This window comes from Sulfitobacter pacificus (genome assembly GCF_030159975.1).
In the GTDB taxonomy this organism is placed as follows: domain Bacteria; phylum Pseudomonadota; class Alphaproteobacteria; order Rhodobacterales; family Rhodobacteraceae; genus Sulfitobacter; species Sulfitobacter pacificus.
The window spans coordinates 1-53893 of sequence record NZ_BSNL01000023.1 but is presented as its reverse complement, the minus strand read 5'-3'; the positions used below and the strand labels follow the sequence as shown (position 1 = coordinate 53893).

51 protein-coding genes are annotated in these 53893 nt (G+C 58.0%); 13 read left to right on the top strand and 38 right to left on the bottom strand.

What is annotated here, in order from left to right; translation table 11 throughout:
- Nucleotides 1-322 precede the first annotated feature (322 nt).
- The 6 genes from QQL78_RS21025 to QQL78_RS21000 all read right to left on the bottom strand — a co-directional run bounded on the left by QQL78_RS21025 (nucleotide 323) and on the right by QQL78_RS21000 (nucleotide 8478).
- Entirely contained in the window at nucleotides 323-1840 is a 1518-nt protein-coding gene (locus tag QQL78_RS21025) for a sugar ABC transporter ATP-binding protein (RefSeq protein WP_274836285.1), read from the bottom strand.
- Nucleotides 1837-2904: a hypothetical protein gene (locus QQL78_RS21020; RefSeq protein ID WP_284376781.1), complete on the bottom strand. Its 1068-nt coding sequence runs from the start codon at nucleotides 2902-2904 to the stop codon at nucleotides 1837-1839. The genes QQL78_RS21025 and QQL78_RS21020 overlap by 4 nt, the downstream gene beginning before the upstream one ends.
- Nucleotide 2905: 1 nt before the next feature.
- Complete coding sequence (locus QQL78_RS21015; RefSeq protein ID WP_274836287.1) at nucleotides 2906-5035, bottom strand: ABC transporter permease; 2130 nt, start codon at nucleotides 5033-5035, stop codon at nucleotides 2906-2908.
- Nucleotides 5036-5399: 364 nt separating this feature from the next.
- Nucleotides 5400-6422, bottom strand: a complete 1023-nt coding sequence (locus QQL78_RS21010) for a sugar ABC transporter substrate-binding protein (RefSeq protein ID WP_274836288.1) — start codon at nucleotides 6420-6422, stop codon at nucleotides 5400-5402.
- Between the two features lie 42 nt (nucleotides 6423-6464).
- Entirely contained in the window at nucleotides 6465-7451 is a 987-nt protein-coding gene (locus tag QQL78_RS21005; protein ID WP_274836289.1) for an ABC transporter permease, read from the bottom strand.
- A 55-nt stretch (nucleotides 7452-7506) separates the two neighbouring features.
- The gene (locus QQL78_RS21000; protein ID WP_274836290.1) at nucleotides 7507-8478 is read right to left on the bottom strand and encodes an NAD-dependent epimerase/dehydratase family protein; all 972 of its coding nucleotides are present in this window, start codon (nucleotides 8476-8478) and stop codon (nucleotides 7507-7509) included.
- Between the two features lie 797 nt (nucleotides 8479-9275).
- Here QQL78_RS21000 and QQL78_RS20995 point away from each other — a divergent pair.
- Complete coding sequence (locus tag QQL78_RS20995; RefSeq protein WP_274836291.1) at nucleotides 9276-10130, top strand: IclR family transcriptional regulator; 855 nt, start codon at nucleotides 9276-9278, stop codon at nucleotides 10128-10130.
- A 69-nt stretch (nucleotides 10131-10199) separates the two neighbouring features.
- On the opposite strand, the gene QQL78_RS20990 is transcribed toward QQL78_RS20995, so the two are convergent.
- From QQL78_RS20990 to QQL78_RS20960, 7 genes are all read right to left on the bottom strand, one after another.
- The gene (locus QQL78_RS20990) at nucleotides 10200-10781 is read right to left on the bottom strand and encodes a cysteine dioxygenase family protein (RefSeq protein ID WP_274836292.1); all 582 of its coding nucleotides are present in this window, start codon (nucleotides 10779-10781) and stop codon (nucleotides 10200-10202) included.
- Nucleotides 10782-10962: 181 nt separating this feature from the next.
- Complete coding sequence (locus tag QQL78_RS20985; protein WP_274836293.1) at nucleotides 10963-12453, bottom strand: aldehyde dehydrogenase; 1491 nt, start codon at nucleotides 12451-12453, stop codon at nucleotides 10963-10965.
- Nucleotides 12454-12551: 98 nt separating this feature from the next.
- Nucleotides 12552-13862: a TRAP transporter large permease gene (locus QQL78_RS20980; protein ID WP_274836294.1), complete on the bottom strand. Its 1311-nt coding sequence runs from the start codon at nucleotides 13860-13862 to the stop codon at nucleotides 12552-12554.
- The gene (locus QQL78_RS20975; RefSeq protein ID WP_274836295.1) at nucleotides 13859-14383 is read right to left on the bottom strand and encodes a TRAP transporter small permease; all 525 of its coding nucleotides are present in this window, start codon (nucleotides 14381-14383) and stop codon (nucleotides 13859-13861) included. The genes QQL78_RS20980 and QQL78_RS20975 overlap by 4 nt, the downstream gene beginning before the upstream one ends.
- Before the next feature lie 70 nt (nucleotides 14384-14453).
- Nucleotides 14454-15425, bottom strand: coding sequence for a TRAP transporter substrate-binding protein DctP (dctP, locus tag QQL78_RS20970; protein WP_274836296.1), 972 nt, complete (start codon nucleotides 15423-15425; stop codon nucleotides 14454-14456).
- A gap of 111 nt (nucleotides 15426-15536) precedes the next feature.
- Entirely contained in the window at nucleotides 15537-16610 is a 1074-nt protein-coding gene (locus QQL78_RS20965) for a zinc-dependent alcohol dehydrogenase family protein (RefSeq protein ID WP_152007194.1), read from the bottom strand.
- A gap of 84 nt (nucleotides 16611-16694) precedes the next feature.
- A complete protein-coding gene (locus tag QQL78_RS20960) occupies nucleotides 16695-17678 on the bottom strand; it encodes a 3-hydroxyacyl-CoA dehydrogenase family protein (RefSeq protein WP_274836297.1) in 984 nt (327 codons plus the stop codon).
- A 277-nt stretch (nucleotides 17679-17955) separates the two neighbouring features.
- Between QQL78_RS20960 and QQL78_RS20955 the strand changes: the two genes are divergently transcribed.
- The gene (locus QQL78_RS20955) at nucleotides 17956-18945 is read left to right on the top strand and encodes a LysR family transcriptional regulator (protein WP_152007193.1); all 990 of its coding nucleotides are present in this window, start codon (nucleotides 17956-17958) and stop codon (nucleotides 18943-18945) included.
- A gap of 80 nt (nucleotides 18946-19025) precedes the next feature.
- Here the strand turns inward: QQL78_RS20955 and QQL78_RS20950 are convergent, their stop codons facing one another.
- The 4 genes from QQL78_RS20950 to QQL78_RS20935 all read right to left on the bottom strand — a co-directional run bounded on the left by QQL78_RS20950 (nucleotide 19026) and on the right by QQL78_RS20935 (nucleotide 21976).
- On the bottom strand, nucleotides 19026-19850 hold the full coding sequence (locus QQL78_RS20950; protein WP_210385734.1) for a universal stress protein: 825 nt from the start codon (nucleotides 19848-19850) through the stop codon (nucleotides 19026-19028).
- Nucleotides 19851-20065: 215 nt separating this feature from the next.
- Complete coding sequence (locus QQL78_RS20945; protein WP_152007192.1) at nucleotides 20066-21304, bottom strand: amidohydrolase family protein; 1239 nt, start codon at nucleotides 21302-21304, stop codon at nucleotides 20066-20068.
- A gap of 20 nt (nucleotides 21305-21324) precedes the next feature.
- Nucleotides 21325-21624, bottom strand: coding sequence for a hypothetical protein (locus QQL78_RS20940; RefSeq protein WP_040104531.1), 300 nt, complete (start codon nucleotides 21622-21624; stop codon nucleotides 21325-21327).
- Entirely contained in the window at nucleotides 21611-21976 is a 366-nt protein-coding gene (locus tag QQL78_RS20935) for a Rieske (2Fe-2S) protein (protein WP_235872051.1), read from the bottom strand. The genes QQL78_RS20940 and QQL78_RS20935 overlap by 14 nt, the downstream gene beginning before the upstream one ends.
- 114 nt (nucleotides 21977-22090) lie before the next feature.
- Here QQL78_RS20935 and QQL78_RS20930 point away from each other — a divergent pair, with 114 nt between their 5' ends.
- Nucleotides 22091-22543 carry a MarR family winged helix-turn-helix transcriptional regulator gene (locus tag QQL78_RS20930; RefSeq protein ID WP_235872050.1) on the top strand — a complete coding sequence of 151 codons (453 nt, stop codon included), beginning with the start codon at nucleotides 22091-22093 and terminating at the stop codon, nucleotides 22541-22543.
- On the opposite strand, the gene QQL78_RS20925 is transcribed toward QQL78_RS20930, so the two are convergent.
- The 16 genes from QQL78_RS20925 to QQL78_RS20850 all read right to left on the bottom strand — a co-directional run bounded on the left by QQL78_RS20925 (nucleotide 22540) and on the right by QQL78_RS20850 (nucleotide 41374).
- Nucleotides 22540-23478 (bottom strand): EamA family transporter, encoded by a 939-nt coding sequence (locus QQL78_RS20925; protein ID WP_096705142.1) that lies wholly within the window; start codon nucleotides 23476-23478, stop codon nucleotides 22540-22542. The two genes, QQL78_RS20930 and QQL78_RS20925, sit on opposite strands and share 4 nt — an antisense overlap.
- A gap of 27 nt (nucleotides 23479-23505) precedes the next feature.
- Nucleotides 23506-23949, bottom strand: coding sequence for a hypothetical protein (locus QQL78_RS20920; protein ID WP_096705143.1), 444 nt, complete (start codon nucleotides 23947-23949; stop codon nucleotides 23506-23508).
- 13 nt (nucleotides 23950-23962) lie between these two features.
- Nucleotides 23963-24955: an ABC transporter substrate-binding protein gene (locus tag QQL78_RS20915; RefSeq protein WP_284376756.1), complete on the bottom strand. Its 993-nt coding sequence runs from the start codon at nucleotides 24953-24955 to the stop codon at nucleotides 23963-23965.
- Nucleotides 24952-26172, bottom strand: coding sequence for a Gfo/Idh/MocA family protein (locus QQL78_RS20910; RefSeq protein WP_255301772.1), 1221 nt, complete (start codon nucleotides 26170-26172; stop codon nucleotides 24952-24954). Before QQL78_RS20910 ends, QQL78_RS20915 begins: the two co-directional genes overlap by 4 nt.
- Nucleotides 26129-27067: a PDR/VanB family oxidoreductase gene (locus tag QQL78_RS20905; protein WP_096705145.1), complete on the bottom strand. Its 939-nt coding sequence runs from the start codon at nucleotides 27065-27067 to the stop codon at nucleotides 26129-26131. Before QQL78_RS20905 ends, QQL78_RS20910 begins: the two co-directional genes overlap by 44 nt.
- A 140-nt stretch (nucleotides 27068-27207) precedes the next feature.
- Nucleotides 27208-28353 (bottom strand): alpha-hydroxy acid oxidase, encoded by a 1146-nt coding sequence (locus QQL78_RS20900; protein ID WP_099249687.1) that lies wholly within the window; start codon nucleotides 28351-28353, stop codon nucleotides 27208-27210.
- A gap of 127 nt (nucleotides 28354-28480) precedes the next feature.
- Nucleotides 28481-29761, bottom strand: a complete 1281-nt coding sequence (locus QQL78_RS20895; protein ID WP_040104545.1) for a Rieske 2Fe-2S domain-containing protein — start codon at nucleotides 29759-29761, stop codon at nucleotides 28481-28483.
- 311 nt (nucleotides 29762-30072) lie between these two features.
- Nucleotides 30073-30648, bottom strand: a complete 576-nt coding sequence (locus QQL78_RS20890; RefSeq protein WP_274836299.1) for a putative antibiotic biosynthesis monooxygenase — start codon at nucleotides 30646-30648, stop codon at nucleotides 30073-30075.
- Between the two features lie 200 nt (nucleotides 30649-30848).
- Nucleotides 30849-32699: a TRAP transporter permease gene (locus QQL78_RS20885; RefSeq protein ID WP_076626056.1), complete on the bottom strand. Its 1851-nt coding sequence runs from the start codon at nucleotides 32697-32699 to the stop codon at nucleotides 30849-30851.
- Between the two features lie 220 nt (nucleotides 32700-32919).
- Nucleotides 32920-33909 (bottom strand): TAXI family TRAP transporter solute-binding subunit, encoded by a 990-nt coding sequence (locus tag QQL78_RS20880; RefSeq protein ID WP_076626055.1) that lies wholly within the window; start codon nucleotides 33907-33909, stop codon nucleotides 32920-32922.
- A gap of 310 nt (nucleotides 33910-34219) precedes the next feature.
- Nucleotides 34220-34747 carry a MarR family winged helix-turn-helix transcriptional regulator gene (locus QQL78_RS20875; protein WP_244462834.1) on the bottom strand — a complete coding sequence of 176 codons (528 nt, stop codon included), beginning with the start codon at nucleotides 34745-34747 and terminating at the stop codon, nucleotides 34220-34222.
- Nucleotides 34748-35168: 421 nt separating this feature from the next.
- A complete protein-coding gene (locus QQL78_RS20870; RefSeq protein ID WP_099249693.1) occupies nucleotides 35169-36203 on the bottom strand; it encodes a 2-hydroxyacid dehydrogenase in 1035 nt (344 codons plus the stop codon).
- Nucleotides 36203-37972: a thiamine pyrophosphate-binding protein gene (locus QQL78_RS20865; RefSeq protein WP_099249695.1), complete on the bottom strand. Its 1770-nt coding sequence runs from the start codon at nucleotides 37970-37972 to the stop codon at nucleotides 36203-36205. Before QQL78_RS20865 ends, QQL78_RS20870 begins: the two co-directional genes overlap by 1 nt.
- 130 nt (nucleotides 37973-38102) lie before the next feature.
- Nucleotides 38103-38954, bottom strand: coding sequence for a carboxylating nicotinate-nucleotide diphosphorylase (gene nadC / locus QQL78_RS20860; protein WP_099249697.1), 852 nt, complete (start codon nucleotides 38952-38954; stop codon nucleotides 38103-38105).
- A gap of 126 nt (nucleotides 38955-39080) precedes the next feature.
- Nucleotides 39081-40559 (bottom strand): aldehyde dehydrogenase family protein, encoded by a 1479-nt coding sequence (locus QQL78_RS20855; RefSeq protein ID WP_099249700.1) that lies wholly within the window; start codon nucleotides 40557-40559, stop codon nucleotides 39081-39083.
- Between the two features lie 56 nt (nucleotides 40560-40615).
- On the bottom strand, nucleotides 40616-41374 hold the full coding sequence (locus QQL78_RS20850; RefSeq protein WP_179949502.1) for an IclR family transcriptional regulator domain-containing protein: 759 nt from the start codon (nucleotides 41372-41374) through the stop codon (nucleotides 40616-40618).
- A 105-nt stretch (nucleotides 41375-41479) separates the two neighbouring features.
- Here QQL78_RS20850 and QQL78_RS20845 point away from each other — a divergent pair, with 105 nt between their 5' ends.
- From QQL78_RS20845 to pcaF, 3 genes are read left to right on the top strand one after another with little or no spacing between them, the layout of a single operon-like run.
- Entirely contained in the window at nucleotides 41480-42199 is a 720-nt protein-coding gene (locus tag QQL78_RS20845) for a 3-oxoacid CoA-transferase subunit A (RefSeq protein ID WP_076626054.1), read from the top strand.
- Nucleotides 42200-42216: 17 nt separating this feature from the next.
- Nucleotides 42217-42894: a 3-oxoacid CoA-transferase subunit B gene (locus QQL78_RS20840; RefSeq protein WP_008335453.1), complete on the top strand. Its 678-nt coding sequence runs from the start codon at nucleotides 42217-42219 to the stop codon at nucleotides 42892-42894.
- Complete coding sequence (gene pcaF, locus QQL78_RS20835) at nucleotides 42891-44090, top strand: 3-oxoadipyl-CoA thiolase (protein ID WP_076626053.1); 1200 nt, start codon at nucleotides 42891-42893, stop codon at nucleotides 44088-44090. Before QQL78_RS20840 ends, pcaF begins: the two co-directional genes overlap by 4 nt.
- 5 nt (nucleotides 44091-44095) lie before the next feature.
- On the opposite strand, the gene QQL78_RS20830 is transcribed toward pcaF, so the two are convergent.
- Nucleotides 44096-45013: a LysR substrate-binding domain-containing protein gene (locus tag QQL78_RS20830; protein WP_158524502.1), complete on the bottom strand. Its 918-nt coding sequence runs from the start codon at nucleotides 45011-45013 to the stop codon at nucleotides 44096-44098.
- A gap of 75 nt (nucleotides 45014-45088) precedes the next feature.
- Between QQL78_RS20830 and pcaD the strand changes: the two genes are divergently transcribed.
- The 5 genes from pcaD to QQL78_RS20805 all read left to right on the top strand — a co-directional run bounded on the left by pcaD (nucleotide 45089) and on the right by QQL78_RS20805 (nucleotide 48718).
- Nucleotides 45089-45871, top strand: a complete 783-nt coding sequence (pcaD, locus tag QQL78_RS20825; RefSeq protein WP_076626052.1) for a 3-oxoadipate enol-lactonase — start codon at nucleotides 45089-45091, stop codon at nucleotides 45869-45871.
- Nucleotides 45868-46248: a 4-carboxymuconolactone decarboxylase gene (gene pcaC, locus QQL78_RS20820; RefSeq protein WP_076626051.1), complete on the top strand. Its 381-nt coding sequence runs from the start codon at nucleotides 45868-45870 to the stop codon at nucleotides 46246-46248. Before pcaD ends, pcaC begins: the two co-directional genes overlap by 4 nt.
- A complete protein-coding gene (gene pcaH, locus QQL78_RS20815; RefSeq protein WP_076626050.1) occupies nucleotides 46248-46976 on the top strand; it encodes a protocatechuate 3,4-dioxygenase subunit beta in 729 nt (242 codons plus the stop codon). The genes pcaC and pcaH overlap by 1 nt, the downstream gene beginning before the upstream one ends.
- 1 nt (nucleotide 46977) lies before the next feature.
- Nucleotides 46978-47583, top strand: a complete 606-nt coding sequence (pcaG, locus tag QQL78_RS20810) for a protocatechuate 3,4-dioxygenase subunit alpha (protein WP_076626049.1) — start codon at nucleotides 46978-46980, stop codon at nucleotides 47581-47583.
- A 70-nt stretch (nucleotides 47584-47653) separates the two neighbouring features.
- Complete coding sequence (locus QQL78_RS20805; protein WP_076626048.1) at nucleotides 47654-48718, top strand: 3-carboxy-cis,cis-muconate cycloisomerase; 1065 nt, start codon at nucleotides 47654-47656, stop codon at nucleotides 48716-48718.
- Nucleotides 48719-48845: 127 nt separating this feature from the next.
- On the opposite strand, the gene QQL78_RS20800 is transcribed toward QQL78_RS20805, so the two are convergent.
- Nucleotides 48846-49505, bottom strand: a complete 660-nt coding sequence (locus QQL78_RS20800) for an HAD family hydrolase (RefSeq protein ID WP_188678887.1) — start codon at nucleotides 49503-49505, stop codon at nucleotides 48846-48848.
- A gap of 358 nt (nucleotides 49506-49863) precedes the next feature.
- Nucleotides 49864-50466 (bottom strand): superoxide dismutase, encoded by a 603-nt coding sequence (locus QQL78_RS20795; protein WP_274836300.1) that lies wholly within the window; start codon nucleotides 50464-50466, stop codon nucleotides 49864-49866.
- Nucleotides 50467-50534: 68 nt separating this feature from the next.
- Between QQL78_RS20795 and QQL78_RS20790 the strand changes: the two genes are divergently transcribed.
- Entirely contained in the window at nucleotides 50535-51230 is a 696-nt protein-coding gene (locus QQL78_RS20790; protein ID WP_284376746.1) for a helix-turn-helix transcriptional regulator, read from the top strand.
- A 14-nt stretch (nucleotides 51231-51244) separates the two neighbouring features.
- On the opposite strand, the gene QQL78_RS20785 is transcribed toward QQL78_RS20790, so the two are convergent.
- Both QQL78_RS20785 and QQL78_RS20780 read right to left on the bottom strand, forming a co-directional pair.
- The gene (locus QQL78_RS20785) at nucleotides 51245-52441 is read right to left on the bottom strand and encodes a multidrug effflux MFS transporter (RefSeq protein WP_274836302.1); all 1197 of its coding nucleotides are present in this window, start codon (nucleotides 52439-52441) and stop codon (nucleotides 51245-51247) included.
- A 128-nt stretch (nucleotides 52442-52569) separates the two neighbouring features.
- A complete protein-coding gene (locus QQL78_RS20780; protein WP_076626044.1) occupies nucleotides 52570-53016 on the bottom strand; it encodes a winged helix-turn-helix transcriptional regulator in 447 nt (148 codons plus the stop codon).
- A 94-nt stretch (nucleotides 53017-53110) separates the two neighbouring features.
- Between QQL78_RS20780 and QQL78_RS20775 the strand changes: the two genes are divergently transcribed.
- On the top strand, nucleotides 53111-53806 hold the full coding sequence (locus tag QQL78_RS20775) for an NAD(P)H-binding protein (RefSeq protein ID WP_274836303.1): 696 nt from the start codon (nucleotides 53111-53113) through the stop codon (nucleotides 53804-53806).
- The last annotated feature ends 87 nt before the right edge of the window (nucleotides 53807-53893 follow it).

Genomic DNA, 53893 nt, shown 5'->3' with positions numbered 1-53893 from the left:
TCGCTCATCATCACCCATCCCATGTCCACTCATCCTCACATCGTTTTGCGAGGAGAGTGACACTTCTGCTTTGCTCGAGAGTGACGTTATCGCTTTGCGCGTACAATATAAAAGCGCATAATGAAGTTTATGTTAAATTATCTAAGTCTTATTTCCAAGGGAACTAATAACAAAGTGAAACTATGAACAGCGTTTTGAACGGGAACACTTCCGCCAAAGAACAATCAACGAACTGCGACACACGTGTTCGAAACCTGACCGCTGCGTGCGCGGCCGTAACCACCTTAGTTGCTCTTCATCCCGACCTGCTACCGAGACGAAATTAGTGGACTGCCGCGAACATGATCCGTTCTTCCGTTGCCTCCTCGGGTGAAAACTCCTCTACGATGCGACCTGCTCGCGAGACCAGAATGCGATCGGAGATGTTCATGATCTCGGGCAAATAAGAGGAGATCACGACAACAGCGATGCCTTGATCCGCAAGCTCGTTGATAAGTTGGTGAATTTCGGCGATGGCGCCGACGTCAACACCACGCGTCGGCTCGTCAAAGATAACGATCTTGGGTTTTTGGACGAGCGCACGCGCAATCACCACTTTCTGCTGGTTCCCCCCTGACAGCTCGATCACTCGAGCGTTAGAGTTGATCGCCTTGATGTTTAGCTTCTTGCTCCACTCGGCCGCCATTTCCTTCACCTCCGAGAAGCTGACGAAAAAGCTAGAGCTGACATTTGCGGCTTGCGCGGCACGATGGATATTGTCCGCAATCGACATGTTCTCGAAAAATCCTTCGATTTTCCGATCTTCCGTCACGTAGACGATCCCGTCTTTGACCGCACGCCGAGGTGTTCGGTAGCGCACCGGCTTGTTGTTTAGTCGCACCTCGCCACCATGAAAGAAATCCCGTTTTAGGACACCCGAGATAACTTTGGCGGCCTCCGTTCTGCCGGAGCCGATGAGACCAAAAATGCCAGTGATTTGACCATTGTAGACGGAGAAGGAGTTGTTCTTAACCACCTTTGACATCGACAAGTTCTGAACCGAAAGAACCTTTTTTCCTGGTCGCCGTACGATGTCTTCCCCATGGGAATGGTAGAGCTCCTCCGAGAGCGTGCGGCCCACCATTGCCTGAACAATCGAATTGCGATCAAATTCGCCTGTCGGTCCGGTCGCTACCAGTTCCCCATCGCGCAGGACCGAAATGCTGTCGGCAATAGCCAGCGCCTCTTCCAGGGCGTGGCTGATAAAAATCACCGCGACGCCACGGCGTGTTAGTTGCTTCACCAGATTGAAGAAGTGCCGTTTTTCTTCAGGCGTGAGAGTGGCCGTGGGTTCGTCGAAGATGATAACCCGTGCCTGCTGACGCACAGCCCGAGCGATTTCCACCATCTGTTTCTTCGCAGCGCCCAAGGTGGCGACATCCGCCCAAGGGTCCACATCAAAGTTGAGGGACTGCATGAATTGCTGGGCCGCGATGTAGATCCCGCGAAGACGGTTGAATAGCTTTTCTTCGCCTAGATAAAGGTTCTGGGCAACGGTCATCGAGGGCACCAGGCTTGTTTCCTGAAACACCATCGCAATGCCATTTTCCAACGCTTCGCCTGGCGTTGAAAAAGACACAGACTGCCCGTTTAGCAGCATTTCTCCCGAGGTAAGCTCTGTTACTCCAGCCATAATCTTGGTGAGGGTCGACTTGCCGGCGCCGTTTTCTCCGAGCAGGGCGTGGACCTCGCCGGGGGCAAGCCTAAAATCGACATTCTTGATGGCCGGAACTCCGCGATATTCCTTGGTTGCGGATCGCATTTCTACCAGGGGTTGTCCGTCAATCATTTCTACACTCATGTTATTGCCCTCACGATGGCGTCTCCGCCCTTGGAAGCGATCACGAGCCCCTCATCTGTGGGCAGACAGCTCGTTACTCCGTGCCGGCGCCCATCGGCGCGGGAATGTAGGCTTTCCCAAGGCGTTCCCTCACCATCGAGGCGGACCACGAGCCCAATGGAGCGGGACGGTGCCCAGGGTTTCAGTTCGCCCAACTGCTTCAGCCCGCCCCCTTGCATCGGCTCAAGGTAGGAATTCGGGTAGTGAAGCGAAGGTGCGAGCCAGTATTCAGGATCAATCTCCGCGATCATTCGTTTACGGTACTCATTCTCTCGCAGGACGAATTCGATCAGCTGTGTACGTGGTGCAAAAACGCACATCCAGATGTCGTTTCCGGCCCCCGGTACAAGGCGTGAAGGATAGCCCGGAAGCTCATCGAGGACCGGAGTGATCTTGCCATCTTCGGCAATGCTAAGAACGCGATGCTTCCAGCTTTCCGAAACCAGAATTCCACCGTCCGGTTTCAGTGCGACCCCGCTTGGAAAAGCAAGATTCTGCGCTATGCAGATCGCTTCCTCGGTCCGGAGATCAATTTTCATGACGGAGCCGGTGGCGCCAAAGGTCATCAGATCCCGCTTCCACTCCCCCATGGCATGCTGCCTGCTAGCGAGGCAAATCAACAGGGTATCGGCATCGACAAAGACTGCGGCGCTCGGCGCCACGATCGGCGTCTGGCCTAGGGCCGAAAGTCTTTTGCCATCATGGGGTCCGCCCCTAATCTCGATGCGGCCGGCACCTAACCCGATCGCCAACGCACCGGATGGATGACTGGTGAGAAACTCGATGGTGCTGTCGGTAGCATCCAATTCCTCGACCTGGCCGTCTGCTGTCAGACAGCGCAGTGAGCTACCGCTGGAGAACAGGACTTTACCGTCATGGAGGACGAGGTTGTCCGGAGCTTCGGTTGAAACCAGAAGCTCGGCTTCCTCGATACGGTTGTTCGGTCGCAGAGCGCCATCCATAGGCGGTAGCGTGATCGCCGCATCCCCGCTGCCGCGGAGCCGATCGATGTAGCGGGTGAACACGTTACCCATCCTTCTTGTCTCCCCAATAATGTTTGATGCCGGTCCAGTTGGGATCCGCACCGGGGATGTCGTACACACCAATCCGGTCGTTGAACAAACCGCCAAGATAGAGCTTGCCCTTGTGTTCGCGGATCGAAGTCAGAGAGGGATGTTTCGCCCCTTCGCGGTCCCAGAGCACTTCGAGGATGTTGCCGTCGATGTCGAACTTGATTAGGCAACCGAAGTTCATGTTTGGATACATCCATTCGTCGGCGGCGACCCGATAGACCATGCGCTTGCGGTATTGCGGCATTTGCAGCGCCAGATCGAAGGTCGGCGATCTCATCCCGACCAGACCGCACCAGAAATGCCCATCTGACGCCCGGTTGATGTTGTCCGGATAGCCCGGCAGATCGGGAATCACCTTCTCCCATTGGCCTTTTTTCGGGCCGTCGTACCAATAGCGCGAGATACTGCAATCCCAGGTCTGTGCGAACAGGAAGGACTCGCCGTCATCGGTCATGCAGATGCCGTTCGGGAACTTCAGGTTCGACAGCAAGGTGCGCGATGATCCGTCCCGGGGATCGTAGCAGATCAGCCGACCGTTCCCGCGCGCTTCAATCGCGTCGAGCATCCATTCGCTGGTATTGTAGCGGATCGTCGCCTCGGAAAAGAAAATTCGACCGTCCGGTGCGATGTCGAGATCATCGGCAAGCCGCATGCGCGAATCGTCGATGACGGAAAGCAGCGAGCGGTTGGTTTCGTCCGAGAGTTTCACCACTTCGCGCTCGCGGGTGATCTTGTAAAGCCCCATCCCGCCGACGCAGACGACTAGTTCGTGGTCGCGGTTGAACGCCATGCCGAGCGGGTGCCCGCCGATATGGGCGTAGACCTCGTGGCGGGTGTAGTCGGGCGCGAAGAACCGTACCACGTCGCCATGGCGGCTACCGCAATAGAGATTGTCGTCCTCGTCAAGGATGACATCCTCCGGCCCGTCCAGTTCGCCTTTGCCGATGACGTCGGCATCGCCAAGCTTGTTGTTGACCTCATAGACTGAGCCCGAGCCTTCCCGGGTTTCCGGGTTGGGAGGTAAGGCCAGGTAGGTCGGTGATACATAGGCTTTGTTCAGAACCTTCAGGCGGTTCTTCATCCATTTCACGTCAATGGCGACGGCCACAAGCATGATGGTGCCCAGCACAAGTTCACTTGCGCCGGTGCGCAGGCCCATGCGGATCAGCGCGTTAGAGACGAGCACGACGATCATCGTCCCGATCACCGCCTTGGCCACAGACCCACGCCCGCCGCCGAGGCTGTTTCCGCCCAGAACCGCAGCAGTCAGGATAATGATCTCTAGACCCACGCCAACGGTGCCGCTGGTGCTGCCGAGTCGAGAGGCATAGAACAGTGAACCTGCTGCCGTGAATACCCCGCTAAAAATGTAAGTCTGCGCAACGATCCGCTTGACCGGCAAACCGATGTTGTAGGCGGAGCGCCGAGAGCCACCAACGGCGCTCAGATGCCAGCCGAACCGAAGCCGAGTCATCAGAATATGCGTGGCCACCGCCGCGACGGCTGCGACCACCAAGCTGAATGGCACGTTAAGGATATTGGCAGCGCCGAGAAAGTCCCAAGCAGGCACCGGCGTAGCGGAGTAGGCCGCCGCGAGGCTGTACTTGAGCGACAAGAGTTCAACAATTGCGCGTACGAGGATGAGAGTCACGAGCGTGGTCAAAAAGGCCCGAAGCCGCAGATACCCCACCAAGAACCCGTTCACCGCACCGACCAAGCCGCCGAGCAGCAGAATTGCAGGGATGACGACAACCAGCGGTAGGCCAAGCGCATTGACCAAGTATAACGCGCCGAAATTGCACAGAGCGAAGTTCGATCCCACACTCAGGTCGATACCGCCTGCCTTGAGTACCAGTGTCATTCCAATAGCGATGAACAGGTATTCGCCGAGGACACGCGCCAAGATCGCCAGGCTGCCTGGAGACAGAATGCCCGGCAGAATGACCGAGAAGATGGCTACGGCGATGCCCAAAAAAATGATGGGGATAGCGTTATCAATCCAGTTCTTCGACAGGATTTCCCCGACAACGTGATCCGGAATCAGGCGGTACCGCCAACGCGTTATTGTCTCACTGGCGCTCATGCGGTGCTCCAAGTTCTCTGCGGCATACGATCGTCAGCCGGTTGCGGAATGATGGTTACGTGGGGTGACCTGCTTGATTGACTCAGCTGGTATGCAGGACCCCGACAACCGAGTGTGTTTCGCATTTCCAAGATCTTTGGGGGACAAGCCCCAGACATAGCAGCGAAATCCGGTGATCGATGCCGGACGAGGAGCCGGACTGCGTGGCGGAACGATACCGCTAGCCCAGCCATTCTGGCGTATTCGGGTCCCGACAGCCCCGGCGGTGTAGGTTGCCGGTACGGATTGAAAGTGCCAAAGATGTTCATCTGCTCCTCCTCAGAATGCGGGTTCGGGCCGGCAACGGTTGCCGGCCCGGGCTGGATTAACCACCCTGTCGGATCTGTTCGACGGTCCAGCAGGAGGTATCGGAAACGGTTTCCGGGGTCAGAAGCTGGTTGTCGGTATACAGCCCGAAAGGTTGCGAACCAGGTTCGGGATTGACCTGGAGAAGCATTTCGACAGCGGAGGCGAGTTGTCTCGCCTGATCGCGGGTATCGACCTTTGTGTAGGAGGCGAACATGCCATTGCGGATGTTTTCACAACCGGATGTCTGATGGCCGCCACCTTCGGTAATCACTATCACTTGGTCTTCCATGCCAGCTTCACGAATAGCTGCCGCGGCGCCAATATCCTGATTGTCCCAAAGGCCGACAAAGGCGCATAGATCCTGGTGCTGCCTCAGAAGTGTGGATGCGATGGAATGCGCTTTCGTGGCATCCCAATCAGCGGCTTGGTTGGCGACGATGGTGATTTCGGGGTAGTCCGCCAAGGTGTCTTCGATGCCCGCGACGCCAAGTAGACTCGGCGGGCTGGTCACGGGTCCCTGAAGAATCGCTACCTTGCCCGAGGTTCCCTCGCCGCATAGGCGAACTGCCTCCATAGCCTCGGCCGCGCCAACTGCATACCAGTCGCCGCCGATGAATGCATCGGAATTGACCGGTGTCTTAAGGTTCATCTGGATCACGTTGATCCCGGCCTGCATCGCGCGCTGGACGAGTTTGGTGTATGCATGCATGTCATTGTTCTGGAAGATGAGGATGTCGGGCTCTTCCGCGATGAACTGCTCAAGAGCTTGCGCGCCAGCGTCGATACTCCAGTTAGGGTCGCGGACCTGAAAGTCGTATCCCAGACGCTCGGCGCTATGTTCCAGCGCCGCGATCCAGCCTTGGGTCAGGTCGTACATTCCGATCGGAACGAAGGCGACGACCTTGTCCTCAAATGACGACGTGTATAGATCATAGAGCCCGTCATCCGGCCGCTCGGCGAGCGCGGGGCTCAGCAGACCCATTGTACCGGCTACGAAAGCCGCAATTCCGAGAATGGATTTCTTGTTTCCGAGTTTCATGGTTTTTCCTCCCTTTGGTTCCGGAACACTTCTCTTGGTTTGTCAGATGTCACCCTGCTGGGATGTCTGTTCGTCTCGCGGGTTCAGCATTGAATCGACGATGATCGCCGCGAGCAGGATGACCGCCTTTAAGATGCTTTGAACGGAGTAGCTGATGTTCATGATCGTCATCCCGTTCAGCAGTAGACCGATCAGGATCGTGCCGGAAAGAACGTTGCGGATGCTGCCTTTGCCACCGGAAAGACCAATGCCGCCGATGACCACCACAAGGATGATATCGTAGATCATGGTGGAGTTGGCCAGCTTGGTGTTTACCGTCGACACGGTCGTGGTCATGATCAATCCGGCAAAAAAGGCAATTGCCGCGGAGACCGTGTACATCAACAGGGTCATCGGCCGGTTGGCGACGCCGTTGTTTCGCGCTGCAGTGTAGTTGTCGCCGATAGCATAGACAAATGCGCCGTAGCGGGTAAAGCGGAGCGCCACATAGGCGATGCTGGCAAGAACCAGGAAAAGGATCACCGGCATTGGAACGACCCCCGCGAGCCGGCCCGACCCGAGCGTCCCCAAGAGTCCCAAGTCTACGGTAATGAAGAGCGTGTCGGATTCCACAAGTGCAAAGCGGCCAAGCCCGGAAATGACTGTCGCCATGGCCAGCGTCGCGAAGATTGCCGGAATCTCCACATAGGAAACCAGAAACCCGTTGAACGCACCGATGGCCAACGCCAGTAGCAGTCCGAGCGCCAGCGCCGGCAGGATCGGCATTCCGTCGAGATACATCGAGAAGCTCCAGCCAACGGAATATACCATGACGGCGACCATCGTCAGGTCGATGCCGCGCCCGATGATCACCACGGACATGCCTATTGCGAGAATGCCGAGTATCGAAACGTTTTGAAGGAGAGACAGGAGGTTCGAAATCTGAAGAAAACTGTCAAGTGTAATTGAAAACAAGATAAACAGGATGGCTGAAATTATCAGAACCATCTGTTCCTGATTCAATGATCCACCTTTTAAAACCTGCTGCATCAAGTATTCCTCCCTTGGCGGCGGTGCCATTGTATTGCTCGAAATGGGTTTTGGTTCACGTGGCAGTCGGCCTAAGTCCCAATTCTTCCATTGTCGCGATGTAAGCCCCGACGCCCGATTTCAGATCGTATTTCGGAGTGAATTCGAGATCAGTTCGGGCGCGTGAATTGTCCAGGATGCCCGCATAACGGACGCCCGTATTGAAAAAATCCAGACCAGGCCCGATCGTGAAATCTACACCCGGAACATGGGTGCGTGTTGCCTCTGCGAATTCCTCCAAAGTGACCCCGGTGCCGGAGGAAATATTGTACTCTGTATATCCGGGCTTTTCGTGCTCTAGTGCTGCAACGCAGGAGCGTCCGACATCGCCGACATAGATAATATCGTCGCGCTCGTCGCCGCCCTGCGGTATTTCCAGCGGGACGCCGAGCATCCCGTTCTCGATGATCCTTGAAAGGATGCCCATCGGCCCATGCCGCACGAGTTTGCCTGGGCCGTAGATGGTGGCGAAGCGCAGGGCCACAAACTCGAGCCCAAGCTCGACAAAGTTGCGGCCCATCATCTCACCCGCGAGTTTGGTGACATCGTAGACACTGTGCGCCTCAAGCGGATGCGCCTCGGTTACCGGTTTATAGGTCGGGTAGGCGTGCTCACCCAAGATATTGCCATAAACCGCTCTCGAACTGGTGTAGACGAAACGCTTAGCCCCTGATTTGTGGGCCGCATCCATAAGCTGGACAGCGCCGAGACCGTTGACCGTGAAGCCTTTGAGGGGGTCTTCCTGCAGTCCCGAGATAAGCGCAGCCATATGGATGACTCCATCCACTTTGTGGCGGGTCATCAGTTCGGTCATCGCCTCGCGGTCCATGATGTCGATGTTATACAGCTCCACCTCGCCCGCGACCGAGCCGAGCAGCGACATGTCTTTCTGACGGTCAACTATGACGACAGAGTGGCCCCGGCCGACAAGCTCCCTTGTCACAAATGCACCGTTTACTCCCAGTCCCCCGGTCACCAGTACTTTCATTTGGTGTCTCCTCAGCACCGTGTTCGATATTCATGTTGCCTGCGCTGCAACCCGGCCGATCGGCTGTCGGCACGCTGGATATGCTTGCAAGTCATGCTGTTTGCGTCGAAATCCGGAGCCGTTGTGTTCAGTGTGCGTTTGAACACGATTTCTTCCCGGCCCAGTTGCCCCCATGTATATCCCAAATCACATGAATTGGGATTCTGACGTGGTAGCCTTGCACCATGGCCGGTCCGATTTTGAGAAACTCGGCCAGCCAAGAATCGAGGCTAGCGTCATGCGGTCAGACGGTGCGCCCAGGTCTGCATACCGCGAGCTTTTTTGAGGGTATCCTCGACCATATCCATTTTTCTCCTCCCTTGCTTTCGCGCTTTTCGCGCTACTTGATTATCGTTACTAAAAAATTTCCAACCGTAGGCACTATTAGTCAACGCATTCAGTTGGGCAGACACTTGCTTTTCACATATGTGAAATTCTTGAACTCCGTGTCGTCGCTTGCGATCAAGTCTCCACTGTCCCGGTACGTCTACCTCTGCATCGCGGTCAAAACCGTCTCTAGTAGCGCCCGGAAATTACATAGATGTCTAATATTAAGATCGCGCGCATCCATAAGCACATCCCTATTGATTTCACTGCACCTGAATAGGTGTTTTACAGTTGGATGCATTTTCCGATTCTGGGTCGTGCTCCCCCGGTGAAGAACGTGTCTGTCTTGTTCAACACCCGCCGTCCGCACTACGGAGCAAGTGGGACGTATTCCCGCGTGCCGCGCTGCTCGACATTGACAAAAAGGTTAGATGTCTAATATCAATGGGCAATTATTGTATATTTGGCTCAACGCATACGGCACCGACCGGGGTGTGGTGGAGAGGTCGGGGATGGCGAAAGGTCTGGTCAAGTCCGCGGAGCGAGTATTCCTCATTTTGGAGTTCTTCTCGGAGACGCGGCGGCCATGTCGACTGAGCGAAATCGCGACCAACCTGGGCCTACCCGTTTCGAGCGTCAGCATGTTACTTCAGTGTATGGTAGAAAAGGGGTACATGGACTTTGACAGCGAGACCTATGGTTACATGCCGAGCGGCCGGATTGGGCATCTGACGTCTTGGATCGGTGCGGGCGACTATGAGCAGCATCTGGTGCTAGACGAGATGTGGCGGCTTCGGGAAGTCACGCAGGAATCCGTCGTTTTGGCCACACCGATCGGCATTTATCTTGAATATGTGGAAACAGTGCAAGGTTCGGAAAGCATCCGGATGAAACGTGGCACGCGGCGCTTGTTGGTGCAGACCGGCACTGGTTGGTTATTCCTGTCGCGCATAAGCGAAGACGAAGCTCTGTCGATCTACTGGCAGACCGTGGGTGCCGAGTTGTTGGATCGCAGCAAGTTCAGTGAAGCCCAGTTTCTCCAGAAACTCGCCCGCCATCGCGACACGGACCTGTCGTTCGTACATGCGCGAGAACTGGTATCTCCGACTGCACATTGGGGAGCCGCCATGCTTTCGATGATCATTCCGGTTCCGCCGGGCCACCGAAAACTGGCAATTGGTGCACATGGGCTCTCCGAAAGGCTGAACGAAAAACAAGAACAAATCTCGGCGGAACTAGCCCGGATTTCACAAACCCTCTCGGACCACGTCCAACAGCTACACTGACGAAGGGGACTAACGCGCCTCGTTTTTGGTCCGTCCGCCCTCAAGAGAGGGCGGACAGTTCGACCGCATTTAGAGTTCATATGGGATTTGAACCGGACCCTTGGTCTTGTTGATCTTGCCCGAGTCTGCCTCGTAGAAATTCTGAAGGAAGTCACCGACGCGGTGATCGCGGAAGATGATCCCGACGACCGGCTCGTCGCCGGTATGCTCGACGTGAATTTCGTAAGGGCGGACGAAATCGATGTAACCCGGCTCGACGTCATGCTCCCCCAGTACCTTCAGATCCGCCTGTTCGTCGCTGCTGCCGTCATCCGCGCGCTCATAGCGGATGACCCTCTCTTTCCCTCTGAGAACGCCGTACATCGTCCAGACGTGGCCGTGATCGTGAACGGGGGTGCTTTCTCTAGGTTTCTTTAAAAGCGAATTCAAAACGAAACCGTAATCAGGATCTTCGTAGAACAAGAGGTTTTCAATATACCCGCGTTCTGGTTCGTTCCGGAACGGCCATGTCTTGGAAACCTCGCGCAGTTCCTCATCCTGAAGCAGCTTTTCGAGATGGGGCTGAATTTCCTTGAAACGCTCTTCTGGCGTGTCGACGCGGGAATAGATATCGCGAACTTCGCGAATGAAATCTTCTGCAGCTGGCAACATGGATGTGCTCCTCCTATTAGATCCGGGCCGGTGGCAGAACGAGTTCCGATATTATCACCGCCCAGAGAAAGAGTATTTTTGCGACCTGCTCCAAACAACACTCATCACGTCGGCCGCAGGAGTTTATACATATGTGAAAAGCCTACGGGCTAACGGGTGACCCGTAAGACGGGACGGGCCATCACTGCATCACAAAGGGATTCTTGGTTTCCGCCTCGTAGGAGAGCCAGACCGATTTGGTTTCCAGGTATTGCTCAATCGCCTCGATCCCGTTCTCGCGTCCGAAACCGGATTTCTTGACCCCGCCGAAGGGCATCATCACGCTAGCAGCCCGGTAGGTATTGACCCAGACCGTTCCCGCGCGAAGCCGTCGCGGTGCCACCGTCGCGCGCTTGATGCTGGAGGTCCAGACGCCGGCGGCCAAACCATATTCGGTATCGTTAGCAATGGCATAGGCCTCCTCGTCTTCCGAGAACGGGATAACCGAGACTACGGGACCGAAGACCTCCTCCTGCGCGATGCGCATGTTGTTGCGAACATCTGCGAAGACCGTGGGTTCGATGAACCACCCGTTGCCGCACTCGGGTCGGACTGCTGGGCTGCCGCCGAGAGCACATCGAGCGCCCTCCTTCTTAGCGATGTCGATGTAGGACAGGATGCGGTCAAACTGGGGTTGCGTCGTGACTGGACCGACTTGGGTCGTAAGCTCCATCGGATCTCCCATCTGCGCGGTTTTGGCCGAAGTGACGAACCGTTCCAGGTAGGCGTCATAGATGCTTTCATGTACCAACAGCCGCGACCCGGCGATGCAGGTCTGTCCGGTGGCGGCAAAGATCCCGGCGATCCCGCCCGAGACAGCAGCCGCAAGATCGGCGTCGGGGAACACGATCTGGGCGGATTTCCCACCAAGTTCCAAGGTTAGCCGTTTGAAGTCGGCCGACGCATTTTTCATGATCTTGCGTCCGGCGCCCTCGCCCCCGGTGAAGGCGACCTTGGCTACTTTTGGGTGGATGGTCAACGGATCGCCAACCTCCTTGCCGTAGCCGGTAACCACGTTGAAGACCCCCTCTGGGAAGCCAGCCTCACGCACGAGTGCCGCGAATTCCAGGGCGGAGGCCGAGGTGTGTTCCGACGGCTTCAGCACAAAAGTACAGCCCGCCGCCAGCGCCGGAGCCAATTTCCACATCATCAGCATGAGTGGGGAGTTCCAAGGAACGATAGCGGCAACGACCCCCACAGGTTCCCGTAGTGTGTAGGTGAACATGTCCGGCCGGTCGATCGGCACGACTGAACCGGTGATCTTGTCTGCGAGGCCAGCATAAAAGTACAGCCATTGTGGCAGAAAGCTGACCTGACCGCGGACCTCCGCCAACAACTTGCCGTTGTCGCGCACTTCCACTGTCGCCAATTTGTCGGCATCGCGCTGGATTAGCTCCGCCAGTTTGCGCATCAAGGCGCCGCGCTGCGTCGGCGGCATCTGCCCCCAGGGCCCGGAATAGAGCGCGTCATGCGCCGCATCCACGGCGGCGTCGACATCCCGCGCATCGCACTTCGGGATCTTGGCCCAAGGCTCCCCGGTGTAGGGGTTATAGCTCTCAAAGGTTTCCTCCGTGGCGCTGTCGTGCCACTCGTTGCCGATAAATATCTGATACTTTTCCAGGTCGTTTTCCATGTAGAGCCTCTCCCTATTGTCTGTATTTCTATATCGGGACCGGAAGCTGATGCGCTCGAGACACTCGATCGCCGCTCCACGTCCTCGGAGCCGTCGCCCTAGAGCTTCGACGGCAGATACGTCGTCAGGCCCGGCGCCACAGCAAGAATGATCATCCCAAGTATGAATAGGGCAACGAACGGCCAAGCTGCAGCGAATACGGTGGAAAGCGATCCCTCGCTCCAGGCGCTTTTCAGGGCGAATAGTGTGTAGCCGAATGGCGGGGTGATCCCTCCAACCGTGATGTTCACCAGGAACAGAAGCCAGAACCAGATCGGGTCGTAGCCGAAGCTATCTATGATCGGTAGGTAGATCGGAATGACAATCAACATCAACGCGATCTGGTCAATGAACATGCACAGGATGAAGGGAAGAACCATCAGGAGCACCAGCATAAGCCAAGGGGAGACATCCAGTCCCACGATCCACGCGGTGAGTGCCGAGGCGCCACCGGAAAAGGCCAAAAGCTGACTGAACAACTTCGAACTGGCCATGATGATCAGGATCATCGCCGAAATTTTCACCGACCCGCCTAGCGACTCGAGGACCATCTGGAATGAAAGGTTGCGATAGATCGCGGCCGTCATAAGCGCGCCAAGAACGCCCATCGCACCGGCCTCCGTCGGAGTGGCGACCCCTGCCAAGATCAGCCCCATGACGGAGACGATGATGATTGTGAACGGCAAGAGACGTCCAACGGCGATCAGGGTGTCCTTGAATTCAACCCGGGGTGTTGCTTCCTCATTCTGCGGTGCCAGCGACGGATTGCGCCAGATCCGGAGGAAGACATAGGCCGCGAACAACCCTGCGAAGATCAGGCCGGGGATGATCCCCGCGATCAGCAATCCGGCGATGGACACCCCGGCCAGCGTGCCAATGATGATGACGAGCACGCTAGGCGGGATTAGAGGTGCGAGGCTGGCGCCGGCCAGGATCGTGCCGACCGACAGCCGCGCGTCATAGCCGCGCGCGATCATTCCTGGCAGAAGCGAGCGACCCAACATAGCCGCCACGCCCATTGCCGCGCCGGAGAGCGTGCTGAAGACAGTCGCAAGGACGATGGAGAGTACATACTGGCGTCCGGGTACCCGGCCAATCAGCGTGTCTATCGACTGAAACAACACATCGACCGCGCGGCTTCGGAACAGGAGTTCCCCCATCAGGATGAACAGCGGGATCGTCACCAGGGTGGAGTTCGTGGCGGTCTCGTAGAAGCTGCCGGAGAACATCCCGAAGCCAGCAGGTCCCAGAACCAGCAGCGTGGCGCCCATGTTCACTGTCAGGAAGGCGACGAAGACAGGCATACCAGCGGCCATGAACAGAAGCAGCAGACCGACTCCGGCAAGTACGGCGGGAATACCCTCGATCATATCGTTGCCTGCGTCTCGTGATGGGATTTGCCGCCGAAAGCGAGCCTGAGAAAGGCGAGGCCGGCATTCACCATCCCGAACACGAGAAAGGCGAACAAGATCCATTTGGGAAACCGCACGCTGGTGAGCGTGGCCGTACCCCGGTCGATCAACCGCAGCGTTTCATCCAGGAAGATGTAGCCGGCCCAGAGGCAGACGGCGGCACCCAACACAAACCCTAGGCGCCGCATGAAATCAGAGGCGCGCCGTCCGAGCACGTTGAGCAGGATCGGAACGGACACGTTGCCGTCAATCCGCGTTACGTGCGGCAGGACCAGAAAGATCGAGATAAGTAGCAGGAACGACACGAAGTCGCTGGCCCACTTGGTCGGCGCGCCCATCAGATAGCGCGAGAAGACCTCATAGGAAAAAATCATCACGATCAGGCCAAGGGCCCCAGCCCCTAGCCAGTAGCTCAAAGTGACCAACGCATCGTGAGCCCACAAGAGCGCTCGGCCCAGGCGGCGCAAAAACACACTCATCCCTGTCTCCGTACCCGATTGAAACTTTGTGGGGCCGCCCCGAGTCCGGGGCGACCACCGGGGAGGATCGTCACTCGCCGATCCCAGCGGTTTCGGCGATCTCGCGCATCTGCGCGATCTCGTCGGGATTCACGGTCGCAGCCAGATCCATGACCCCGTTATACCAGGCGCTCTTGAGGTTGGCGACGACATCATCCTCGAACCGGGTCTCTTGCATCCCCTCGGCGACGAGGGTCTCTTCCTCGGTGCCTGCGAGGCCGTCGAAGGTCGCCGAGGCTTCCACCTCGTAGGCACGTGCGGCGGTTTCGATCTCGGTGCGGGTCTGTTCGTCCAGAGCGTTCCAAGCGTCGAGGTTCATCAAGAGCATATGCCCGACCTGACCGAAGGTTGGCCGCACGAAGTAGCTCGACACTTCGAACCAGCGGTAGTTGACCGCGCCCACTGCCGGCCAGGCCGCGCCGTCGACCACGCCACGTTCGAGAGCCGGATAGATATCCCCGCCCGGCAACACCACCGGGGAACCGCCAAGCGCTTCGATCACCGGATGATAGAGAGGGGTGCCCCGGATGCGTCGGCCGGTAAGCCCGTCGCCGGTCAGGGGCTCCTTCAGGATCATGTGGAACCCGTTGGTATCGTAGAAGATCGCGATGAGCTTCAACCCGGCTTTCTGGTATTCCTGATCGACGAAGTCCCACATGCCCGACTCGTGGATCGTACCAATGTCGCCGCTTAGAGAATCGAGCGCCATGCCGAGTGCGATATCATTGTAGTGATATCCGCCATTGGTATAGAGCATATCGAACAGGCCCTGGGTCACCGGGTTCAGCTGTTCGAACGGCGGGATCGTCTCGGGCCCGAATCGCGACAGGCCGAGCTTGGCTGTCGTCTCCGCCTCCAAGTATTCCATGAACGGATCCAGCACCTCGCCGACGGCGGCGTAGCTCTGGTCCCAGCTCGCCAGGATCTTGGTATCCGCCACCGCAGCCGTCGCGAGCGGCGCCAGTGCTATGGATGCGGCAAGACCACACAATTGTTTTTTCATTTTCTTTCCTCCTCTGTTTTCCAGCCGCCTTCCGGCACCCTGCCCGGGCATCGCGGAAACAACGACTAATCCGGCTTTAAACTCACAGGGCCGCAGCGCGCGGCCCCCATCTCAAAACACGATTACTCCCTTTCCCCCGACCTGCTTGTCGAGCAGGTCGTAGGCTTTTCCGGCGTCCTCCAGCGCCCACCGGTCTGAGAAGATTGAACCGACGTCGATCCCGCGATCCACGGAAAAGACGCCGCAATCTTCCATCAGGTTAGTGGAGAAGGTGAACGATCCCGCCATGTTGATCTGGCGAAAGATCACGTCTGACGCGAGGTTGATTTCTGTCGGCTGTCCCAGTCCGACGAAGACCGCGGTGCCCCAAAGCCGGAGGCATTTGACTGCGTCGTTGATCGCTTGTGGTGCGCCCGATGTTTCCAGCGTGTAGTGCGCGCCCCGACCGTGTGTCAGTTCTCGGATTGCCTCCACCGCGTCCGTTTCAACTGGGTTGATTGTTTCGACGGCGCCGAAGCGGCGGGCCATTTCGAGCCGCTCGGGGCTGATATCGAGAGCGATCACCCGCGCGCCCATTGCCGCGGCGAATTGTGTACCTGATAACCCGACAGGACCCTGCCCGAAGATCGCGATCGTATGGCTGCCGTTGGGTTGGATCTTGCGCAACGCCGCATAGGAGGTGCCGGACCCACAGGCAATCGCCGCACCCGCTTCGAACGATAGCTCTTCGGGTAGCGTGACCAGCGTATGGGCCGCGCATTTCATGTATTTCGCGTGCGCGCCATGGGCTGTCCAGCCGTAAATGTCAGGTACCTTGTTTTCGCAGATCTGTGGCCAGCCGGTGCGGCATTGATCGCAGATGTGGCAGCCGGAGTAGTGATGGATCATCACCCGTTGCCCCATCTGCGCAATGTTCTGATCGACCCCTGGTCCGATCGCTACGACGACCCCGCAGGGTTCGTGTCCGGCGATTATGGGGCCGCCGTCGCGCATCGTCTCGTAGGGCTTGCCCTTGGCCAGTTTGCGAAACGCCCGGTCGTCGCTCGGCGCGCGGTAGGCGTGCAAATCACTGCCGCAAAGACCCGATGCCTTGACCTCGATGACCACTTCGCCCGGCCCTGGCGTCGGATCGTCGAACTCCATGATCTCGACTCGCTTGTCTCCGGGAAATGTCACACCCCGCATATCGCGCTCCCTTAACTTTATAATTCACCTGCCCTGGCGAAGCACCGGACACGTCGTTTTCCGCTTCTCGTTTCTTTGTTCGAACTAGCTAACGTTCAAAGAGCGAACGGGATCGGTCTCTTCGAGCCAGGCCAAGAGGGCACGCAATTGGGCGTCCCGCGTCTCGACGACCGCTTCGGGGCTGTTGTTGAACTTGTACCAGCCTTGTCCCGTAATCGCGCCGAGGTTGTTCTGTTCGACCAGATCTTCAAGCACCTTCCGACCCTTGTAGTTCTCATCTCCGGTCTGTTCGTAGATCGAATTGGTGACGGCAAGCGCGGTCTTCTTCGAAACGATTAGATCTTCAGTCAGAAGTGGACCCCACAGCGCGAGTCTCGGCCCGAGACTTAGCCGGACGGCATCGTCGATATCGTCGCGCGTCGCCAGGCCTTCGTCCATCAGACGATAGATCTCGGTCAGCATGGCGAACTGGATCCGGTTCACAAGAAAGCCTGGACGTTCGAGGATCGCGACACCGACATGTTCGATGTTCTGCACCAGCATGCGGCTCCATGCCACCAACTCCGCTGGCGTATCGGCCGCATGGATCAACTCGATTACGGGAACGATATGACCCGGAGTAACATAGTGAATGCCCATCATCCGCTCTTTGCGTGTCATTTGAGCGGCGATGTCGGAGATTAGGAAGGACGAGGTATTGGTCGCCAGCACCACGTTTTCCGGACAGATCCTGTCGAGTTCCGCGAACAGGGCCTGTTTGACTTCCAGGGATTCCTGCACTGCTTCATGCACGAGGAAGGCCCCTTCGATCGCGCTCGCAAGATCCGGCTCAAGTGTCACTCCGGCTAGCATGGCCTCCGATGCATCCGAATCCTCGACCAGTCCTGCCGCGATCGGGCGGGCCCGCTCCACGTAAGTGTCAAGCATGGTCTGATTGCTGTCGCAGATCACCGCATCATAGCCGTGATGCGCATAGAGTGTCGCGATGACACATCCCATGAATCCGGCCCCGACGACGCAAATCCTACCGGACCCGGGCGGCTCCGTACCGAACGCAAATTCCTTCAAACTTTCCTCCTCCCTTCAAATGGTATGAACCTTCGACTCTTCTGGACGACAGGCTTCTAGCCGACTGTTTCACTCGAGCCGCTGGGATTGCGGCGCGAGGATCAGGAATGTTCCGATTGTGCGATGCCGAGCGGTCTCGCGTCCAATACGCAAACGTCGACAATATATATGGTTACAGTTATGATTTAATGGCGGGCGTTCAATCAACTGAGGTGATTCCAGGATTTGCCCGACCGATTTATTGGGGTTTTGGTATGCTTCCGAGCCATCAGACCGGATGCCCGACACAGGAGAACAGGAATTGCGCAATGACCCACTAGAAGAACCGAACGACACGCTGTCGAAAGACCTTCTGCGGTCACGCAATCTCACGCTGCACAAGCTGCACGTCTTTTGCACGATCGCCAAATTCAACAGTGTAACCCGCGCGGCGGAGTATCTGAATATCGCGCAACCCGCAGTAACCGCCCACCTGCGCAGTCTGGAGAAGAGCCTTGGTGTCAAGTTGGTGCGCAAGGCCGGGCGAAACATCGAACTGACACAAGCCGGTCGCCGCACTCTTGCCTGGGCGAAGGAAACCATTCAGCGCAGCTCAGATATGTTTCTAGACCTCGCAGACATCAAGAAAGGTCTGATCGGCCGAACACGGATCGCTTCGTCGATGGTGGCTGGCACTTACAAGTTGTCTGAAACTATAATCGCGTTCAAAAAAGAATTCCCATCGGCCAGGATTTCGGTGTCGATGGCCAGCCCCTACCTTGCCACGGAATCAGTACTGCTTGGGGATTGCGACTTCGGGATCACTTTGGTTGATCACAATCGCGACACCTCACGGTTGGAGATCGAATTGCTCTGGCGCGAGCCGCTTTATCTGGTGGCCGCGATAGAGAGCCGACTGGTCGGCGATGTCGCTCATATCGATGAGCTAGGGACATTACCGTTGATCACCCCGCCGAAGGGGCAAATGGCGCGAGAGCTCATCGACGAGGTGCTGCGCGCCGCAGGGGTCGTGCGAACCAACAGCGTACTGGCCTTCGGGCATCCCGAGCCGATCCTAAATGCGATCCGCGCCGATGTCGGGGCCGGTTTCGTCTTCAAGAGCGCATTGCCGAGGGACCCAGAGGCGTCGGGGCTTCGCCTTGTGCATACACCAGACCTAGAAATTGCAATGCCACTGTTCCTGGTCTACGACAAGAAGACGGTGTTTTCCGCGCCGCAAATTCAGCTCATGGACCGCATCCGACAATCCTTCGCCGAGCCTGCATGATCATGTACAGAAGGCCCCGCGCGGGGGGGCGACACTGCGAGCCATGCAAAGGACACCCTCCGAAGGGCACGACGATGCGGTCAGTGGGACATGAACACCGGCACTTGGCTGCTCCTGATGACTTCGTGGGTAACGCCCCCGAACAGGTCTTGCGAAAACTTGCTGTGTTCGTAAGCCCCCATCACGATCAACTTTGCCCCCAACTCGGCAGCGGTCCGTTGAATAACGTCGGCTATGCCGTTCTTGCCTTTGGGGCGCTCGACCTGTTCCACGTCAACACCATGGCGTCGAAGGTGGGTGACAATGTCTGTTCCTTCAGGCATTTTCGGCAGGCTCGCGCCAACGCTCAAGATCGTGACCTTGCGCGGTCTCTCCTCCAAGATCGTCATTGCGTCGTTGAGCGCTCGGGCTGCCGAGCGCTTTCCGTCCCAGGCGACGAGAGCATGTGAACCAAGTTTGTCGGTGGAGTATCCATTGGGTACAACAAGGACTGGGCGGCCGCTTTGTAGTGCCATAAGATCTGGGTTCACAGCGCGAAATTCATCGGTAGGAAGGTTCGATTGGTAGCCTGTCACCACAAAATCAAAATTACGTGCGATTTCGGGCAAACTTAACTTTCCGATCTCGCTTGGCATAACAAAACGCGACCGTTCGGCCACTCCTGCCGAAGAAGCTTGCTCCTCAAAAAAGGCTCGAGCAGCTTCGATTTTCTCATTCCGCACATTTCCGAGCTTGTCGAGAAGTTCTTCGGTCAGGCCGAGAACATGTTCGAAGTAGGAAGAAGTGCTGCCATAAACCGCGGTCAGCCATGCATCGTGCTTGGCCGCAATTTTTGTCGCATGACCTACGCCACTCGGGAATCCAGCACTCCCGGAATGCGTAATAAGGATATTCTTGATGCTCATCTTCGCCTCACTGATCGAACGCTAAGACATGCTATCATTTGACTACTTAGATGTCTATGTTTTTTGCCGCGCTTCAAGAGATAGCTAGGTCGCGATAACCGCCAGACATACTGCGTGCCGTTCAAGCATGAAAGAGGCCACCCGGATGTTCTCCGGGCAGCCTCGCAGTGATCCGTATATGCGTGTCCTGTTGAAGACGGACGACGAGAACGGCGTCAACCTTTGGCGTTTGCCTCCAGTTTCCACTCGGACATAACTGGGTCAAGATTGAACAGTTTCTGCGCGTTTCCACCTAGAATGCTCCGCTTGGCCTTTTCGTCCAAGAACGGAAGATCATAGATCGTGCTCGGAAGATCCATATCCCAATGCGGATAGTCGGACGAATAGAGCAACTGCGATTCTGCGTTTATCATCTTGAAGGTGACTTCCAAGGCTTCGCGGTTGTCCACCAGCTCCATCGGCTGCGTAGAGTAGTACATCTCACGCATGTAATCGCTGGGTTTTTTCTTCAAGAGTGGAGCATCGGACGTACGCATCATGTACTCGTTGTCCAGCCGTTGCATCAGGAAAGGAACCCAAGCCAGACCACTTTCGATCCACATGGTTTTCAGCTTTGGAAAACGCTCGGGCATGCCGTTCATAACCCAGTTGGTCATGTGGATGATGTTACAGAAGCTGAAACCAAGCGCGTGAACTGAGATAAACTTGTTCAGCTGTGCCAACGAGGTGTCGGCCCAGTGATAAGCCGCGTGGAAGCCAAGAGGCATTCCATGCTCTTCCAGTTTGGCATAAATACGCATGTTTGCGCTGTCATGCACTGGCCGCTTGAGATACCCAGTCGAAAGGAACCCAACGACGCCTTTCTTTTCGGCGAACTCGTCAATCATCTTCTCGGCTTCGTGCGGCTCGTTCATGGGCAGATAGACCATGGATACGAGGCGATTGTCTTCTTCAAGAATGCGCTCGCTCAGCCAACGGTTATAGGCGCGGGCCATTGCCACCTCGACCTCGACTTGGGGGTGCGTTGCCAACAACAGCATTGGGGTTGGGAAAAGGCACGCCATATCCGTACCCATCGCGTCCATCCAGCGCCGTGCCAAAGTGATGTCGCGGTGTGGTTCTTCGGGGACAATTTCCTTGTTCCGACCCGCATAGCGCGTCACGCGCCCAGCCATGTCCTGCGAACCGATCGCCTGCGGAATAAGGCCGGCGCGGCCAACGTTACCGGCTGACAAGCCAAGATGGCGCATCACCGGGTCGTCCATGTATTGCAGGATTTCCGGCAAGGCCTCAGTCTCATAGTGGTGGCTGTCCACATCGCAAATGAAGAAGTCTTTGTAATTGCGATCTTCCGCTTGCTTACGTGCGTTCTTCAGCAGCTTGCTGGTGTTAAATTCCTGGATTGCCGGATCGTTATCCGAGCTGTAGTTCATCGTGGTGCCCGTTAAAGACATTTTATCTCTCTCCCCTCGTGTTACGGATTCAGCGTCTGCCACATGCCCAACTCGAACACCGCCATATCGGCAGCATCGAGAATGCCGGTCGCGGCGATGGCGACAGCTGTCGCCGAGACATCGTTGTCTCGTGGGAATGCGGGCAAGCCGTCATTGGTTTCGCGAAGTTTCGCATATGCGGTCACAGCGTGTGAAAGCAGCGCCTGAAGTTGCTCGGCGCGCAGGCCACTGCTTTCGGGGTTGCGAAGTGCATTCAGGACAGCATCGACCGATGCCTCCAGAGCAGGAGCTTCAGCGGTTATCTGGTCAAACTTCGACATAGACCTCTCCTCCTTTTTCCACCACGTTGTAACGTTTCATTTTGTACTTCGGATCGCCGACGGCTTCGCCCGTCGCAATCTTGAATTCCCAGCCATGCCACGGGCAAACGAAATGCAATTCGTCTTCGTTGAAGGTCTGCCGGAGCGCGCGCTGCTGGTCGTCGAGTTCGACGCAGACCTGCGGCATCTTTAGGCCTTCGCATACCGGGCCACCTTGGTGCGGACACACGTTCTTATATGCAACGATGTCTCCTTTGTGCCGAATGACCCCGATCTCGACCCCGTCGACCTCGCAAATCTTTGCCGTCTTGTCGCTCAAGTCCGACACCGCACATAGCAATCTTTCTGGCATTATAGCTCCTCCGTCTGTTGCCCAGTCTTGCTTCAAGTTAGTAAGATTGCCTTACTATAAGAGTGGCTTTAGAATTGTCAAGAAATAAGACATCTAAATTAGGGGGCGCAAATCGTGCCGCAATCACCTTCTAGGAAACGTGGTCTTGGGGCGTCACTCCGCCTGGCGCATCATCTTTATGGTAAGCTGCTGCAGGAGCAGTTGCGCGAAACCGGGCTCAGCATGGCGCAGTACATTCATCTCCGGTGCCTGAGAGAGGAAGGCAAACTAAAACAATCCGAGCTTTCCGGGTTGCTGGGCATCGAAAAGGCGTCATCTACACGCGTACTGGACGAGCTCGAAAAGCGAGATCTTATCACGCGTAACCGCAGCCAGTCCGACCGGCGCGTGGTTCATGTCGACCTGACTGACTCAGGCCTTCGAAGGATAGATGGCGCAATGAAATCTGCGCGTCTCGCGGCAGATCACGCCTCGACGGGATTTGAACCCGACGAGTTGGGTCACCTTTTCGCTGCGATGGACAAGCTTCTAGATAATCTCGCAAGCGCGTGTTGCCAGTCCCGCTAACCAAACCTTGGCGCAAGGGCGAGAAGTGTCACACCGGTCGCGGCTAGTGCAGACGACAGGTAGAATCTGGGACCCGGGCGCCGTTCGGTTTTGAAGATGTGGCCTGCGAGCCAGGCGGCAAAGAACATCTCGATCGAAGACATGATCGCGACGACGGTCACATCAGTGAACATAAGTGAAAAGAACAGCGCCACTTGCCCAACGGTCATCGAACTGCCAGCCAGCAGTTGCCACCTGCTCGGCCGCTGAATTCGCCAGGACAACGCGTTGCGCGATTTGAACCGGAACACCCAGGAGACCGCAAACCACATTAGACCCGTCATCGCACCGATGAAAACTCCGGCCAGAGGGTCCGGCAAAGTCTGCATCGCGAGCTTTCGGGAGACGAAAGAGCCGCCATACCCGGCGGCGGACGCTACGGCCATCGCCCGGCCCTTGTTCTTCTCTCGAGGGTCAGGATCTCCGACCGCCAAGTCAGAAGCCGATTTGACCGAAGCGCGTGACATCATGATTACCACGCCGCTGGTAACCAGGAAGAAGGCGATGACCACAGGTGTCGTGATGACCTCACCGAGCAGAAAGAACGCCAACAGCGCCGCAAACACTGGTATCAGGCGTCGGATGAAACCGGTCTCGATGGCTCCGGCAAGCTCTACCGAGCGGAACAGCGTAAGACGGCCGACAACGTTGCCAAGCACCCCGGCTGCAACGAAATAAGCCGCACCAATGAGCGCACCGAGTCCAAGTTCCGGCATCGTTGGGCCCAGGAGCAGCCAAAGCGCCCCGGAGACAACGGCGGTCATCAGCACAGAGATAAGAACGTCGTTGCCGCGGCCCTGAACCGATTGCGAACTCTTGGCAATGGAAACCGAACTCAAGGCGTAGCAGAACGCTCCGAACGCGGCCAAGAGGCCGCCGAACCCTGCGGTGGTCATCGCGCGTGTCGGCGCGGATTGTACCTGCTACTTGTCATGGGTCAGCAACTGATCCAGGAAGTGGTCTGAAGACATAACCTCGCGCATTGGCAGCGTCTCCTGCTGCGCCATCAGCTCGGTAGAATAGGTCAACCCCTGGCCGTCCCAGAACCACCAATAGATGATCTTGCCTTGCTTGTCGCGAATCGGCATCCGGAAAATCGGGAAACTTCTTTCCGAATGCGGAATGTCCGACCGTCCGGCAAGCGCGTGCTTCAACCCTAACCGATTCAATGCCCCCGTTAGGGGGACCATGGCCATCGGTGCGGGTTTTTCGGCCAATACAGTCACATTGTCGGGCCGGTGTTCGTAAGACCCCGGGAGGAACTTGACCACGGGAGGATAGCTCGGGTGGGTATGCGTGAGCTGTACGTAAGCCAGCCCCTTCGTTGTTTCGACCTCGACGATATCTCCGGGTGCGTACTCTTCCATTGTGGCGCTCCTCTTAAAGGCTGTAGGCTTCTAGGGTCGAGGGATGGAACAGTTCTTCGATCTCCACTCGGCGCGGCGACAGTCCCTGACTCGCGTGGTAATCCAAAAACTTGTTCAGGACATGGGCGTTGCCGCCGACGCCATAGCTCCAGGGGTCGTCACCCATTAGCGCATGCACGCGGTTGAGATTATCCTCGACGAAGGGCATCGTTACTTTCGTTGCAGAGGTATCCGACAGGGCCTCTTCTGCTAGCAGCTTCGATTGCGTGAACGCCTTGAGCAGGGCGGCGGGTAAGAACGGGTATTCCTCTGCGAGGCTGCGGCGCACCCCAAGAACATGCATGATCGGAAAGATCCGGGTCTTTTCGAAATAGGCTTCGGCCGTAGCGATGCTGTCTGCAAAAAGCCGACCTACGTGCGGATGCCGCTCGGCGAAACAACGCGGCCAACGCGGGCCGACGAAGCCGTCGATCTCACCGGCTTCGAGCATGCCATTCAACGTGCTGCCGACCGGCGCCTCTTCCATGCGGATATCGCCGGGTAACTGAACCTTGATCTTTTCGGGCCGGCCCGGCGTATCCATACCGCCGCGCACCCAGATGATGTCGGAGGGTTTGACACCGTATTCCTCTTCGAGAATGCCGCGCACCCAGACATTGGCGGACAGCTGATATTCGGCGATACCAATGCGCTTGCCCTTCAGATCCTGAGGCGTTTCGATTCCTTTGTCGGTTCGAATGTAGACAGAAGTGTGACGGAACGCCCGGCTCAGAAAGACCGGGATCGCGACATAGTGCGGATTTCCGCGGGCGACCGAGATCGAATAGGAGGACAACGAAATTTCGCTGATATCGAACGCTTCGTGGCGGAACGCCCGGAAGAACATTTCCTCTGGGGACATGAGCATGGGCACGGGATCGACACCGTCTATCTGCACTCTTCCATCCACGATGGCACGCGTTCGGTCATAATTTCCCATGGCAAGGGATAGTTTGAGATTGCTCATCCTGTTTGTTCCTCCTCATTTGTTTTGCATTGTTGCCGCAGGTCGACAGGTTGGCCGGTCGAGGCGGACTGCAGGATCGCATGGCAAACCTCCAGGCTTGCCAGACCCCACGCGCCCGTCTGGACGGGGGCCTTGTTCTGGCGGACAGCGGCTACCAGTGCATCGTTCACGGTTCTACGTGGCGCGGGCCCGAATGTCGCTTCGATGAAGCCACGCTCGGTGTCACCAAATACTTCAACTCCGTCCGGAGTCAGCTTTAGGTCGGCACGGTCGCAAAGCGCGATGACTGGGCCAAAATGCTCGTTGTGCTTTGCGTCGACCGTCTTACCGCTGCCGAATGTGCGCGTCGTCTTGAGGCGCGCCTCGTCATCGGGATCGAGGGCCATCAGCGCCCGCCTTGCATCGCCATAGGCGCCGGCGAGTTTTCGCTGCCCCAGCTCTCCGACGTCGTTCATCCAAATGTCGCTATCGAAATGGGCATAGCCCGAATAGGTGAGATTGGCGACGCATCCACCCTCAAAGTTCATCAGCGCCGTAAAGGCGCCTTCTGTTGGACGCTTTGGATCCCATGCCCCCGTCATGGCATAAATCTTCTCTCCCATGCCGCCCGCAAGCCGTCGGACCACGTCGATCTGGTGGATGGCCTGGCTGAACAGCACCCCTCCTCCTTCTTCGGTGCGCAGCTCCTCCGGGCGTCGGGGACGATACAGGAAGTCGGTGTAGTTAAGGGCCTGGATCATTCTCAGCTGGCCGAACTTGCCGCTCGCGATCAACTGCGCGGCCAGCTCGACCGGCGGATCGAAACTGTGGCTGGGCCCAACGATCAGGTGAACCCCCGCCTCGTTCGCGGCGGCGACCATGGTCTCGGCGTCTTCCATCGAGATCGCGAGCGGCTTTTCCACGAGAATGTGCTTTCCAGCGCGCGCCGCGGCCAGAACGTGATCTACATGCATTTGGTGCGGGGTGGCGATGTAGATCGCTTCCACAGATGGATCGGCGCATAGATCCTCGACAGTCGGATAGGCGACACCGCCGTATTGCTCTTCGAATGCGGCCCGGCTTTCCGCCCTCGGCGCGGCCGCGGCCGTGAGCTTGACGCGTGCGTCGGCATCAAAGGTGGGGACCATCAGCATGAAAGCCCGCCCCAACCCCGCAACTCCGAGGCGGACGGGATCAGAGGTCAAGAACCAGCCTCCCCGATAGCGCGCGGGATACACAAATCATTATATGGTCGCTTTTTTCCTCTTCCATAAGCACCATGTCGCGATGGTCAGCTTTCCCCTCGAGGAGGCGGGTCTTGCAGGTGCCGCATGTGCCACTTTCACAGGAGCTGGACGTTGCGAATCCGGCGTCACGCAATGCCTCCAAGATCGAACGATCTTCGGGCACCGTGACGGTTTCGCCACTTTTTTTCAGCTCCACTTCGAAAGAGACATCGTCTTGGCGCACCACATCGACGGGCTTGAAATCTTCGAAGTGAACTCGCCCCTCCGGCCAGTGCCCGGAAACGGCCTTGATTTCATCCATCAGCGGTTTCGGACCACAACAGAAGACGTGAGTGGCACGGGGCGTGACGAGATCGTCCCAGAAATCGTAGACTGCATCCGGAGCGCCGCCGTCATGGTGCACAATGATCCGGCCATCGAAATCTCTCATCAGTTCATCCAGATAGGCCGATTCCTCCGGACTGCGGCTGACGTAGATGATTCTGAGCATCTTGCCCTTCTTGTCGAGATACCGTGCCATCGACAGAATCGGCGTGATCCCGATACCGCCGGCGATGAGCAGGTACTTCTGAACATCGGTTAGCGGGAAATCGTTTTCCGGGAATTCGACTGTCAACTCGGACCCGACGGTCGCCTGTTCGTGCATCGACGCGGAGCCCCCACGCGAATTCGGTTCTTTTTTGATCGCGACAACAAATTCCTTTGGGTCGCTGCCATCGTTGATCAGCGAATAGCGACGCATCGCTCCGGACGGAGTTTCCAAGGTGATGTGAGCACCAGGATCGAAACTAGGGAGCACATCGCCCCCAACCGGCACCAGGGTGAATTCGGCGATGCTCGGGGTCAAGTCACGCCGTTTCTCGACGCGCATCTTGATATTCTCCATGAGGTCCTCCCATTTGGTCGTGATTGTGAAATTGTTTAGATAGCTAAGTTATGTGTGTCAACAGACCATGTGCTGCGCAGTCATCCTCAACCTTGGGCGAGCCATCGAGAACGTGCAGGTGCTACTAGTGGAGGAACCTGTTATGGCCGTCGCGTTTCGACGTTGACACCTGAGACAGCGGACACGGATCTTGCGCCCACAAAGGTCATGGTCCTCGTCATCTCCTCTTCAAGGATCGAAAGCGCCCGTGACGCGCCCGCCTCGCCTTGCGCCGCCAAGCCATAGAGCGGCGCGCGACCCAGCAGAACGCCCTTCGCGCCCAGGGTTAGCGCTTTCACGATGTCACTGCCGCGACGAATGCCGCCGTCCAGCAGAACCGGGAACTTCCGATCAAGAGCCGCGATGATATTTGCGAGTACGTCGATGGTGGCAGGAGCGCCATCAAGCTGACGGCCACCATGGTTCGAGACGACGATTCCATCCACACCGGCGCGTTGCGCGTCAATCGCATCTTCTGGGCACATGATACCCTTGATCAGCAGCGGGCCTTTCCATTTCTCCCGAATGCGGCGAACATGTTCCCATGAAAACTCCGGGTTCCGCTGAGATCGGGTAAACTCGGCCAGTTCTCTGTCGCTCGCGCTGTTTCCGACAAAGTCCAAGAGGTTCTCAAGTCTGGGACGGTGCGGCCCGAGCCATACGGAGGTCAGCCAAGCAGGATGCAGAAGCCCATCGAGAACAGTCCGGGGGCCAATGCGGATTTCGTGGGCGAAGCCGTGCCGCAGATCACGTTCGCGCTTGCCGCCCACGAGTGAATCGACAGTCAGTACCAGAGCCGAGTAACCGGCCGCCTGCGCCCGGTCGATCAGCGCATCAGCGAATGCGCCCTTCCCCCAAGGATAAAGCTGGAACCAGAGGGGACCCTTGCTCCTCCGCGCGATCTCTTCCAGCGTCGTGTTCGAGGCGGTCGAAACCGTGAAACCGACCCCAGCCCGTTCGGCCGCAGCGGCGAGGTGCAGATCTCCCTGGGGCCAGTAGAGCCCATTCAGCCCTGTCGGCCCTATGAAAAACGGCTTCGAGTATGTTTCCCCGAACAGCTCCAAGGTGAGATCGACGCTCCCCCCTTTGAGGATTCGCGGCGTGAGAACGATATTCGTGAAGGAACTGCGATTGCGCCGCAGCGTCACCTCCGATTCCGCGCCCCCATCCAAATAATCGAACACCACCCGTGGCAGGCGACGCCGTGCCTGCGCTCGCAAGTCTTCGATATTGATTGCTGTCGTCATAACGCCTGTCGCCCGTCGAGCAGAAACCGTCGAGGGAAGCTATGAAAGTCCGACGGCACCACGAAAAAAGAGCCGCCCAAAACCCCTTGAGGCTTTGGACGGTTCAGGGAGGAAACATGTGCGCAAGTTATTCGGCCGCTTCCGTCTTGCTCGACGTGTCTACCAGTGTTCGCCAATCGACGTCCTTAGGATACACGCCCTCGTGAGAGGCGATTACCCTTTGCGGAATCTTCGAGTCGGTGCCGATTGCCTGGCCACCTTCGGCGACTTTCTTTGCCGCATCGGCCATGAGCCGGCGGAACTCGACAATCGCTAGGTCGGAGGCCCCAAGAATGTCCGTGTGACGCTGCACGCGGCTACCCATCGAAACCCACATCACAATATCTTCGTTCGGAATGCCGTCCACGCCGGTAAAGTGGCCCTCTTTCATCCTTTCGCGGTCCTGCTTGAAGTCGTTCTCCAACGTCCGGAGAGAGCGCCATTTATGGTCCACGTCCTCACCCGGTACGGCATGGGCAAACTTGCGCCACTCTTTGGTGGAGGGAACGTTCGGTCCGTCGAAGGCTATGAAGTGAAACGCTGTCTCATCGTCATTGATCGGCACGATGACGCTGGCGACCCGGTAGTTGTTGTTCGGCGGAATCAGCGAATAATAGGGCGCGATAAATTCGGTGATCCGGAGATAGTTATGCGTCTGAGCGTTTTTGATCGGCTTACGGATCGCCGCGTAATGGAAACCGTAGCTCGTGGTTTCAGTCTGCATACGCGGAGATTTGTCTGTCGACGGGCGGTACCATGATTTGTCGTCCGCCGCGGCGCCCTCGACCCGTGCCGGAACCATATTCGAGGAATGGAGCGATGATGAATGCGCGCTATCGATCTGGCCCTCGTGAATCTGCGCCCAGTTGGCGGGCACGCGAATCTTCAGGATCGAAACTGGGGTGTCTTCGGTTGGCGCAAAGGCCGGCGGCTGGAACTCGGGCATATCATCTTTCTCGCCGAGCCAAGCCCAGACGAAGCCGCCCCACTCCCGCACGGGGTAGGAACGATGTTTGACCTTGTCCATCAATGGACTGCCTTCCGGCTCTGAAGACATTGCGACGACATTGCCTTCAACATCCATCTTCCAGCCGTGATAGAGGCAGCGCAGCCCACATTCCTCGTTACGGCCATAGACCAGAGAGGCCTTTCTGTGCGGGCAAAGCTCATCCAGCATTCCCAGACGACCCTTGGTATCCCGGAACGCGACATAGCTTTCGCCGAGAACTTCGACTCGAAGCGGTTTGCCGTCCGACTCTTCAACCTCTTCGATCAGGCATACAGGCGTCCAATGCTGACGCATAAGTCGCGCCATCGGGGCATCCCCCGTTACGCGTGTAAGCAGTTCATTCTCTTCGGGTGTAAGCATCTGGGCTCCTCCAATGGCATCCGACTCTTTCAGTGGATGAGTGGTTTTCGACCTCTCAATTATTCTTAGCTCTCTAAGTTTTATCTGTCAACGTAGCCTGCCACTTTTTTTGCCCGCGTTGTAGGTATCGACCTAACTTGTTGTCCGAAATAGCGGGTTCTGAACTAGATCAAGCTGACGAGATCGCAAAACCGAGATACTTTCGCGCAATTGTGGTCCGGAACCTCCCCGACAGCGGCTTGCCGGGCCCGTCACTGAGGTGTCATGGCGGCCAGCCTGTGCATGAGTCCCGGCAAGCGCACCATCTCGCTTCACCGTGTGAGCCATGGACGCAATCTCTTGCCCAGAAACGGCGCAACGTAGACACCGTTCACCCCGGTGAGCACCAGCGCAACAAGGAACAAAGACACCGGACCTGGAAGGTTTTGCGTGAGCGGTTGCAGCGCGTAGTAGATAAGGATCAGCAGGGGATAGACACCCAACATGCTGGCGACCCAGGCCTTCCAGTAGCGCGGCGCGGCTGGCGGTTTCGGGTCCGTATCGTTGGCCGACACCTGGTGTCCTTCCGCCACCAAAGCAAAGCTCAGTCTCTCTTCGAGGTCACGGGCCAATGCGGCTATTTCGTCTCGGAGCGACTCGGATATTTCTTCCCCACGCAGGGTAAGCAAAAAGGTGAACTCCTCAGAGCTAGTCTGGTTCTGCACCGACACTGGCCTGTCAGGTCGGCAGCAATCTAGGTGATCGGGAACGAAATCGTTGATCGCCTTCGCGACGACCGCGGCCTGTACAAGGGGCGCTCTGATTGAAACCGACAGCTCGGAGATCGCGTCGGCGCCAATACTAAGCTGTTTTGGCCCAAGTTCTTCCGGCCCCCGTGTTTCATTCATTTTCTGAACCTCGACATACTTTGCGCCGGTTGCGAAATGATCAGTTCCCACCTACGGAAGTGGCCGCCTGTGTTCGGTGTCATAGGCCGACCGGCCCGGACCAACCTTAAAAATTGGCCCAGACCAAATGCCGCCTCTGGGTTGAATCCCTCGATGACCAGACTGCACTTCAATAGGGGCAACCTGCTGAGGCGCCACAGCTAGGCACTGTCGACGTGGGCGCTTTCTGTCGTGAAAGCGATCTGCCGGATTAGCATTGCGACAATCACCAAAATACAGATCGCGGATACCGCCAAATATGGGCTTACGGCGCCAATCGCAGCGATGGGAAGTACGCCCCTTTCGATTGCAGTGAGTTGCGTCTTGACCAAGCCTTCCAGAGAGGCTGCGACCGCGAGGGCTCCGGCAAACGCACCCACGACGGCCAAGGTGTTTGCCAGGGGGCCAAGTTCTAGGAGGATACCCGGGTTCCACACGAAGGCGAAGGGCAGCAGGAAGCCGACGACGGCTAGCCGGACTGCAGAGAACGCGATCTTGAAGGGGTCTTCGTCGGCAATCGCTGAGGCCGCGATTGCAGCCACAGCAATCGGTGGCGTCAGTGCCGAGAGAATCGCGTAGTAGAGCAGAAACATCTGGCTCGGCAACGTCGGGAAACCGAGCTTTGCCAGCGCCGGTCCGACCAGCACGGCTGCCAGGATATACGCACTGGGCGTTGGCATCCCGAGACCGAGAACAATCGTGACGACCGCGGCGATAACGAGTGTCAGCAGTGGTTGCATGTTGCTGACAGTCAAAATGACGTTCGCGGATTTCATTCCAAGGCCGGTCATCGACAAGCCGCCAATCACAAGACCGGCCGCGGCACAAGCGCCGGCGACTGGCAGAATCTGGAGCGTAGTCGCCCCCAGCCCTTCCACCAACTGCCACAGTGACAGCCGTGTGTCTTTCAGCATCATCGCGGACAGGATGGTTACCAGAACTCCGACACCGGCTGTGAAGGTCGGGGAATACCCCAGAATGAGGGCGACGATGATGCCGATGATCGGCAGCAGGAAAACCCATCCGGTCCTGAATGTTTCCTTTGCTGAAGGTATTTCGTCTGCAGAGGGTCGAAGGTTGTGCTTGACTGACCGGAAGTGAACCTGAGCGAAGACACCCGTGTAGTATAGAAGCGCCGGCACCAGAGCGGCGAGCACGATGGCGTTGTAGGAAATGCCGGAATACTCGGCCATGATGAAGGCTGCTGACCCCATGATCGGAGGCATCGCGCTTCCGCCAGACGACGCCGCGACTTCCACCGCCCCCGCGAACCGTGCCCGATAGCCGAGTCGCTTCATGACAGGGATCGTGATCGACCCCGTTGCAACAACATCGGATGTTGGGCTCCCGGACATCGTGCCGTACAGGCCCGACGAAATGATCGCGATTTTGGCGGGGCCGCCGCGCGCATTGCCGGTCACAAGCGCTGCAAGGTTGAAAAAGAAGTCCCCTCCCCCGGCCTTGGCCAGGAATGTTCCAAACATCACGAACAGGAAAACATAGCTGGCAACGACCTGAAGCGGCACGCCAAAAAGTCCATCGGTGGTGAAAACCAGAATATCCAAGAGATAGCTGAACTCGCTGACGCGATGCCCGAATGGCGGCGGCAGAAGAGAGCCAAACAGATTATAAATCAGGAAGAGGGCGACAACGCCGGTCAGGCCTAGGCCGGTGGTCCGGCGGGTCGCTTCGATGGTCAGAAACAACAAGGCTGAGCCAAAGAAAAACTGATCGGTTGTGAATTCGTCGAGTAGACTGATCCGGTCCGCAATCGCTCCCGAGGTCACGTAGAAATACACCCCTGTGGCCAGGCTCAGCGCAGAGAGAACCCAATCATAGATCGGAATGCTGTCCGGCGCGCGCGAGGTCGCGCCGATCGCGAGGAAGAGAATCGTGAAAATGCCCGATACGAACAGAATGCCCTGAATGAGCGGATCGGAGATGATGAAGAGGTTCGAGTGGATTACCCAAACCGCGAATGCCGCCGCCAGAACCATGACGATGGTTCTCATCGGCGAGCCTAAATTTCTACGACGACCGGTTTCTGTAAGCGAAGGAAAATTCATGTAGACCCCGTATAAGGCAGAGAAGAGAAAGAACCGCGATGTATGGGCCGCGCGATGACATGACGTGACATCTCACGTAGCCACCGCGGGGCATTGCTCTGTGCAGTCCATGAGTGGGCCGGCGCGTGTCGTTGCAGCGCGCGCCGGCCGGATCGCGGGATCGACCTTACTTGAGCAGACCCAGTTCCTTGTAGGCACGCTCCGCACCAGGATGGAACGGCAGCGTGGTCTGCGACGTCAGAAGTTCCGGTGTGAGCGCCTGCATCGCCTTATGCACGCCGCGGATCTCGTCGATATTGGACGCGATGCTCTTTGCGAGCATGTAGCCAGTTTCTTCCGGCAGTACATCGGAAGTGATTACCATCGCACCCAGTGCGAGCGTGACGACATCTTCGGTCTGGTTCTTGTAGCTGTCGGCTGGAATTGTGAACGTGCCGGTTCCGAAACGCTCGTTGGTCGCAGCGATGATGTTTTCGGGAACGCTGAGCAACACGACGTCATTGCCCTCGTCAACTTTACGGAACGACGAATGTCCGATGAAAATGCCGTTGATCACCATATCGGTGCGGCCGTCTGCAATCAGATCTGCTTGCTGTGACGAACCACCGCGGACAAGCACGCCGCCATTGGACTCGATCGTGGCTTCGTCGTAGCCCGCCTCTTCGAGCATGAAGGTCGTGATGTTGGCGACGATGTTCCCGGCATTGTTGTTCGCAACACGGATCGCCGCGCCGGACGTCGCGAGGTCGTCAATGCTGTCGATGCCATATTCTTCGGCAAGAGACTTCTTGATGAAGAAGTGCATCGGCGCCCAGTTGTACATGTAGCCGATGGCTTGAAGGTTCTCGATCGGCGCGTCAAACGGTTCGTCCCCTGCGAGGGCCAGCTTGATCTCGGCATCATGTGCCATCCCCAGGTCGGTCCGTTCACGGCCCAGAAGGCCGATGTTCGCAAAGCCACCCCCGGTGGCCTGATAGGTCACCACGCCGCTCGGGTCATCCGCCTTGACGGCACGGTCAATACCAGCGCCCAGAAGCGACCAAAGCCCCGAGGGATTGCCGCCTGAAAGGGTCACATTAACGCTTTCTGCGGAAGCAGCGCTCGCAAGAACCGCAAGGCCGATCGATGCGGCAACGGCTTTGATTGGAAATTTCATGTCTTCCTCCCTGTTTTCAGTAGACATCTAATATTAGATATCTATCTTTAATGCCAATAGTCTATCCACTCGCACCCGTCAACCCTGATTGAAGTCGAGATTATTGTTCAGCGAAAGCCACTCAGGTCATAGTTCCTGACGCGGAACACGCCGAAGCCGTGTGTCCGGCGTAGGTGCTTTGTCGTGACGCACTATCAACCCGTGGAGCCCCGGAGCAGCAGGCCTCAAACCCCCGCCCCCATAGGCTCTCTATGTCCGCCACCGCCATTGAATGGCCCGCGCCGGACCCTCGGCACGCATGGCTCGCGATTCAGTTTTCTGTGTTGCCCTTGGTCGGGGGAACACGGACCCCTCTGGCGGCCGCATCCTGTTCGTCATTTTCGAGGTTCCGGATCATCACGGCAAGTGCGTGTCGCAAGTCTTCCTGAGCTTTCTTGGACAGTCCCGCCATCGCTGCATCGTTCACTTCGAGCGCCAGAGGTTCGAGAACGTCGCGCAGCTCCAAGCCCTTCCGCGTCAGAAACGCGTGCTGGCGCCGTTTGTTGCCCTCGACGTTGCGTCGCTCTATGAAACCCAATTCTTCCATTTTGATGAGCGCGGTGTGGGCGGTGGGTTCGGTGAGATGCGCCCGGTCGCTCAGTTCGCGTTGCGACAACCCGTCTTCCTGCCAGAGGATGCGCAGGAAAATCCACTGACCGAACGTAACATTTTCCGTTTGCAGGCGAAGTTGAAGAGCCCGGTTGAAACCGCGGGCCGCCAATCGCACCAGTCGGGCCAAGCGCTCGTCGGGGCGGACAGGCACATGGCTTGATTGCTTTTCTTTCATCGCATCGCTCACGGCCTGTCTCCACACATGGTTTTTATCCAAACAGCGCGCCCGCCCGGACTTGATAGCTAGGAACTCCAGAGTTCTGCCGCACGCCTTTGGCGGCGGCACAACCCTAGCGTGGCGCGCGCAACATAGGTGCCGAGCCTTGGTGCAAAGTCAAGACATGGAAGACGGGGTGCCTATCGTTGGGCCCGAGTATGGACTTTCTTCCGGGGTGGTTTTGCCCCTGTGTCGGGATTGTGCGCCGGTTGCTTTCCAGAACGCGACCATCATGCGCCGACACCTGCCTTGCACCACTGTGCCGCACAGCGCCGGGCAACCGTTGTGTAACGCCTCCGGCAAACCCGGCGCGGTTCACGGCCATTCAATAGGTGCAAGGAACATAGGCTCTGCAGTTCAGCTGTGCACACCGTTCGCGCGGAGGGGCTGGTCAGTTCAGATCGTTCAACTTTTGTCGCCAGCGTTCCACCACATCGGGGTTCCTGACATATGTCGGCAGATCACCTTTCATGATGCGTGTTGCGTTTTCGACGAGGACGTCGGGCATGACCGTGTAGAGATCAATGGTGTGGCCCAGGATATGCGGGGTGAGGATCACCCGGTCGAGGCCGCGCAGCGGGTGGTCGGCGGGCAGCGGTTCGGTTTCCGTCACGTCCAGCCCCGCACCAGCCAGGTGCCCTGCGGTCATCACCCGCACCAGCGCATCCTCGTCAATGAGACCCCCGCGCGAGGTGTTGATCAGAACCGCATCCGGCTTCATCATGCGCAGTTCAGCCTCGCCAATCATGCCCCGTGTCTGCGCGTTCAACGGCACATGCAGGCTCACCACATCACACGTGGTCAGCAGCGCGTCGCGCTCCACCAACCGTACGCCCGTAGGCGCGGTATCCGGTGTCAGGAACGGATCGTGCACCAGGATCTGTGCCGGCTCGAACGCCAGCAGTCGCTCGATCACCCCGGCCCCGATCCGGCCAGACCCGATCAGGCCGATCGTCCGGCCCCGCACCATCCGCGCATACATCTGCTGCGGCCGGCCCGCATTTTCGCGTAGCAGGCGTTCGGATTCATGCAGCCGGTACAGCAGCACCAGCATCAGCATCACTGTCGCCTCTGACATCGCCAGAAAGTTCTCGGGCGTTGCACCATTGGCCACGATCAGACCACGCGCGGCACAGGCCTCCAGATCGACCGCATCCACCCCGATCGTCGGAAAGACCAGCGCCCGCAGCCGTGGCGAGGCATCCAGATCCGCCTCGCTCAGCCGCGACCGCGAGCTGGCCACGATGATATCAACGTCCGACAGCAGCGCCTGCCGTTGCTCTCCCGTCAGCCGCAGCGGAACACCCGGGGTGATCTGGGGGCCGCGAACGACCTCCCAGCCTTCGGCCCGCAGCCGATCCGTTGCGGTGTCCAACACCTCTTCCAGCACAGGATCCTGCGCAATATAGATCTTCGGGGTCATCATCAGTCGCTCCGCGTCAGGCCAGCGACCATGTTGGGGTTATACCCCGGCTGGACACGTGCATCGATCACTACGCTCTTGCCCGCGCGCACCATCTCGACGCCCTGTTTGATCGCCTCGACCAGCTCGCCCGCGGTAAAGACCGGGCCGATCCCTTCGCAGCCCTGCGCCCGCGCAACTCCGGCAATGTCGATATCCGGATCACCGATACGCTGGCCGATCCACTTGTTCTCGACCGGGCGGTTGCGGGCCACGGCCACGCGTTCCTGGTGCACCTCGTCATTGTAGAACGAGCGATTGTTCGACACCACCGCCAGGAACGGAGTGCCATAATGCGCCGCCGTCCAAAATGCCGAGGCCGCCATCATGAAGTCGCCGTCCCCAAGAACCGCAACAGGCAGCCGGTCGCTGTCTTTCAGCGCCAGCGCCGCCCCGATCAGCATCCCAGGACCCGAGCCGATCCCCGCGCCGCCATCCGAACCCAGGAAGTCCAGCGGATGACGGAAGTGCCACGCCTCGCCCGCCCAACCCAACGGCAAACGCACAAAGCTGGCACAGACACCTTCCAAACCTTCGCCAAGCGCCCCGGCCAGCGTCATGATATCAAGCTCAACATCTGCATCGGGGGCGTTCAGCGCGGGTTTGACCGGCAAATCACCGGGCATCTCGCCCGCCCCTACACCCAGGGCATCGGCAATCGCATGCATCGCAACATCCGGGCCACAGGCCAGGTGCAGATCCAGCGCAGGCAGCGCCTGATGCTCCATCCCCCAGCCATTGTGCAGCTGATAATCCAGCGACGCCTGGATCACCTGCGCCGTCACTTCGCCCGCCAGTTTCAGCGTACCCGCGACATCCAGCCAGTCCAGGCTCAGGATCACATCGGCCTCGCGCAGCACCGCGCCCGCCGCGTCGTCGATGAAGAAGGCTGGTTTACCCCGATGCTGCGGGTGATCCGTCGGGAAAGACGCCCCGATCCGGATATCCGTCAGAACCTTCGCCCCCAGCCCCTCGACAAAGGCCACACGCCGCGCCCAATCCGCCGGATCGCGCGACACCCGCCCCGCCAGCACCACAGGCGCCTTGGCGTTCTTCAGCAGGTCCGCCGCACGTGCCACGCCTTCGGCCGAAGGAGCCGCAGGCAAAGGCGGCTGGTAACGCGCAAAATCCGGCAGCGCCGGGGCCTGCGCGTGCTGCTTTTCCTGGATCGACACATCAAAGTTCACATAGGTCGGCCCTTTCGGCTCGCTCCGCGCAATCACATCCGCCCGCAACATCGATTCCAGCGCCGCCTCCATCGAGCCAGGCTGATCGTCCCATTTCACATAATTCCGGATCATCGACGCCTGGTCACGGCAGGTATGCAGCCAGTCAATCCAAGGACGCCGCAGCGCCGCATCAACCGGCCCCGTCGCACCATAGATCAGCACAGGAACCCGATCACACCATGCGTTGAAGATCGCCATCGTCCCGTGCATCAGACCCACATTGCTGTGCAGGATCACCGCCAATGGCTCCCCCGTCACTTTCGCATAGCCATGCGCAATCGCAACCGCATGCTCTTCGTGCAGACACAACAGCATCTGCGGATCTTCATTACCAAGGTGGTTCACAAGGCTGTCGTGCAAACCTCGAAAGCTCGACCCAGGGTTCAGCGCAACATACTTCACCCCCAAACCTCGCAACATATCCGCAAATACATCGCTACCCCAAACTCCCAAACTATCCGACGATACTGGGCGCTCAACCGGCAATGGAATTCCTTCACTCATATCTTCAGACCTCTCTTTACGATGTGTTGGTGCGGCAACCCCATTTGGAAAGGCGCACCAAATAAGATTTCGTTGTCCGCCGAAAGGACGGGAATTGTTCAGCACTGACAGTCTGGAGTGGTTCAGAGGATCAGAAATCCAAACCGAAATCGACGGTTCCCGCCGAATGGGTCAAAGCACCGGAGGAAATATAATCCACATTTACCGATGCGATTTCGCGCAAACGGCCAAGGGTCACATTCCCGCTGGCTTCTGTCTTCGCCCGCCCGTCAATGCGCTTTACGGCTTCGGCCATGTCTTCGGTCGACATATTGTCAAACATGATGACATCTGCGCCCCCGGTCTGAAGCACCTCGTCCAACTGATGCAAACCGTCGATCTCGATCTCAACCACGACCATGTGACCCACATTTCGCTGAACGGCTTCCAGCACCTGTTTGATGCCACCAGCCGCTGCGATATGGTTGTCCTTGATCAGGATTGCATCGGACAGGGAAAACCGGTGATTGTGGCCGCCGCCATGCAAAATCGCGAGTTTCTCGACAAGCTTCAGCCCCGGTGTGGTTTTGCGCGTACAGGTGATACGTGTCTTGGTACCCGCAAGTTCCTGCACATAGGACGCTGTCAAAGTTGCCGTCCCGGACAACCGCCCGGCAAAGTTCAGGGCAACACGCTCTGCGGCAAGGATCGACGCCGCCGATCCCTCTATACGCATCAAGGTATCGCCCGTTTTGCAGGCCGTACCATCCGCGACAACAGTCTCGACAATAAGATCGGGATCAATCAGCCGAAACGCCAGAGAGGCCACCTGCATCCCAGAAACAACCGCGTCCTGCCGTGCACGCATTTGCGCCTTGTAGCGCGTGCCTTCAGGCAGAACGGAACGGGTTGTCACGTCGCCTGCTGCACCCAGGTCCTCCACAATGGCGTTCCGAACCATAGGTTCGAGGATGATATCGGGGACGTTCGCAACATTGCTCATTATTTTTCAGATCCTTGTCGGTTTGCAGAAGGGGCAGGAAGGGATGGTCTCATCCCGGCCAAAGCAATCAATAAAGAAAAAGCTTTTGGATCCCAGACCCCGTTCGCACATTACCTACGCACCGGGTCACTGACCCGACAGATTGATATGCACATTCTTTTCATGGGTGAAGGAAATCAGCTCGCCAATACCTTCTTCGCGCCCGATACCCGATTGTTTGACCCCGCCGAACGGGGCACCAAGGAAATGCCGGCCAACTTCGTTAACCCAAACAAACCCGGCCTCGACGCGTGCAGCCGTACGATGAGCCGTCACCAAGTCCCGAGTCCAAATTGCGCAGGTCAGCCCAAGCTCAAGTGCATTGACCTCGTTCAGCATGGAATCTTCGTCCGACCATTTGCGAACCGCAAGAACTGGCCCGAAAATCTCTTCACGGGCGATACGCATCTGCGGCGTTACATCCGCAAAAATCGTCGGCGCGATGAAGCTTCCCTGTGCCAGCGCACCTTCGGTCACCGCATGGCCGCCGGTTACGGCACGCGCGCCTTCGCTCATGGCGGATTCGATGAAGTCCATGATCCGATCGAACTGTGTCCGGCTGACGATCGCCCCCATCGTGGTCTCCGGCTCTGTCGGAATGCCTGGCTTGTACCGTTCGACAGCCGCTTTGAGATGCGAGATGACCGCATCGTGGATGTCTACATGCAAGAAAGCGCGGCTCGTCGATCCGCAAGATTGCCCGCACCAGCCGAAATTCATGCCGCCGACGATCGCATCGGCGATCATCTTCGGATCGCTGTCCGGATAGGCGATCAGCGCGTTCTTGCCGCCGAGTTCGAGCAGCACTGGTTTGACGGTGTCGCTCGCGCTGCGCATCACCGCCCGGCCCGCGGGTACGGAGCCGATGAGTGTGACCTTGGCGACGTCGGGATGTTCGGCCAGCCCAGCTCCTGCCTCGACGCCGCCCGGCAGAACATTGAACGTGCCTTTAGGCAGCAGGCCATCGATGAGCTCCGCCAGCCGCAGCGAAGACAACGGAGCCTGAACCGGCGGCTTGATGATGACGGCATTGCCTGCGGCCAGAGGCGCTGCCATCTTTCCGCCGCAGAACATGAACGGGTGATTAAAGGCAAGAATCCGTGCAACCACGCCCATCGGCTGGCGTAGGGTCATGTTGATGCGCTCTGGTCCCATAGGGATCGTATCGCCCTTCATTTCGGTCACAAGACCGGCGAAAAACTCCATCTGCGCTGCCGCAATCGCGGCGTCGCCGCGCATTTCAGTATAGGGGTTGCCACAGTTTGCAGCGTCCATCATCGCCAGTTCATCGCCATGCTTTCGCAAGAGATTTGCGATTTCCTTCAGGATACGTGCGCGTTCCAGCGGCACAACATCCCGCCATACCTCGAACCCTTCTTTCGCTGCCGCAACCGCCGCATCGACATCGGCGCGACTTGCCGTCGCAACCGACCCGATCCGCTCGCCGGTTCCTGGGTTGAAAGTGTCTTCGTACTTTCCCTCTAGTGGCGGCACCCATGCGCCGCCGTAGTAGAGATGGGCTGGTTCTTGAAGAGAGAGCTTCGCGTCTAGTTTCAGATTTTCCATCTAAGGTATCCTCCCGGCTTGAGGTCCTAATAACTTAGACTTCTAAATAATGTCAATCAGAGAACCCGCCCGAGGGCCGATTGGACGCCAAGCAAGTGCGGCAAGTATGTTTCAATCGTCTGCTTCGGTGTCCAGCCGGCAGACGACAAACCGATATTGAGAGCAGCGACGGTCAAACCCTTGCGATCATTCAGCGGAACAGCGATTGACCGTAAGCCCGTTTCCACTTCCTGGTCCACAAACGCATATCCGTCCTCTCTCGCAGCATCGATCCGGCACAAGGTCAGAACTGGGTCGAGTATTGAGAACTTGGTCCGCGGGGTAAGGTCCGAGCGTCTGACAAGCAGGTCAGCCTCTTCGCGAGGCAGCGCAGCCAACAGAACCCTTCCCATCGAGGTGCAATGGGCGGGGAGTCGTGACCCAGGCATGAGCCCGATGGACATCACACGTTTCTGCGCCGCGCGCGCGATATACACGATCTCGGTCTCATCGAGCAGTGCCACGGAACAGCTTTGACCAATTTGCTCGGAGAGTTGGTCAAGCCAAGGTTGGACAATCTGCGAGAGCGGTAGGGAAGCAAGTGCGGCCACTCCGAGCCGTAGGATGCGCGGGGTAAGAGTAAAAAACTTACCGTCATAGTCGGCGTAACCTTCGCGGTGGAGCGTCAACAGTACGCGTCGCGTAGCAGCGCGATCCAAGCCACTGGCGACGGCAGCTTCGGATATCGAAAGACGCGGGGATGTGGGTCCGAAGGCTTCGATCACTTTCAGCCCCTTGGCGAGCGATGCGATGTAGTCGGTGGGATTGTTCAACATGCGAACGCTGATATACACATGTTGAAAAAAGATCAATATATGAACATTTTACTCGCTACGGCGGTAATCTAGGGATATTTCGAAGGGTATCTAAGGAGGATCCTGATGAACAAAACATCGCCCAGCCTCGCTGACGCGGTTGCGGATATCCCCGATGGCGTACAGGTTATGATCGGTGGCTTTGGAGGCTCCGGAGCCCCGATCGAACTGATCCACGCTTTAATCGACCGCTTTCGTGCCACCGGCAGCCCCAAGAATCTTACCGTGATAAACAATAACGCGGGAAACGGCGCGATCGGAATCGCCGCGATGATCAAAGCGGGGATGGTCAGGAAGATGATCTGCTCTTTCCCGCGCAGCTCCAACGCCGAGGCATTCAACGAAAAATACCTGGCAGGCGAAATCGAGCTCGAGTTGATCCCGCAGGGTACATTGGCCGAACGCATTCGCGCGCGCGGAGCAGGCATTCCCGCTTTTTATACGCCAACTTCTTTTGGTACCGAGCTTGCCGAAGGCAAGCCGACAGAGACGTTCGACGGCAAGATGTACGTGCAAGAGTTGTGGTTGAAGGCCGACTTCGCCCTGATCAAAGGCCATGATGGTGACGAGACCGGCAACCTTACCTATCGTTTGGCTGGCCGGAACTTCAATCCGTTGATGGCGATGGCTGCCGATCGCACGATTGCGCAGGTCTCCAACCTCCGCGCACCCGGCTCCATCGATCCTGAGGCGGTAGTTACCCCCGGAATCTTCGTCGACAAGATTGTCGAGGTTCCCGCGCCTCAACAAGAAGAAGTACTCGTGCGTAGGGGGGTGGTCTACTGATGTCCGGTTTCAATTTAATGGAAGACAAACTGACGAACGCGCAGATCGCGTGGCGTGCCGCTCAGGATATCGAAGATGGTTCCTATGTGAACCTCGGTATCGGATTTCCCGAGATGATCGCCAAGTTCCAGCCCGATGGCCGCGATGTAACCTATCATACCGAGAACGGCGTGCTGGGATTCGGAAAAGCCCCTGCGGAGGGACAGGAAGACTGGGATCTTATTAATGCGGGCAAAAAGGCGATTACATTGAAGCCCGGTGCATCCTTTTTCCATCATGCCGACAGCTTTTCGATGGTGCGCGGTGGCCACCTCGATCTGGCCGTTCTTGGCGCGTATCAGGTCGCCCAGAACGGCGATCTGGCGAACTGGCGCGTAGGCACCAAAGGCGTGCCGGCCGTGGGTGGAGCAATGGACCTTGTGCATGGGGCCAAGCGTGTGGCGGTTGTAACTGACCATGTAACCAAGGATGGCGGCCCGAAACTGGTCGAGGCCTGTACTTTCCCGCTGACAGGCGTCGGGTGCGTGACCCGCGTCTACACCTCTCTGGCCGTGATTGACATCGAAGATAGCAAATTCGTGCTTCGTGAAAAACTGCCGGGCATCACTTTGGACGCCTTGCAGGCGGTGACTGGCGCGACGTTGCACATTGTTGGCGAAGTTGCCGAACTCAATGTTCCCGAGGGAATCTCATGACTGACGTATACATATGCGACTACATCCGCACACCAATCGGCCGCTTTGGCGGTGCGCTTTCCTCCGTCCGCGCTGACGACCTTGCCGCGATTCCGCTTCGGGCCATTGCCGCGCGCAATCCGGGCCTCGACCTTGCCGCGATCGACGAGGTGATCTTCGGCTGCGCCAATCAGGCTGGCGAAGACAACCGCAACGTCGCCCGCATGGCGCTGCTTCTCGCAGGCTATCCCGAGACGGTGCCGGGTACGACGATGAACCGACTTTGCGGCTCGGGTATGGATGCGGTCATCACTGCAGCTCGGGCGATCAAATCCGGCGAGGCCGAGCTGCTTGTCGCCGGAGGGGTAGAGAGCATGTCGCGCGCGCCATTCGTGATGCCCAAGGCCACCTCCGCCTTCTCGCGGGCCAATGAGGTCCACGACACCACTATCGGCTGGCGTTTCGTTAACAAGCTGATGAAGGAACAATATGGCGTCGACAGCATGCCCGAGACGGCAGAGAATGTGGCCGAAGATTTTGGCATCTCGCGCCCCGATCAGGATGCCTTCGCCTTGCGCTCGCAGCAGAAAGCGGCCAAAGCCCAAGTCAATGGCCGTTTGGCCCAGGAGATCGTGCCGGTTACGATCCCGCAGCGCAAAGGTGATCCTCTGGTCATCGACACCGACGAGCATCCGCGTTCCACGACTACATACGAAGGCCTGAAAAAACTTCGGCCCTTCGTGAAAGCCGATGGCACTGTGACAGCGGGCAACGCCTCTGGCGTGAATGACGGGTCTGCCGCTTTGATCCTTTCGACGAAAGAAGCTGCCGAAAAGCATGGGCTTAAGCCGATCGCCAGAGTGCTCGGCGGGGCAACCGCCGGCGTGGCGCCGCGCATCATGGGCTTCGGCCCGGCTCCGGCCTCGAGAAAGCTTCTGGCGCGTCTTGGCCTGCGCCAAGAGGAGTTCGCAGTGATTGAGCTTAACGAAGCTTTCGCCTCGCAGGGCCTCGCCACGTTGCGTAATCTTGGGATTGCTGATGATGACGTGCGTGTGAACCCCAATGGCGGGGCAATCGCGTTGGGTCATCCGCTGGGCATGTCGGGTGCGCGGATTACTGGCACCGCGATGCTTGACCTCAAGCCTGGTGAGAAATCGCTATCCACCATGTGTATCGGTGTAGGACAGGGTATTGCTATTGCGCTAGAAGCCGTCTGACTGGCTCAACGACGGGCGCAATCCTCTTCAACCCGCCGGTGCAGAAGCCGCGCCAGCAGATCGGCATGGCTGTCTTCGTCGAACGTGAACTTGCGTGTCAGACCAACCGCCCCGGCCATGTAATCCGACTTTAGATCGAGCGCAGCAAGGCTGCCGCGCGCAATTTCCCGCGCCACGACGCCGCGCGAGATGAACCAGAGCATCTCAGAACCTTCGAGAAGCGTTTGCGCCGCCGGCAGGGCCACCGTCTCGAACACCGGTGTGAGATCGGATAACCCCATCGCGGCAAGGTATTGATCCACGCTCTGACGAATGATCGCACCGGGGTTGGGCAGGATGAGGGGATAGCGTAGCAGAGCGTCGGTCACCGGCAGATCCAGCGCTGGATGTCCGGCGCGCGCCACCAGCAAGATCGGCTCGTCATAGAGATACTCGAAAGACAGGCCTGCCATGTCGGCTGCCCGTGGCATGCGCCCGACCATAAGGTCAATCTTGCCGCCGCGCAGTCGTTCGAGCAGGTAGTGGTTCGGCCCAGTGATTATACCGATCCGCGCATCCGGGCGCGCCTGCGAGAATGCAAGAGCGACCGAGGGGAAGAACCCACCGGCCACGGTCGGCAGCAACCCAACCTTCACCAGCCCCGCCGCCACCTGCCCCGACAGGTCGCGCACCCCTGCCTCGAGGCTTTGCAGCGCGGCGCGGGCATGAGCACGAAAATTCTCACCTGCCGGGGTTAAGACGGCCCGCCGCCCTGTACGCTCGAAGAGATGCGCGCCAAGCAGCCCCTCCAGTTCCGAGATCGTTTTTGACAATGCCGGCTGCGACACGTTCCGTTGCCGCGCCGCAGCAGAGATTGTTCCGGCTTGAGCAACGGTCAGGAAAGCTTCGAGATGGCGCAGTTTCAGACCATTAGGTATATCCATTTGGTTATAGCTTTTGGCCAAGATCATATTTTTGTAAAGGGAAAAGTTATGCCAAATTATCGGCAGGAGGATACCATGCAGGCATTGAAACGCGATTGGGGCACCACGCATCTGCGCGCCACTGACGGCGAAGGTGTCGCGCTTGTCTTCATCAATTCGCTCGGCACAGACCTGCGGATGTGGGACGATGTCGTCGCGCTTCTACCCGCGGGCTGGTCGAACTTGCGCATGGACAAGCGCGGTCACGGGCTGAGCAGTACCGCGCCGCGGGGATATGGCATTCCAGAGCTGGCCGAGGACGTGCTGGCCGCGATGGACCATATCGGTCTCGCTCAGGCGGTGATCGTCGGTTGCTCCATCGGCGGCCTGATCGCGCAGCACATCGCGCTCATGGCGCCGGATAGGGTGATCGGCTTGGTGCTTTCGAATACCGCCCCAATGCTGGGAAATGCGGATAGCTGGCTGAGTCGGATCGAGGGTGTACGCACTAATGGCATGGCGGCAATGGCAGACGGCATCCTACAGCGGTGGTTCGGCCCCGATATGCTTGCGACTCTTGAAACCGATCTGTGGCGGGCGCTGCTCACCCGGACAGATACGGAAGGCTATATAGCCACTTGCGCGGCGATCGCCGGCACCGACATCACCGACCGCCTTCGCGAAATCACCCAGCCCGCGCTGGTGATCGGCGGCTATCACGATCAGGCGACGCCGCCGGACGTGGTCGAAAAGCTCGCCGCCGCCCTGCCCCGCTCCGATTTAGTCATGTTCGACCGCTCCGGCCATCTTCCTGCGGTAGAGCAGCCAAAGGTATTTGCCCACACCCTGATGAATTTCGTGGAAAGGATCATCCCATGACAGAGACGTTCGACAAAGGCATGCAAGTGCGCCGCGAGGTGCTGGGCGAGGCCCATGTGGACCGGGCAGAGGCAGGCAAGACCGAATTCGACTTGCCGTTTCAGTCGTTGATCACCGAAAGCGCATGGGGAACTGTTTGGGCGTCGGAGCGGATCACCCGACGCGAACGCTCGATGTTGACCCTCGCACTGCTGGCCGCGACAGGAAATTTCGAGGAAATTCCAATGCATATCCGGGCTACCGCCAATACCGGTGCCTCGAAAGCGGATGTCGCCGAGGCGCTGCAACACGTCGCGATCTATGCTGGCGTGCCGAAAGCCAACCACGCGCTAAAGCTGGCCAAGCAGACTTATGCGGAAATGGAGGAAAGTATCTAATGACTGACCATGGACCACTGATTCCGCGCAACCGCGCGATCCACCCCGAGCCCTATGATCCTGGCTACAAAACGAGCGTCGCGCGCTCGCCCTTCCTGCCGTTGCTTTCGATGGAGAGCACTCCCTCGGAAGAGACTGGTCCGAGATTCGGCCACACGAAGCTCGGCGCGCTCGACAACAACCTGATCTTGAACTGGACAAAGGGTGCTGCTCCCGCCGTGGGCGAACGCATCCTGGTGCATGGCCGCTTGCTGGACGAGATGAACCGCCCGATACCGAACGCGCTAATAGAGATCTGGCAGGCTAATGCGGGTGGGCGCTACCGGCACAAGAAAGACACCTATTTCGCACCGCTCGACCCAAATTTCGGCGGCTGCGGTCGGACCATCACGGATGAAAACGGATACTACGAATTCTTGACCATTCGTCCAGGGGCTTACCCCTGGCCTAACCGTGCCAATGACTGGCGTCCGATGCACATCCACTTTTCGATATTTGGCCACAGCTTCGGCCAAAGGTTAATCTCGCAGATGTATTTCGAGGGCGATCCGCTCATCAATCACTGCCCGATCGCCGCGACCATCAAGGATCGCAGCCAGCTCGACCGGCTGGTCGCGCCGCTCGATTTCTCGAAATCGCGCCCACTCGATTTTCTCGCCTATAAATTTGACATTGTTTTGCGGGGTCGCCGTCAGACCATGTTTGAAAACAAGCTGGAGGGCATGTGAAATGGTTCAGAAACTTGAAACACTGATCGAAAGCGCCTCGCAAACGGCGGGTCCTTATGTCCATATCGGCCTGATGCCTACCTATGCGGGAAACGCAGGATACTATGACGAAGAGATTGGCACCACGCCTTTTCTGGATGAAAGCAAGGCCAAGGGTGAGATCGTTGAGATCGTTGGCTCCGTATTTGACGGCACCGGCTGGGCGATGCGAGATGCGTTGATCGAGAGCTGGCAATGCGATGCTGGGGGCGTGTTTCCGGGCGATAAAAGCGCCGATCCGGCCTTTACAGGCCATTGCCGCTTTGCGGCCGACGCGGAAAGCGGCGAGTTTACCTTGCGCACAGTCAAACCTGGCTCTTACCAGGGGCGCGGTGGAGTCGAGAGCGCGCCTCATATTTCCCTTTGGGTCGTCGCACGTGGGATTAACGTAGGTCTCAATACCCGGATCTATTTCGAAGACGAGGACAACGCCAATGACCCGTTGCTGATCCGAATCGAACAGCGACCACGGGTGAATACCCTGATCGCCAAGAAAACCGGCGACGGCAAGTACCGCTTCGACATTCGACTACAGGGCGAGGGCGAGACGGTTTTCCTCGACATCTGACCAGATCGGGAAAAGCGGCATCATATAGATTGGTCATCCCGCGCTTTCGGCGCACCATAAGGAGCTCGCTATGAGCGCTTCAGTGTTTGAGAGTCCGTGGCTATCCGGTCTGTTCGGCGATGACGCTATGGCAGCGATCCTCTCTCCGGAACGGCATCTTCAGCACATGCTCGCCTTCGAGGCGGCATGGTCGCGGGCCTGTGGCCGGGCAGGACTGATTGACGCAACTCTGGCCGAGACAGCTGCACAAGCAATCGAAGTTGCCAAACCCGATCTAACCGATCTTACCAAAGGTACGGCGCAGGATGGTCTGCCGGTGCCGAGTCTGGTCAAACAGCTTAAGGCTATCGCACCTGAAGAAGCCGTCCACATGGGCGCTACTTCTCAGGATGTGGTCGACACCACGACAGTCCTGGTTCTGCGAGAGGCTTCATTGCTCATCACCAACAGATTGATTGAATTGGAGAAATTCCTCAAGGAGCTAGAAGAGCGGTTCGGGGATGAACCGTTAATGGGGCGCACAAGAATGCAGGCCGCCACGGTGATCAAGGTACGTGATCGGGTTCTACCCTGGCGCCTGCCTTTGGCCGAGCATCGGGTGCGGCTGGATCAAATCCGTCCCCGTATCGAGCGGGTACAGATTGGCGGGGCCTCCGGCGACCGCAAGGCTCTCCGAAATAAGGCGGATGAAGTTGTCGCCGATGTCGCCAACCAGCTCGATCTTGCGCCGACTAAAAAGGCCTGGCACACGATGCGTGACGGGATTGTGGAATATGCGTCTCTGCTTTCAATGATTTCTGGCACTCTAGGCAAGATTGGGCAGGACATCGCCCTCATGGCGCAGCAAGGCATCGGTGTGATCGCGATTTCAGGAGGTGGTACCTCGTCCGCCATGCCTCACAAGAACAACCCGATTGCTGCCGAGCTCTTGGTGACGTTGGCACGGTTCAATTCGGTACAGGTCTCGGCTATGCATCATGCCTTGATCCATGAACAGGAACGGTCGGGTGCAGCCTGGGCTTTGGAGTGGATGGTCCTCCCCCAAATGCTGATGGCAACCGCGAGGGGGTTGGGTGCATGCTGCTCGCTCAGTCAATCAATAACAAGAATTGGTGAAGCGGATACAAAAATTTAACAACTATCTTGTTTGATGGCCGTGTTCCTTCGCAGGTCACAAACTTTGTTTGTTCCGATGGAGATTTGCAGCCGGGTATACGTCGTCCGGTCCATGCGAAGCTGGTTGCCGTCTATGGATTGACCACTCAAAGCCCCAACAGTTTCGGCAGGTCAGCCATATCGGTTAGCCGTCGCGCACCGAAGACGTTCTCTGGATTCAAAGCTGTCTTCGGGAGGTAGGCAAAACAGGTCATCGCAGCGTTGGAGGCCGCCTCGAATCCGCTCATGCTATCTTCGACTACCACGCAATCCTCTGGCGCAACGCCATTCATTTCGGCCGCATGCAAAAACACATCGGGCGCGGGTTTGCTGGCGCCGACATCATAAGCCGAAAACATATTTCCTTCGAACCAGGGAAGCAGCCCCGACCGTTCCAGTGTGACACGCATCTTTGCCAGAAGCCCATTTGAGGCTACGCAGAGCGGAATGCCAGCCGACGAAATCAACGTCACCGCCTCACGGGCGCCCGGGATCGGCTCGACCTCTTTTCCGAGGGCTTCGAGAACTCTGTCGTAGAAGTCGTGTGGCCATTTCGCAGGAAGGCGCAATCCCCTTTCGCTCACATAACGTTCGACATCATGTCTGCTCTTGCCGACGAACAAGCCGTGGCATTCAACGAGTGACAAGCTTGCGCCAGTCGAAAGCAAATAAGCGTGCAGCACGCGATTGAAGGTCGGCTCGGAGTCTACGAGCACACCGTCACAGTCAAAAATCACGAGTTTCGGTGCGCGTCGCGAAATTGGCAAATCCAGTTCCCGTCCTCCTTGTTTGAGAATAATCGCCCAAACTGCTTGGACGATTTCATGCTATAAGCCGCGCTACACCCGGTGTCACCCACCTCCAAACGTTCTGCCATGCGCCGTCGCTAGGTCACTAATTGGTGACTCTCCTTCGCTTGAGCCGGCTGTCCCCAGGCCTTTTTTTGAGGAAGGCAACTGAAGGAGGCCCTACATAAGTCTGACGTGAGATCCGAGAAGAGTATTCACTTGGTCTTCTCTTGAGTTTGAGATCAAGAAATGGCCGATACGCATCGAATTGTCGAGCCGACTCGGAACGCAGAAAGCCTGTTTCAAACTGGGCCCCGACGCCGAGACCGACTCGCGTTCAGGCGAGGTTGGCTTCGGCAAATTCGTAATTCGCCAGGTTGTCGAGGAAGTTGGTCACATAGTCGGGCCGCCGGTTGCGGAAGTCGACGTAGTAGCTGTGTTCCCAGACATCGAGGCCCAGCAGCGTCGTGCCCTCTCCTGTAGCCAGCGGGTTCACGCCGTTCGGTGTTTTGGTGACGGCCAATGTGCCATCGGATTTCTGGATCAGCCATGCCCAGCCGGAGCCGAACTGACCGATGGCTGCGGTCTTGAAATCGGCCTTGAATTGCTCGACCGAACCGAAGGCATCGACAATCTTGCCTTCGAGTTTACCCGGGATGCCGCCACCCGCAGGCGAAAGTGCGTTCCAGAAATGAATGTGGTTCCAGTGTTGGCCCGCATTGTTGAACACGGGCGCACGATCGGCATCGCCATAGGTGAGCGCGATGATTTCTTCCAGTGTCTTGCCTTGCAGGTCGGCGTTCGCGTCCACAAAGCCGTTGAGCGCGGTTACGTAGGCCTGATGGTGCTTGTCGTGATGCAATTCCAACGTTTCCTGGCTCATCCCCCGCGCGGCAAGGGCTGCGTGGTCGTAGGTTAGGGCGGGCAATTCAAAGGCCATCATGTCTCTCCTTATCGGGTCCGGCTTGCGTCATGGGACGTGAGCGGGTAATTAAACAAGTGAAGACTTTGAAAAACAATCCGGCCAATATGTCAAGCGATCACTTGGAAAAATACCCGGATGCACCACGTGCGCCATCGGAACGCATCCTGATGACCCTGAAGATGCAGGGCGCGTTGACCTCGTCGCAAATCGGCGAACGGCTTGGGATCACCGGTGAGGGCGCGCGCCAGCAGCTCATGAAGCTCTCGAATGACGGGCTGGTCCGCGAAGAGCGGCGCAGTGCGAGCCGAGGCCGTCCATCGACCTACTGGCACCTGTCCAAAAAGGGGCAGGCACGGTTTCCGAATACCCACGCCGGGCTAACCGTTGAAATCCTGAGCAGCATTCAGGATGAGTTGGGTGCGGAGGCCCTGGATCGGGTTATCTCGGCCAGAGAGACCAGGACACGGGCACAATACGAAGCCGCGATGGTGGGATGCGGCAGCCTGAAGGAGCGCGTCGCCAGACTGGCTGAACTGCGCTCTGACGAAGGCTATATGGCGAGTTTCGAGGATGCCGGTGACGGGACGTTCCTATTTGTCGAAAACCACTGTCCGATCTGCGCTGCCGCGCGTTTCTGTCAAGGTTTCTGCCGGTCCGAACAGGCGGTCTTTGAGCAGGTTCTGGGCCCTGGTACCGCCATCGAGAGGGTCGAGCATATCGTGAGTGGTGGCCGCCGTTGCACCTACCGGATCGGGAAGGCGGCCGCAGGCGCAGCCTGACCGGCGCCGACACCCTATTCAGCGGGGATCTGCGCCTCCTTTCGAGGTACAGAAAGCATCGCCAGAGCAAAAGCGATCACGGAACAGGCTGCGATGGCCACGATCATCGGAATGGGCGTGCCGTCAAAGAATGCGCCCGCGATCCCGATCATGACCGTCGCCGTCATGAATTGCAGCGCACCCATCAGCGCCGACGCCGTTCCGGCTTTTTCTCCATGATCTTCCAGAGCGAGCACCGCCGTGCCCGGCACGACGAGACCCAGAAACGCATAGCCGCATAGAAGCAGGATAATCATCACCGGCAGCGTCGCGATCCCGGCCAGCTCCGTGATCAGCAGCAGCAGCATGACAGCCACATTCGCCGCCGTCGCAAACCGGATCATCGGCCCCAGCCCGAAGCGTCGGCTCAGATACCCGTTGAGTTGGGCGACGCCGATAAACCCTGCGGCGTTGATCGAAAAGGCGAGGCTGTATTGCGTCGGGCTCAGTCCATAGTACTCGATCAGGATGAAGGACGAGTTCGCCACATAGGCCATGAAGCTGGCCAACCCGAATGCGCCAACAAAGACGATGCCGAGAAACCTCGGTTCGCGCAGAAGGCTTGCGTAGTCCCGGAGCGAGCGTGCAAGGCTGCTGTCGCCGCGCTGTTCGGGGGGGCGGGTTTCCTTGAGCGCGGTGGTCAGAAGCACAAGCGCCGCGATGGCCGCCGCCGCCATCGACCAGAAGATCGTGCGCCAACCACCTGCGGCGAGCGCAGCGCTTCCCGCCAGCGGAGCGAGGACCGGCGCAATACTGACCACCAGCATTAGCGTGGCCATGAGCTGCGCGGCCTGAGGGCCGGTATAGAGATCTCGAATGACGGCACGCGCGATCACCATTCCCGCTGCTGCGCCCAGCCCCTGAAGCGCACGCGCGGCGATCAGCCATTGAATGTCCGGGGCCAGCGCGGAACCGACCGCCCCCAGCAGATAGAGTGTCAGACCGATGAATAGCGGCAGCCTGCGGCCGAACATGTCCGAAAGCGGGCCATAGATGAGCTGAGCCAGTGACATGGAGACAAAGAACGAAAGAAGGCTTAGCTGAACGGTCGCCGTGTCGGTGTCAAAGACATCCTCGATGACTGGAAGCGCGGGCAGATACATGTTGATCGCCAGCGGGCCGACCGCAGTCAGCAGGCCCAGGACGAGGGCTGTGAGATAGAAACTGCGCATGAAAGGAACCTTTCCAAGGCGGCCCATTCGTTTGGGCCGATCGACATATGTGTTGACCCGAGGACTGGCTCATCCGGCGTGTCGACCGTGACAAACCTGACAGGTCAATGAAGGCAGGGGCCCGGACCCTAGGAAACCAGGGGCATATCCTCTCCCTTATGGTCAAACGCCTCACGCGCCTGGCGGATCTGGTCATGGCTTCGGTCGGCCCAGACAATCAGCCCGGCCAGAGGTTCGAGCGCGGACCGGCCAAGATCCGTCAGACGATAATCGACCATCGGCGGTGTCGTCGGGTAGACGGTCCGCTCAACCAGCCCATCGCGCTGCAGCGAGCGCAGCGTCTGGGTCAGCATCCTCTTGGAGATGTCACCGACAACCCTGTTCAATGCGCTGAACCTCTTTGGCTCACGAGCGAGCAGCGTCAGGATCAGAACCGACCATTTGTCTCCGATACGGTCCAGCACATCGCGGACCGGACAACTTGCCGTATCAATGCCGCCTTCCGGACTGGTCTCGAAATGCTTGATGAGGTCACCGAGCACATCAGCAGGGTTACTTTGGTGTTCCCTGGTCATTTGCAACTGCCTTCTTCCAATGCTGAGCAATAGTAGGTAACTGAAAGAGACCATACCTCATATGTATACCAGACTCAAAGTAAAGGACATGTTCATGGCGGATCAGACGGCAAAATACCTCGTCACAGGTGCATCGGGCCAACTCGGCGCGCTTGTCGTTGCCGAACTGGTCGGCAAGGTTCCGGCCAAGAACGTCGTGGCCCTTGTGCGCAGACCCGACGCGGCTGCCGCTCTGGAAGCGCACGGCGTTGAAGTGCGCATCGGCGACTACGACGACCGCGCATCGCTCGAGCAGGCCTTTCAGGGCATCGACCGGCTGCTCCTGATCTCTGCTTCCGAAATGGGCAGACGTGCCGAGCAACACAAGAATGCGGTTGATGCCGCTGTGGCGGCCGGTGTTGGCTTTCTTGCCTATACCTCGGTTCTCAGGGCGGAGACGAACGGCATCGGACTTGCCGCCGACCATCGCGAAACCGAAGCGGCGATCAAGGCCTCCGGCCTGCCTCACGCCTTCCTGCGCCATGGCTGGTATACCGAGAACCAGACGGCTTCGATCCCGCCCGCGCTCGAACATGGGGCCTATCTCGGCGCGGCTGGCGACGGGCTGTTCTCTAGCGCGACCCGTCAGGACTATGCAGAAGGCGACGTTGCCGTTTTGGCCGCCGATACCATTCAGTCCGGGGCGATCTACGAGTTGGCCGGGGACGAAAGCTACACGATGGCCGAGTTTGTCGCGGTGATCTCTGCGGCGGCCGGAAAGCCCGTCGCCTATGTTGTCGTAGTACCCTAATAAAAGAGAAATTACCGCTTCTGGCCTATTTTGGCGATTTCTGTGCCTCTATTTAGGATATGTCCACAGGTTTCGGCGACCTTCGGA

What these genes read in the sequence shown, in the direction of transcription:
- QQL78_RS21025 (WP_274836285.1), bottom strand. Translation starts at nt 1,840, where the DNA reads ATGAGTGTAGAAATGATTGACGGACAACCCCTGGTAGAAATGCGATCC.
- QQL78_RS21015 (WP_274836287.1), bottom strand. Translation starts at nt 5,035, where the DNA reads ATGAGCGCCAGTGAGACAATAACGCGTTGGCGGTACCGCCTGATTCCG.
- QQL78_RS21010 (WP_274836288.1), bottom strand. Translation starts at nt 6,422, where the DNA reads ATGAAACTCGGAAACAAGAAATCCATTCTCGGAATTGCGGCTTTCGTA.
- QQL78_RS21005 (WP_274836289.1), bottom strand. Translation starts at nt 7,451, where the DNA reads ATGCAGCAGGTTTTAAAAGGTGGATCATTGAATCAGGAACAGATGGTT.
- QQL78_RS21000 (WP_274836290.1), bottom strand. Translation starts at nt 8,478, where the DNA reads ATGAAAGTACTGGTGACCGGGGGACTGGGAGTAAACGGTGCATTTGTG.
- QQL78_RS20995 (WP_274836291.1), top strand. Translation starts at nt 9,276, where the DNA reads ATGTCTAATATCAATGGGCAATTATTGTATATTTGGCTCAACGCATAC.
- QQL78_RS20990 (WP_274836292.1), bottom strand. Translation starts at nt 10,781, where the DNA reads ATGTTGCCAGCTGCAGAAGATTTCATTCGCGAAGTTCGCGATATCTAT.
- QQL78_RS20985 (WP_274836293.1), bottom strand. Translation starts at nt 12,453, where the DNA reads ATGGAAAACGACCTGGAAAAGTATCAGATATTTATCGGCAACGAGTGG.
- QQL78_RS20980 (WP_274836294.1), bottom strand. Translation starts at nt 13,862, where the DNA reads ATGATCGAGGGTATTCCCGCCGTACTTGCCGGAGTCGGTCTGCTGCTT.
- QQL78_RS20975 (WP_274836295.1), bottom strand. Translation starts at nt 14,383, where the DNA reads ATGAGTGTGTTTTTGCGCCGCCTGGGCCGAGCGCTCTTGTGGGCTCAC.
- dctP (WP_274836296.1), bottom strand. Translation starts at nt 15,425, where the DNA reads ATGAAAAAACAATTGTGTGGTCTTGCCGCATCCATAGCACTGGCGCCG.
- QQL78_RS20965 (WP_152007194.1), bottom strand. Translation starts at nt 16,610, where the DNA reads ATGCGGGGTGTGACATTTCCCGGAGACAAGCGAGTCGAGATCATGGAG.
- QQL78_RS20955 (WP_152007193.1), top strand. Translation starts at nt 17,956, where the DNA reads ATGCCCGACACAGGAGAACAGGAATTGCGCAATGACCCACTAGAAGAA.
- QQL78_RS20950 (WP_210385734.1), bottom strand. Translation starts at nt 19,850, where the DNA reads ATGAGCATCAAGAATATCCTTATTACGCATTCCGGGAGTGCTGGATTC.
- QQL78_RS20945 (WP_152007192.1), bottom strand. Translation starts at nt 21,304, where the DNA reads ATGTCTTTAACGGGCACCACGATGAACTACAGCTCGGATAACGATCCG.
- QQL78_RS20940 (WP_040104531.1), bottom strand. Translation starts at nt 21,624, where the DNA reads ATGTCGAAGTTTGACCAGATAACCGCTGAAGCTCCTGCTCTGGAGGCA.
- QQL78_RS20935 (WP_235872051.1), bottom strand. Translation starts at nt 21,976, where the DNA reads ATGCCAGAAAGATTGCTATGTGCGGTGTCGGACTTGAGCGACAAGACG.
- QQL78_RS20925 (WP_096705142.1), bottom strand. Translation starts at nt 23,478, where the DNA reads ATGACCACCGCAGGGTTCGGCGGCCTCTTGGCCGCGTTCGGAGCGTTC.
- QQL78_RS20920 (WP_096705143.1), bottom strand. Translation starts at nt 23,949, where the DNA reads ATGGAAGAGTACGCACCCGGAGATATCGTCGAGGTCGAAACAACGAAG.
- QQL78_RS20915 (WP_284376756.1), bottom strand. Translation starts at nt 24,955, where the DNA reads ATGAGCAATCTCAAACTATCCCTTGCCATGGGAAATTATGACCGAACG.
- QQL78_RS20905 (WP_096705145.1), bottom strand. Translation starts at nt 27,067, where the DNA reads ATGGAGAATATCAAGATGCGCGTCGAGAAACGGCGTGACTTGACCCCG.
- QQL78_RS20900 (WP_099249687.1), bottom strand. Translation starts at nt 28,353, where the DNA reads ATGACGACAGCAATCAATATCGAAGACTTGCGAGCGCAGGCACGGCGT.
- QQL78_RS20895 (WP_040104545.1), bottom strand. Translation starts at nt 29,761, where the DNA reads ATGCTTACACCCGAAGAGAATGAACTGCTTACACGCGTAACGGGGGAT.
- QQL78_RS20890 (WP_274836299.1), bottom strand. Translation starts at nt 30,648, where the DNA reads ATGAATGAAACACGGGGGCCGGAAGAACTTGGGCCAAAACAGCTTAGT.
- QQL78_RS20885 (WP_076626056.1), bottom strand. Translation starts at nt 32,699, where the DNA reads ATGAGAACCATCGTCATGGTTCTGGCGGCGGCATTCGCGGTTTGGGTA.
- QQL78_RS20880 (WP_076626055.1), bottom strand. Translation starts at nt 33,909, where the DNA reads ATGAAATTTCCAATCAAAGCCGTTGCCGCATCGATCGGCCTTGCGGTT.
- QQL78_RS20870 (WP_099249693.1), bottom strand. Translation starts at nt 36,203, where the DNA reads ATGATGACCCCGAAGATCTATATTGCGCAGGATCCTGTGCTGGAAGAG.
- QQL78_RS20865 (WP_099249695.1), bottom strand. Translation starts at nt 37,972, where the DNA reads ATGAGTGAAGGAATTCCATTGCCGGTTGAGCGCCCAGTATCGTCGGAT.
- nadC (WP_099249697.1), bottom strand. Translation starts at nt 38,954, where the DNA reads ATGAGCAATGTTGCGAACGTCCCCGATATCATCCTCGAACCTATGGTT.
- QQL78_RS20855 (WP_099249700.1), bottom strand. Translation starts at nt 40,559, where the DNA reads ATGGAAAATCTGAAACTAGACGCGAAGCTCTCTCTTCAAGAACCAGCC.
- QQL78_RS20850 (WP_179949502.1), bottom strand. Translation starts at nt 41,374, where the DNA reads ATGTTGAACAATCCCACCGACTACATCGCATCGCTCGCCAAGGGGCTG.
- QQL78_RS20845 (WP_076626054.1), top strand. Translation starts at nt 41,480, where the DNA reads ATGAACAAAACATCGCCCAGCCTCGCTGACGCGGTTGCGGATATCCCC.
- QQL78_RS20840 (WP_008335453.1), top strand. Translation starts at nt 42,217, where the DNA reads ATGGAAGACAAACTGACGAACGCGCAGATCGCGTGGCGTGCCGCTCAG.
- pcaF (WP_076626053.1), top strand. Translation starts at nt 42,891, where the DNA reads ATGACTGACGTATACATATGCGACTACATCCGCACACCAATCGGCCGC.
- QQL78_RS20830 (WP_158524502.1), bottom strand. Translation starts at nt 45,013, where the DNA reads ATGGATATACCTAATGGTCTGAAACTGCGCCATCTCGAAGCTTTCCTG.
- pcaD (WP_076626052.1), top strand. Translation starts at nt 45,089, where the DNA reads ATGCAGGCATTGAAACGCGATTGGGGCACCACGCATCTGCGCGCCACT.
- pcaC (WP_076626051.1), top strand. Translation starts at nt 45,868, where the DNA reads ATGACAGAGACGTTCGACAAAGGCATGCAAGTGCGCCGCGAGGTGCTG.
- pcaH (WP_076626050.1), top strand. Translation starts at nt 46,248, where the DNA reads ATGACTGACCATGGACCACTGATTCCGCGCAACCGCGCGATCCACCCC.
- pcaG (WP_076626049.1), top strand. Translation starts at nt 46,978, where the DNA reads ATGGTTCAGAAACTTGAAACACTGATCGAAAGCGCCTCGCAAACGGCG.
- QQL78_RS20805 (WP_076626048.1), top strand. Translation starts at nt 47,654, where the DNA reads ATGAGCGCTTCAGTGTTTGAGAGTCCGTGGCTATCCGGTCTGTTCGGC.
- QQL78_RS20795 (WP_274836300.1), bottom strand. Translation starts at nt 50,466, where the DNA reads ATGGCCTTTGAATTGCCCGCCCTAACCTACGACCACGCAGCCCTTGCC.
- QQL78_RS20785 (WP_274836302.1), bottom strand. Translation starts at nt 52,441, where the DNA reads ATGCGCAGTTTCTATCTCACAGCCCTCGTCCTGGGCCTGCTGACTGCG.
- QQL78_RS20780 (WP_076626044.1), bottom strand. Translation starts at nt 53,016, where the DNA reads ATGACCAGGGAACACCAAAGTAACCCTGCTGATGTGCTCGGTGACCTC.
- QQL78_RS20775 (WP_274836303.1), top strand. Translation starts at nt 53,111, where the DNA reads ATGGCGGATCAGACGGCAAAATACCTCGTCACAGGTGCATCGGGCCAA.